This window comes from Pseudoalteromonas sp. CuT4-3 (assembly GCF_035666335.1).
GTDB lineage: Bacteria > Pseudomonadota > Gammaproteobacteria > Enterobacterales > Alteromonadaceae > Pseudoalteromonas > Pseudoalteromonas atlantica.
In genome coordinates, this window is record NZ_CP142030.1 from 1325001 (window position 1) to 1382671 (window position 57671).

Genomic DNA, 57671 nt, shown 5'->3' on the forward strand with positions numbered 1-57671 from the left:
ATTCGTATGAATAACAGTGTTATTTGTACAGAGTTTTCAAAAGTAAAAAAGAATGATAGCAGTATCATTCAGTGCCAATTTAATCATTCATGATTAATTGGTATCTACTTTAGTATTCAATATTAACTTCTGGCGAAGTTAAACTGTCACATAACAAAGACCCGTTTGGGTTGTATGGTTAAGTGACTAAGCGTACACGGTGGATGCCTTGGCAGTTGGAGGCGATGAAGGACGTATTAACTTGCGATAAGCCTAGTCAAGCTAGTAAAAAGCGCTTGAGACTAGGATTTCCGAATGGGGAAACCCACCTGCTTGCAGGTATCGTTAACTGAATACATAGGTTAACGAGGCGAACGCGGAGAACTGAAACATCTAAGTACCCGTAGGAAAAGAAATCAACCGAGATTCCGATAGTAGCGGCGAGCGAAATCGGAACAGCCCTTAAGCTTATTATGTGTTAATGGAAGGCTCTGGAAAGTGCCACGATACAGGGTGATAGTCCCGTACATGAAAAGACATTTTAAGTGAAATCGAGTAGGTCGGAGCACGTGAAACTTTGACTGAATATAGGTGGACCATCATCTAAGGCTAAATACTCCCAACTGACCGATAGTGAACCAGTACCGTGAGGGAAAGGCGAAAAGAACCCCTGTGAGGGGAGTGAAATAGAACCTGAAACCGTGTACGTACAAGCAGTAGGAGCCTACTTGTTAGGTGACTGCGTACCTTTTGTATAATGGGTCAGCGACTTATATTTTGTAGCGAGGTTAACCGATTAGGGTAGCCGTAGGGAAACCGAGTCTTAACTGGGCGAATAGTTGCAAGGTATAGACCCGAAACCCGGTGATCTAGCCATGGGCAGGTTGAAGGTTGAGTAACATCAACTGGAGGACCGAACCCACTAACGTTGAAAAGTTAGGGGATGACCTGTGGCTAGGAGTGAAAGGCTAATCAAACCGGGAGATAGCTGGTTCTCCCCGAAATCTATTTAGGTAGAGCCTCGGACGAATACTTACGGGGGTAGAGCACTGTTAAGGCTAGGGGGTCATCCCGACTTACCAACCCTTTGCAAACTCCGAATACCGTAAAGTACTATCCGGGAGACACACGGCGGGTGCTAACGTCCGTCGTGAAGAGGGAAACAACCCAGACCGCCAGCTAAGGTCCCAAAGTCATAGTTAAGTGGGAAACGATGTGGAAAGGCCCAGACAGCCAGGAGGTTGGCTTAGAAGCAGCCATCCTTTAAAGAAAGCGTAATAGCTCACTGGTCGAGTCGGTCTGCGCGGAAGATGTAACGGGGCTAAACTATGCACCGAAGCTGCGGATTCATCTTAGGATGAGTGGTAGGGGAGCGTTCTGTAAGCGGTTGAAGGTGTACCGGGAGGTATGCTGGACGTATCAGAAGTGCGAATGCTGACATGAGTAACGATAATGCGGGTGAAAAACCCGCACGCCGGAAGACCAAGGGTTCCTATCCCATGTTAATCAGGGTAGGGTAAGTCGACCCCTAAGGCGAGGCCGAAAGGCGTAGTCGATGGGAAACGGATTAATATTTCCGTACTTGGTATAATTGCGATGGGGGGACGGAGAAGGCTAAGCAAGCATGGCGATGGTTGTCCATGTGAAAGTGAGTAGGCTAGTGACTTAGGTAAATCCGGGTTGCTGTTAGGCTGAGACACGAGACGAGCACCCAAGGGTGTGAAGTTGCTGATGCCATACTTCCAGGAAAAGCCTCTAAGCTTCAGATTATACCGAATCGTACCCCAAACCGACACAGGTGGTCAGGTAGAGAATACTAAGGCGCTTGAGAGAACTCGGGTGAAGGAACTAGGCAAAATCGTACCGTAACTTCGGGAGAAGGTACGCTCCTATCTGTGATGAGATTTACTCTCTAAGCGGACGGGAGCCGCAGTGACCAGGTGGCTGGGACTGTTTATTAAAAACACAGCACTGTGCAAAATCGCAAGATGACGTATACGGTGTGACACCTGCCCGGTGCCGGAAGGTTAATTGATGGGGTTAGTTTTCGGACGAAGCTCTTGATCGAAGCCCCGGTAAACGGCGGCCGTAACTATAACGGTCCTAAGGTAGCGAAATTCCTTGTCGGGTAAGTTCCGACCTGCACGAATGGTGTAACCATGGCCACGCTGTCTCCACCCGAGACTCAGTGAAATTGAAATCGCAGTGAAGATGCTGTGTACCCGCGGCTAGACGGAAAGACCCCGTGAACCTTTACTACAGCTTGGCACTGAACATTGAACCTACATGTGTAGGATAGGTGGGAGACTTTGAAGCAGCGACGCTAGTTGTTGTGGAGTCGTCCTTGAAATACCACCCTTGTAGTTTTGATGTTCTAACGTTGGCCCCTGAATCGGGGTTACGGACAGTGCCTGGTGGGTAGTTTGACTGGGGCGGTCTCCTCCCAAAGAGTAACGGAGGAGCACGAAGGTTGGCTAAGTACGGTCGGACATCGTACGGTTAGTGTAATGGTAGAAGCCAGCTTAACTGCGAGACAGACACGTCGAGCAGGTACGAAAGTAGGTCATAGTGATCCGGTGGTTCTGAATGGAAGGGCCATCGCTCAACGGATAAAAGGTACTCCGGGGATAACAGGCTGATACCGCCCAAGAGTTCATATCGACGGCGGTGTTTGGCACCTCGATGTCGGCTCATCACATCCTGGGGCTGAAGTCGGTCCCAAGGGTATGGCTGTTCGCCATTTAAAGTGGTACGCGAGCTGGGTTTAGAACGTCGTGAGACAGTTCGGTCCCTATCTGCCGTGGGCGTTTGAGAATTGAGAGGGGTTGCTCCTAGTACGAGAGGACCGGAGTGAACGAACCGCTGGTGTTCGGGTTGTCATGCCAATGGCATTGCCCGGTAGCTACGTTCGGAACTGATAAGCGCTGAAAGCATCTAAGCGCGAAGCAGGCCTCGAGATGATTTCTCACTAGACTTTTAAAGTCTCTGAAGGGCCGTTGAAGACTACAACGTTGATAGGCAAGATGTGGAAGTGGTGTGAGCCATTAAGCTAACTTGTACTAATTACCCGTGAGGCTTAACCATACAACGCCAAACGCGTTTTGTGACAGAAACAAGCGACAGAAGTTAATAGCTAAAGTAGATAAATACTTAGACTTAAAAAATATTATCAGAATTTTCCAAATTTATGAGGTGACTCTTAGCGCGTAGCGTTAACATTGAGGCACCTTGCGCAAAGGAAAAAGTAGCACTACGTGCTTGTCCTTAATCCTTTGCACCTAATTTGCTTGGTAACCATAGCGTTTTGGACCCACCTGACCCCATGCCGAACTCAGTAGTGAAACGAAACAGCGCCGATGATAGTGTAGCATTTGCTATGTGAAAGTAGGACATTGCCAGGCTCCAAATAAGAGAAACCCGTTGCAGAAATGTAACGGGTTTTTTGCTATCTGGGTTTTAATAAATAGCCGAACTCAGTAGTGAAACGAAACAGCTCGAAGGCGAGCCCTACGAAAGGCCGCCCCGAGACAATGATAATGTGCATTTGCTATGTGACTCTCTACCGCTGTGGGCACTACGACATCGCTAGGCTCCAAATACAAGAAAGCCCGACTCGAAAGAGCTGGGCTTTTTTACGTCTGCAGAAAAGTAAAAATACATTCCAGATATTATTCTCACAATCTCCACCACCTCCGTAGCGTGGGTTGAGTATCACGAAACCCGCGGATAAGGCTCACCCCACCAATCACAACCCATTTTACATATAGCTAAGTAGCAGTTTGTTTCTGTATTTAAGCTTTAAGATAAACAATATTTATTCAACATAGCTAGATTACAAATATAATTTTGCTTTGTTACTGGCTTTGATTTAGGATCAAAATAGTTTAAAACCAAGAACTAATAGCCAGTGTATAGATTATTAATTAGTGCCATATCATTTATATTTTGTTTCTCTGTGTCGGCAGTTGAAGTAACTGATCTGTATCAAGATATATTAAAAGTCGATGATAAAAGTCGAGACACGCGTTTAGCCGCTAGCCGCAAAGCATTACTCAATGTTTTAGTAAAGGTAAGCGGGGATGAATCTGCTGATCAAAATAAGCTTGCTCAACAACGCACCAAAAACATTTCAGATTACATGCTCAAGTTTGAATACGACGAAAAAGCAAATGGACAGCTTAATCTAGTTGTTAAATTTGAAGCGCGTAAAATAAATGAATTAATTAAAGAATTAAATTTACCTCTTTGGGGCGTCCAGCGCCCATTAGTTGCTATTTGGTTAGGTATTGAAGATAACTGGCGTAGAGAGCTTGTTACACAAGAAAGCTATCCTCAGTTAGAGCAGCTTATATATGACAAAGCGGGTCGACGTGGTTTACCCGTTGTAGTGCCACTATTAGATTTACAAGACAGACGTTTGGTTGGTATTCCTGAAGTATGGGGTAATTTTTCAGAGCCTGTTGAAGAGGCGTCGCGCCGTTATAGTGCAGAGCGAAGCATTACAGCAAGAATGTATCAAGAACCCGACAGCGAAACCTGGATTTTAGACTGGCGTTTTACTAATGACGATTTATTTGATTCGAACCGCCTTGAAGGTGATAAACAACAAATAGTAGGCCAGATGATAGACAGCTTAGCGTTGGGATTAGCCAATGAATACGCTATCGACCCTAACGCGTATTATGAACAGGCTGCGGCTAGGCTCACCTTAAAAGGCACTCAAAGCTTTGTCGATATTGAACTTGCAAAGCGTCGTCTACAAAGTTTGAGTGTAGTGACGCAAGCAACAATAATGCGCAAAACCGCAGAATTTGTTGAGTTTAAGCTTAACCACACCGGCAGTGTGGGCGATCTTAAAAAAGGCCTTGGCCTTGATAGTGCCTTTAGAGATTATGTTGACCCTCGCGCATTTTACCATGTTGTAGACAAAAACAGTCTTGAGTATCAGTGGGTCGGTGAGTAATGCTAAGTGCTGAGCCTATGCAAATGGCACTTCCAGTCACCTTACCTGATGATGAAACATTTGCTTCTTATTTTGGTGGGGAAGACTCTTTAGAGGTAAACCACCTTAAAGCGAGCTTTTCAAAGCTTGCCAACAAATTTCAGTACACTTATTTGTGCGGCTTAGGCGATTCTGGCAAATCTCACTTATTGTACGCAACCTGCATACAAGCCCAAGAGCGTGGCTTGTCAAACATGCTGTTGTCTATGCGTGAAGTTATCGACTTTGGCCCTATGGTTTTAGATGGTTTAGAAGCACTTGATGTATTATGTATTGATGATGTGCACTTAGTCGCTGGCAATGACGCATGGGAAAAAGCTCTTTTTAACTTTTTCAATCGCTTTAACGAGCCCGGAAAAATGCTAGTGGTTACGGCCGATTTGCTCCCTGACATGCTTAATATCACCTTGCCCGACTTAGAGTCTAGGCTAAAGTGGGGAACCACCTTTCAAATTCGATCAATGAGTGATGATGATAAAGCACAAGCACTGGTTAAGCGAGCCCATATGCGTGGGCTTGAACTAAGCGATGAATGCGCGCGCTTTTTATTGACTCGCTTGAGTCGTGATATGCGTGCTTTATTAGACGTATTAGACAAATTAGATCACGCATCAATGGCCGCTCAACGAAAATTAACAATTCCCTTCATAAAATCAACGTTAAAGCTGTAGTAGGTCTAGAATCTAGACCCTGCTTTCAGTTATCATTAGTCAACAAAATTGTAATCACCTTCTGTGAAAGATCAGGTATCGAATGAACTTAGAAAATATTTTAGCGCAAGCACTTGAGGCAGTTGCCAGTGCCAGTGAAATCGCGCAACTAGAAGAGATCAGGGTTAATTACCTTGGTAAAAAAGGCGAAATCACAAGCTTACTTAAAACACTGGGTAAAATTGCTCCTGAAGAACGCAAAGAAGCAGGCCAAGTAATTAACCAAGCTAAGCAAGATGTACAAGCAGCAATTAACGAAAAGCGTGAGCTTTTAGCAAGTAAAGCGCTTGAAGAAAAGCTAGCAGCTGAAACAATTGATGTAACTTTACCAGGGCGCGTAATGCCTACGGGTGGCCTTCATCCGGTAACACGCACAATCGAGCGTATAGAAAGCTTTTTTGGCGAGCTAGGTTTTGAAGTTAAATCAGGCCCAGAAGTAGAAGATGATTTTCATAACTTTGATGCGCTAAATATTCCTGAGCATCACCCAGCGCGTGCTGATCACGATACCTTTTATTTTAATCCTAAGTTAGTACTGCGTACCCAAACAAGTGGTGTGCAAATTCGTACTATGGAAACAGAACAACCGCCACTGCGAATTATTTCGCCAGGTCGAGTATATCGTAATGACTACGACCAAACGCATACTCCGATGTTTCATCAGGTAGAAGGTTTAATGGTTGATACTGATGTAAGCTTCACAGAGCTTAAAGGTATTTTACACGACTTCTTACGTAACTTTTTTGAAGAAGACATGGAAATTCGTTTCCGTCCTTCATTCTTCCCATTTACAGAGCCTTCAGCTGAAGTAGATGTTATGGGTAAAGACGGTAAATGGCTTGAAGTATTAGGTTGTGGCATGGTTCACCCTAACGTACTTAAGTCAGTAGGTATTGACCCAGAAAAATACACTGGTTTTGCTTTTGGTATGGGCGTAGAGCGCTTAACCATGCTGCGCTATGGCGTAAACGACTTACGTGCATTTTTTGAAAATGACTTAAAATTCCTAAACCAGTTCCGTTAAGAGTGAAAATATAAAATGAAATTTAGTGAAAAGTGGTTAAGAGAGTGGGTAAATCCTGCTATTGATACGCAAGCTCTTTCGGAACAGCTTTCTATGGCTGGCCTTGAGGTTGACGCAGTTGAGAGCGCGGCAGCGGATTTTAACGGCGTAGTAGTTGGTGAAGTGGTTGAGTGCGCACAGCACCCAGATGCAGATAAACTTCGCGTTACTAAAATCAATGTAGGTGGCGATGAGCTACTTGATATTGTGTGTGGTGCGCCAAACTGTCGCCAAGGCATTAAAGTCGCTGTTGCAACAGTGGGCGCTGTTTTACCGGGCGACTTTAAAATTAAAAAAGCCAAATTACGCGGTCAGCCATCACACGGTATGCTGTGTGCCTTTGTTGAGCTAGGTATTAGCGAAGAAGGCGACGGCATCATGGAATTGCCAAGCGATGCGCCAATTGGTACAGACCTGCGCGAATACTTAGGCCTTGATGACAACATAATTGATGTTGATTTAACGCCAAACCGTGGTGATTGCTTGGGTATAAAAGGCCTTGCACGCGAAGTAGGTGTATTAAACAGCGTTGATGTAAACGAGCTACAAATTCCAGCAGTTAGCGGCACTATTGACGATGAAGTATCTATCGAGCTTGTTAATTCTGATGCGTGTCCGCGTTACTTAGGGCGTGTAATCAAAGGCATTAGCCTTGATGCAGAAACACCGCTTTGGATGGTTGAAAAGCTTCGCCGAAGTGGGATTCGCTCAATTGACCCTGTTGTTGATGTTACTAACTATGTATTACTAGAACTTGGCCACCCAATGCATGCATTTGATTTAAATGCAATAGAAGGCGGCATTAAGGTTCGCAGCGCCAATGCAGGCGAAGAGTTAGTATTGCTTGATGGCAATACTGCAAAACTGAACGAATCAACACTTGTGATAGCCGATCATAATAAAGCACTTGCAATTGCCGGTATTTTTGGCGGTGAGCAATCAGGTGTTACAGAAAAAACGTCTGATATTTTATTAGAAAGCGCGTTTTTTAACCCAGTCGCAATTGCAGGTCAAGCCCGTAGTTACGGCTTACATACCGATGCATCACACCGCTATGAGCGTGGCGTAGATTTTACCCTGCAACACGATGCAATGGAACGCGCAACTGCTTTATTACTTGATATTGTTGGTGGCGAAGCAGGCCCTGTTGTAGAAGCTGTGGCTGCTGATAAACTGCCAAAGGTGACAGAAGTACGCCTACGTCGTGCGCGTTTAGACCGAGTAATTGGTCATCATATTGACGATGAGAAAGTGACTGATATTCTGACTCGTTTAGGGTTAGACGTTAAGTTTGAAAACGACAGCTGGAGCGCTGATATTCCAAGCTACCGCTTTGATATTCGTATTGAAGAAGACTTAATTGAAGAAGTTGCTCGTGTTTATGGTTACAACAGTATTCCAAATGTTGCGCCAACCGCAAAATTAAAAATGACTACACATGACGAGTCAACAATTGCGCTAAGTAAGTTTCGCAATACGTTAGTGACACGTGGCTACCAAGAAGCAATTACGTACAGCTTTGTAGACCCTAAAGCACAAGCTATTATACACCCACAAAGTAATCCGCTTATACTGCCGCACCCAATTTCAATTGAAATGTCGGCTATGCGTGTAAGCTTAATGCCAGGGCTTTTAGCATCGGTTGCGTATAATCAAAACCGTCAACAACCACGTATTCGTTTATTTGAGCATGGTCTTAAATTTATCAGCGACGACAGCGCAGAAAATGGCCTGCAGCAAGTCCCTGTCATTGGCGGTGTGATCACTGGCCTTGCACACGGCGAGCATTGGGTTGAGCAAAAACGCAACGTTGATTTTTACGACCTAAAAGGTGATGTTGAAGCCTTATTAGCAATCACCAACGATACAAGCCGTTTTGAAATTAAAGCAGAGCAGTCAGACGGTTTACACCCAGGCCAATCAGCAGTTATTTATGTTGAAGGTAAAAAGGTAGGATTTTTTGGTGCTCTTCATCCTCAAGTGCAAAAATCGTTAGATATCAATAACGCAACTTTTGTATTTGAAATAGAAATGTCTGCAATAGAAAAAAGAAATTTACCGCAAGCTGTAGGGGTTTCAAAATTCCCTTCAAATCGCCGCGACATCGCGATTTTAGTGGCTGACAGCGTTAATTCAGGTGATATTTTAAGCACAATAGAAAAAGTTGGCGGAAATCAATTGGTTGACCTAAACTTATTCGATGTGTATAAGGGCAAAGGTATTGAGCCAAATTATAAGAGTTTGGCGATTGCTCTAACACTGCAGGCGGTTGATAGAACACTCGAAGAGAAAGATATCAATCTGGTAGTTGATAACGTGGTGGCCACATTGGCCGAAAAGTTTAATGCATCGTTGAGGGACTAGATATGGCGCTTACTAAAGCCGACATAGCTGAACACCTATTTGAAAAGCTCGGGATCAATAAAAAAGATGCCAAAGATTTAGTTGAAGCGTTTTTTGAAGAAATCCGCTCAGCGCTTGAAAAAGGCGAGCAGGTTAAGCTCTCTGGATTTGGTAACTTTGATCTTCGTGATAAAAAAGAAAGACCAGGCCGTAACCCGAAAACAGGAGAAGACATTCCTATTTCGGCGCGCCGCGTGGTGACCTTTAGACCAGGTCAAAAGCTTAAAACCCGTGTAGAAGTGGGCACAAGCAAAGCAAAATAAAAAAGGGCAGCGTAAGCTGCCTTTTTTATTTAAAAAACCATCTGGCATCATGTTTTAAAACACATTTATTGCCAGGGGGTTTTGCTTACCTAAAATTCTCGCGGCGATACAAACTCACCGTTTTGTATTTGTTCATACGTTTGTTGAGCAAGGGCATCGAGCGCATCTAAATTTTTACCATCGCTCATCAGTTGGTGCTCAATGGGTAGTAAATCTATATTCTCAATGCCAGCGCTTTGCGCCACTTTCGAAAAAATGTAAGCGTGCTTATATTTATCATGTTTATAAAATAAGCTGATTAACGAGGTATACACTTCAGGATTTGGCTGTTGGCCTTGTTTATTTAGCTCAAGGGTTTTATATAGCAAATCAATTGTTTTTTCATCGTCAAACTTAATGTAATAAGAGGCTAGATAAAACTGCATTTCTGCACTGTTGGTTACGCTTTCATCATTTTCCATTGCAAGTAAACGAGTCAGCGCACTTTGCTCATTGTTACGTGACCAATGATAGTAAAGCAAACCTGGGTGGTTAGTGTTTTTTGTGTCTTGATAAAGTCGGGTCATCTCTTTAATGCTAGTAAGCTGACCTTCAATACGCGATGTTGTTTTAGACTTTAGTTTAATATGTTCTATTTTTGCGGCTAAAGTAATACATTGATTATACGACTCAAACCCCTTAAGCAATTGGTATTTGTTTTCATCTGTGGGTTTTTTATATTCTATATAGCGTTTTAAAATAACCTCAGAGCGCTCATTTTTACAATGGCTATCTTTATTTAAATCACTACAAAAGCCAGGTGTTTCTTTACAAACCTGAGCGAGAGTCAGTGGTTCTTCGCATCCTGTTAACGCTAGCATTGTTAGTATTGCGCTTGCTCTTAAAACCATCCCTTAACCTCAAATGAATATATACATTACTATTCTAGCGCAATCATTTGTGCGCTAACAGTAGAGAATAACTTTAGATTAACTTAGAATAGCCCTGCCTGAAGTGCATTACTCTCAAAATCTAATGCATTTTTAAAGGCTATCCGTTCAAAATGATTAAATTAGGTAAATAAAATGACCTCATCTCACGAATTAGAATATACAAATAGTTGGCAAGAACGCCAAGATTACGCTGAAAGCATGCAACCTATCATTGGTAAGCTTTATCGTAACCGTGGCATAGAAATCGCTGTATATGGCCGTCCTCTCGTTAATGCCAGTACTATCGATATTATCAAATCACACAAAACTGTAGCGCAATTTGAAGGCACTAAATTACGTTTACGCGAAAGCTTTCCGTTTTTAGAAGCCATTAGTAAAATGGAGCTAAACTCAGCACGTATTGATATTGGTAAACTTGCTTATAGCTATTTGTACAGCGATGCTGCTAATGGCCGCACAGTTGATGAATTTGTTAAAGACGAATTAGCCGAAATTGCAGACTCACCAGCCAAAGAGCCGCGTGATGTTGTATTGTATGGCTTTGGTCGTATAGGGCGTTTGTTAGCACGTTTACTAATCGAAAAATCAGGCCCTTATGCCGACTTACGTTTACGCGCAATTGTTGTACGTGGCGGTAAAGAAGGCGACCTTGAGAAACGTGCAAGCTTACTGCGTCGCGATTCAATTCATGGTCCATTTAATGGCTCAATCACAATTGACACGCAGCGTAATGCAATTAAAGCGAATGGCAGCTACATCCAAGTGATTTATGCTAACTCGCCAAGTGAAGTTGATTACACCGCTTACGGTATCGAAAATGCACTCGTAGTTGATAACACTGGTATTTGGAAAGACGAAGCAGGCCTTGGTCAGCACTTAGAGTCTAAAGGGGCTGCAAAAGTACTATTAACAGCACCGGCTAAAGGCAACATTAAAAACATTGTTTATGGTGTAAATAACCAAGACATTAAGCCTGAAGATAAAATCGTGTGTGCAGCAAGCTGTACCACCAATGCGATTACGCCAACCCTTAAAGCATTAAACGATAAGTTTGGTATTAATAACGGCCACGTAGAAACCGTACACTCTTACACAAACGATCAAAACCTTATTGATAACTACCACAAAGCAGAGCGTCGTGGACGTGCTGCTGCACTTAATATGGTAATTACCGAAACAGGCGCAGCTAAAGCGGTATCTAAAGCGCTTCCTGAGCTTGAAGGTAAGCTAACAGGTAATGCGATTCGTGTGCCTACACCTAATGTGTCGCTTGCTATATTAAACTTAAACCTTAATAGCAGCACGTCTGTTGAAGAGCTAAATGCGTTTTTACGCGAAACAGCACTGCATTCAGAGCTGCGCGACCAAATTGACTACACCGCATCAACCGAAATCGTATCTACCGATTTAGTCGGTAGCCGCTATGCAGGTGTTGTAGACTCGCAAGCAACAATTGTTGAAGGTAACCGCGTTGTTTTATACGTATGGTACGACAATGAATTTGGCTACAGCTGCCAAGTAGTTCGTTGTATGCGTGATATGGCTGAAGTTGCTTTCCCAAGCTTACCTCGCTAATTTAAACGCAATTATACTAAGCCAGCTTTTTTGCTGGCTTTTTTAGTCGCGTTATATTTTTAAAGTGTACCCTGTGTGGTAGGCTTTAATTATTGAAATGCTTATTTGATTTCATTCAATAATGCATTTTACTATTTAACCTGCATTCTGCTTGAGATAACTTAATTATCCACAGTACAGGTTTTTAAATAGTGTCAGTTCTGCACTTTTAGGCCGCTCTTTTTTGTAATTTAGTGACCAAAAATAGAGTCAATTTAATCCAAAATATCAACGTGCCTAACAAAGCAGATAAACTTATTCTACCTTAAGGTTTTTTCATGAAAATCAGCAGCAATTTTGATAGTGGTAACATAAAGGTTATCGAAGCCAACGATCCGTTAAATATTCAATTAGAGATAAACAACGATCACCAGTCTGAATTTTACCAGTGGTTTCACTTTCGTCTAGAAACAACGCCTTATCAACTGCATAAGTTAAACATTAATAATTTAGAAAACTCTGCCTACCCAGATGGATGGGAGGGCTACCAAGCTGTTGCCTCATACGACCGTCAAACATGGTTCCGTGTGCCTTCAAATTACGAAAATGGCACGCTTACCTTTGAACTAGAGCCTGAATGCCCCAGTGTATATTTTGCTTACTTTGCGCCATATAGCTACGACCGTCATTTAGATTTATTAGCCTGGGCGCAAAGCGAAGAGCTTTGCCAATTACAAACATTAGGTGAAACACTCGATGGCCGTGATATGAGCGTGCTTAAAATTGGTCAGCCTAGTGAAGATAAAAAAACAATCTGGATCACAGCGCGCCAACACCCAGGCGAAACTATGGCAGAATGGTTTGTAGAAGGGCTATTACACAAACTACTAGATGATGAAGACCCGCATGCCGCTGCTCTTTTATCAAAAGCTGTATTTTATGTAGTACCAAACATGAACCCAGATGGCAGCGTACGTGGTCACCTTCGTACTAACGCAAAAGGCGTTAACTTAAATCGTGAATGGCAAACGCCTAGCATGGAAAATAGCCCAGAAGTGTATTTAGTCCTGAATAAAATGCGCGAAACTGGCCTCGATATGCATTTAGATATACACGGTGATGAAGCTATTCCTTATAACTTTGTGGCAGGCAGTGAAGGTATTCCAAGCTACGATGACCGCTTAAAAGACTTAGAAGATAGCTTTAAAGCAGCGCTACTTACTATAACGCCAGAGTTTCAAGATGAGCACGGTTACGATAAAGACGAGCCGGGCAAAGCTAATTTAACAGTTGGCTCATCTGCAACGGCAGAAGAATTTAAAGCACTTACTTACACAATTGAGATGCCTTTTAAAGACAATAACGACTTACCAGACCCAGATTACGGCTGGTCAGACCGCCGCTCGTATCAATTTGGTCAAGATACTTTAGCGGCAATCGTAAATGTCGTTGATAAATTAAGATAAATTAGTATAAGGTAAGGGCAACATTAAAATGTTGCCCTTTTTTGTTTGCCCAGCGAAGCTGGCAAACCCGATAGGCTGAAAGATGCCTTATCACCCCGACTAAGGGGAAGATAATCTGAATGGCAAGGGCGTCACTGGCCAACGGTGGGGTCTGAAGGAAGCCATAAGAAGTTAGAGGTACACAACTAACCGTAACCTGTTTCGGCAGTATTGGTGGGTCAGCGTGCAAAATAGCGCAACGCCCTATACTTAGTCAGACCAATGCTGTGCTTGAGGGTGGAATTTCTAACAGGGAGCCAGTGCAGTAACTGGGGAAGCCTGGCATCTAAACTTAGTGTAAATAAGTGGCCTAAACTCAAGGGGAAACCCAAGGTTTAACGTCGGTGTGAGGTGGCAGATGAACCCGTAGTAGTGAATAAGGCTAGGCCGATGAAAGCCAGTAATGGTGTGGAGGACAAAACCAAGCCGACTATCAGCAGAATGTTTGATAGGGTCAATTTCAACCAAAAGTTTTAATTGATTGCGAAGGGGGGAAGTATTCTTTAAGTGTATGAAAATCAGGAATATCGGCGTATAGGCTCACATGTATTTCGACGGAAATAGGCAAAAGATGACGGCTAAGCAGGAATGTGGACGCTGAGAATTGAAGGCCGAGCACGGGAGTAATGACTGACCACTTAGGCAGATTGCCATTCGGCTAGCACACCTAATGTCATCATGAAGAACCCGACTATACATCAATGTGAAACGACAGACATACCGCAAGCAAAGGCAATTGATGACAGTTTACTACAGCTTGTATGGGCAATTATTAGATATTAATAACCTGTACAAGGGATTCAAAAAAGTGAAAGCAGCGAAAGGAGCAGCCGGAATAGATGGGCAGTCCATAGCCACGTTCGCCTTGAATTTAGAAGAAAACTTGAAACAACTGCAACGTGAACTGCACACCAAGCAGTATCGGGCGCAGCCAGTCAAACGGATAGAAATACCGAAAGGCGATGGCGGCGTGAGATTGCTGGGTATACCAACAGTTCGCGACCGCATAGTACAACAGACACTATTGAACATTCTCCAGCCGATCTTCGACATCGACTTTCATCCATCAAGTTATGGGTACAGGCCGACACGAAGCTGCCATGATGCCATCAGTAAAGCGACGGTATTTATTCGTAAATATCACCGTGAGTGGGTGGTTGATATGGATCTGTCGAAGTGCTTTGACCTACTTGATCACGATTTGATTATTAGCAGCGTCAAACGCAAAGTGACAGACGGTAGCCTTTTAAAGCTGCTCGATCAGTTCTTAAAAAGTGGGGTAATGATAGGTAATCACTGGGAAGCGAGTGAGCAAGGAAGTCCACAAGGTGGGGTTATCAGTCCATTGTTGGCGAATATCTACCTAGATGCGTTTGATCAAGAAATGAAAAAGCGACATCACAGAATAGTGAGGTACGCCGACGACATTTTGATCTTATGCTGCACAGAAACAGCAGCCAAGAATGCACTCACTGTAGCAACCCATCTACTTGAAAAAGACTTGAAGTTAACAGTCAACCAAAAGAAAACCCATATAGCGCATAGCAGTGAAGGGGTAAAGTTTTTGGGAGTGGAGATAGGCAGTAATTGGACACGGATCCAAGCCTCAAAACTCAAAGGCTTCAAACAAAAAGTTAAACGATTAACAAAACGAAATAGCGGCATGAACTTAGTTGAAGTAATAAAAAGACTAAACCCAGTGGTGCGTGGTTTTGTAAATTATTTCAGTATAGCCAATTGTAAACGGGTGCTAGAGGTGTTGGCGAGGTGGGTGAGACGACGATTAAGGGCAATTCAGTTAAGGTTGTGGAAAAATCCAGCGAGGTTGCATAAACGACTAAAACAGTTAGGGAAAAAGCCGCCATTTAAGTTCATCAAAATGAACTCATGGCGAAACTCTCTAAGTCCATTATCGAGTGTAGCGATGCCAAACCAATGGTTTGAAGAGCAAGGTTTATATTCAATGGAAAAAGTAAGTACAGGGTGGCTTGCTCAATCGGCGTTTAGAAAATAAGCCGAAGGAATAAAAGAATACAGGAGCCGTATACGAGGCCCGTACGTACGGTTCTGTGAGAGGGATGAGGCAAAAGCCTCACCCTACTCGATATTACAAAATTAACAAATAATAAAAGTGCGCAATAGCTTAGTTATCGTATTACCTAGCTCTGAGTAAGTAATAAACAATCAACAGTCTCAAATAAAATAATAAGAGGTATTTAGCGTGGATGCATTCGGACAACTTTTAGATAGCCTAGATGGCATGTTAGGGGGCGCAGTTTGGTTTCCCTATGTGCTGCTAGGAGTCGGTCTATTTTTTACTATTTATTTAAAGTTCCCACAAATTCGTTATTTCAAACATGCGTGTAAAGTAGTTACAGGCAAATTTGATAAAAAAGGCACCGAGGGTGACACAACCCATTTTCAAGCACTGGCTACTGCGCTCTCTGGTACGGTAGGTACAGGTAACATTGGTGGGGTAGCCTTGGCTATTTCTATTGGTGGCCCCGCGGCATTATTTTGGATGTGGATGACGGCATTTTTTGGTATGACCACCAAATTTGTAGAAGTTACGCTTTCACATAAATACCGCGAAAAAACCCAAGATGGCACCATGGCGGGTGGCCCTATGTATTACATGGATAAACGCCTAAACATGAAGTGGCTTGCTATTTTGTTTGCTGTTGCCACTGTAATTAGCTCTTTTGGTACGGGCAGTTTGCCACAAATTAACAACATAGCGCAGGGTATGGAAGCCACATTTGGTTTTGCACCTATGGCAACCGGTGCTGTGTTATCTATTTTACTTGCGTTGGTTATTTTAGGTGGTATTCGTCGTATTGCTGCTATTACATCACGTGTTGTGCCCATTATGGCCGTGATTTATATCATAGGTGCGTTAGGTGTTATTTTTTATAACATTGAAAACATCGGCCCTTCATTTGCGTCAATATTTGTTGATGCATTTACAGGCTCTGCTGCAGCCGGTGGCTTTTTAGGTGCCTCTTTTGCGTATGCATTTAACAGAGGTGTAAACCGTGGCTTGTTCTCAAATGAGGCCGGTCAAGGTTCTGCACCCATTGCCCACGCATCGGCAAAAGCTGATGAACCTGTGTCTGAAGGAATGGTTTCAATTTTAGAGCCGTTTATCGATACCATTATTATTTGTACATTAACAGGCTTAGTTATTTTATCGTCGGGTGTGTGGAATGAAAAATTCGAAACACATTTTGAACGATCGTCAATGAGCATTATTAAAGGTGACTACTCAGAAACCAACGAAGCGCAGCGCCAAGAGCTATACAATTACCTAAACGGTAACGATAGCAAGGTAGAGCTATTCAACGGCAACATTGATGTAGTTAATGGCGAGCCAACAAGTAATGGCTTTACCGTATTACATTCACGCTCAATTGGTGAAGATATACGTTTTGGTATTACCGACAAACATAAGTACACAGGTATTGTTGAAGTTAAAAACGGCATGCCAACCGACGACAGCATTAGTTTAATAGGTAAATCGTTAGTGCACTCAGCAGAGCTGACAACCAAAGCGTTTACCCGAGGCTTTTTTGGCGATAGCGGCCAATATATAGTATCGATAGGCTTATTGTTATTCGCATTTTCTACTGCCATTGCGTGGTCGTACTACGGTGACCGTGCCATGATTTACTTACTTGGTAATCGCTCAGTTATGCCGTATCGCGTATTTTATGTTGCTGCGTTCTTTTGGGCTTCGTTTGCCGATACCACTTTAGTATGGAAATTAGCAGCCGTTGCAATTGTCGTTATGACCTTGCCTAACTTATTTGGCATTATGTTATTGCGCAAAGAAATGAAACAATCCGTAGATGACTACTGGGTTAAATTCAAAAAAGACAACGAGCAATAAAACAAGTACAATAAAAGGCGCCGCAAGGCGCTTTTTTTATGCGTAGTATGGAGAGTAGTATGGCGATTATTCATTGCCCCAAATGTGCAAAATCAATTTCAGATAAACATCAGCAGTGTCCGCATTGCAATAGTAACATTGGCGCGCTTAACTCTGAGCAGGTACAACAGCTTCAGCGCGAACAGCGAATTAAAAAACAGCAAATGTTTATGAACCATTCTTTCTTGGCGCTCATACTATTTTTAGGTGGCTTTTTTTGCTTATACTTTTTACAACCCGCAAAAGAAACCCTGCAATGGTACGCGTATACAGTAGCGATTGGTGTTGGCTGTATTTGGTACTTAGTAAACCGCGTTATTTTAGTGACTCTAAAAAAGAAAAGATGACATGAATATTGACAACCTTGTACAAAATATAACCCCAGAATTATTTGAGCGTTTACAGTACGGTGCTTCAACCGGCAAATGGCCCGATGGCACGCCGCTCTCTGATGAGCAAAAGCAACAAACGGTGCAACTTGTTATGCTTTACCAAGCTAAAATAGCGCAATCAAACGAGCAATTTACCATTGGCGCTAATGGCGAAATGATCCAAAAGACAAAAGCACAACTACAAAAAGAATTTAAATCAGAAAACGAAATAGCTAGGTTTAGTGAACATGATCTTTAAACACCTTTTTACACCTAAGTGGAAACACCCAAAGCAGCAAGTTCGTCTAGACGCAATTGAAAAACTTGATGTAGAGCGCGACGCATCAATTTTAAGCACATTAGCGCTGGAAGATAACTCAGCCGAAATACGCCGCAAAGCATTACAAAAAGTAAATAACTTACCACTGTGGTGGAAAGCCTATAAACAAGATCACGCGCTAAAAGATGTAGCCGAAATACAAATTTCAAACGCAGTGTTAAACAACGAAAGCGCACTGAGCACGCAAATTAAAAGTGAGTATATAGACCGTTTTGCACCGGTTAAAACATTAGAAAAACTCGCCTTTGCAGAGAAAGAACTGCAAGTACGCGTTAAACTTTTAAAGCGCTTAGCTAATCCTAAATTAATTGAAAAAGCGTTTAAAGAGGGCAGCGAAGAGCTTCAAAGCCAACTTGTAGAGCTCGTTATAACGCATCAACTTATTAAGCCATTAGTAAAGCATGCTAAAGGCGATGCTAAGCAGCAGCTTGAGCAACACATTGAAAACGAACGCTTAGCGATTGAAATGCCCGCTCAGGTAGAAAGCGCAACACGCGTTATTTTAGCTAAGCTAAACGCTCTGAGAGATAAAAACGATTACGCTATAGTAAACCCACAAGCCGGCGAGCTAATGGCGCAGTGGCAAGCACTTGAGCTTAAATGGTTAAGCGAAGAGCACGTTAAAGAGCTAGATAAAAAATACATCAGCATTACCGATAAACTCGATGCGCATATTGCTACGTTAAAAGCTCAGCACGAGCAACAACAGCAGCGTTTAGCCGAGCAACAACGCCAATTATTAGCCCTGGCAACACTTGAGGCATTGAGCGAAGAAATAGAAAACGCGTTGCAATTAGGCTTAGAAACCCCAGAGCAAATTCAGCAAGATTGGTTAGAGGCTAAAGTAGCGCAAGCTAAGCAAACGTTAACCGATGCCCAACACGGCGATAACGCACAAACTAAGCAAGTTATTACAAAGCTTGAAAAACTATTCAATCAGGTGGCTAAACTACCAGAGCTTAGTAGCGCAATTGCACAGTATAAAATTGCTTTTGAACAGCTTAAAGCAATTGAACCTGCGCAGCAGCTAGCTGATTACGATGATGTTTTAACTCGTTTTAATAACGCATTTAAACAAACTCGTAGCCATTTAAATGTGGTTGATGGGGCATTGCAGCAAAACTTTAAATCGCAATTAAATGCGCATAAAAAGCAGTTTTTAGCGCAAATGAGTGAGCTGACAAAACCGCTTGAAAAAAACCAAAGCACAGCCAAACGTAAAGCACGCGATGTGAAACGCCTTATTGAGCAAGGCCGCTTTAATGTTGCTTTTGGTGTATTTAAAGGCTTTGAAGAGTTGTTTGATAAGTTAACACCGCAATTTCAGCAGCCACTAGTAAACTTAAAGGCCGATTTAGAAGCACAACTTGCAGAAGCAAAAGATTGGCAAAAATACGCAGCCGCGCCAAAACGCGAAGCCTTACTTGAAGAAGTGGCAGGGTTAGTCGACCAACCGTGTGACGACCCACAACAGCGTGCTGAGCAAGTTAAAGCGTTTCGTAAGCGTTGGAACGAGCTTGGCCGTTTAGATACAGAGCAAGAAAAGCAACAAGGTGAGCAGTTTGATAGCAACATAGAGCTGTTGTTTGCACCGTGTCGTAGTTACTTTGCCGAGCAAGAAGTGGCGCGCGAAGCTGCAAAAGCCCAGCGTGAAGTACTGATAAACGATATGCAAGCACTAAGCGAGCAAGACACCGCTATTGAAAGCTTTGATTGGAAGCAGTTTGAAAGTCAATACAACCGTTTAAATAAAGCCTGGCGTAGCGTGGGTAAAGTTGACCCTAAAACATACCGCGTATTAAACGAAAGCTTTAAAACACAGCAGCAGAGCGTTCTTGCTATATTAAATGCATACCATAAAGGTAACGCAGCACAAAAAAATGCCTTAGTGGAGCGCGCCTCAGCGCTTTCGCAAAGTGAAGATTTAGCTGCAGCATGCCAAGAGTTAAAGCAATTACAACAGCAATGGCAAAGTATAGGTTTTGCAGGTTTAAAAGCCGAAAATGCGCTGTGGCAAAAGTTTCGCCAGTATAACGATGAAACCTTTAGCAAACGTAGCAGTGAGTTTGAGCAGCAAAAGCTGGCTCAAAACGAAACAGATAAACAAGCTGCAATAGAACTGGCTGAGCTAGAAAGTGCCCTTGAGCAAGTAAATCAAAAAGCCCAATTGCATGACCTAGAAACCAAAGTAAAAGGCTACGCACAATATAAATCGCTTGCGTCAAAAGTGGCAGCATTATTAAGTGCTATTGACGAAAAGCTAGCTTTACTAACAAGCCAAGCGCAGCATGCGCAATTTGAAGCGCTGATCACTGCACTTGAAAACAACGATGTAGTGCCAAGTCAATTTCAAGCACCGTTAGCAACGTCGCTTAGTAGTGAACAACTTATTACAAGAATGGAAATTCTTGCCAATGTAAGCTCGCAAAACGCAGCGCTTAGAATGGCAGAGCAAGTGGCCATGCTTGATGATAAACACCGTGGTGAGCATGCTGATTTAAACTATTATTTAAAGCAGCTATTAGCGCTCAGTAAGGGTTCAGTTGAGCCTGACACACTAGCTAAAATTAAAGCTATTTTTACAGCATAATATGTAATTAACTTGTATGAACTACAGGTATTGCATAATAAAAGCCGCTGTTTAAGCGGCTTTTTTATAATTACAACGAGGATAAAGGTTAGCATGAGAATTTTATTACTGTTTTTAACCACACTATTTTTAAGCGCATGTAATTCTACACAAGGCGTGTCTGTTTACTCATTTACCAGCTCAGAAGTAGAAAGTGTGCTAGGTAAACAGTTGCCTAAGTTAAGCGAAAAGGTGAGCTTAATGGGGCTGCCAGTGCAGTTTGATGTAAACGATTTAAGTGTAAATATTGGTCCAGATAGCCGTGATGTAGTAGTACTTGGTGCAGACTCAAGTGCAGAAATAAATGCATTTGCACTAAAATACCCAGTACGCTTAAAGCTGCAAATTGAAGGCAGCCCGTTTTACGACAGTGAAAAAAAAGCCGTGTTTTTACGCAATGTTAAACTACTAGATTCAAGTGTGGATGCTGGTGGCTTTAAAGGTAATTTAGCGGCGCTTGATAATGAAGCGATGGAAGTAATTAATGCTTTTTTAGCCCTCAACCCTGTTTATACGTTAAATATGGACGACCCTAAAATGATGCTGCTAAGCAAATTACCCCTTGATATGAAAGTGGTTGAAGGGGCAATTAAATTAGTACCGCGCCTTTAATGTACAGCACACTGCTTGCGATAGTTTTATTACCCAAACGTTTGGTTAATTAGATCGAGCCCAGTAAAATATACGTATTAATTAGCCTGTTTCTCAGGCTAATTAGGTTTTTACAATGGCAGCTTCGCGCAGCATACCTACCTCAAGACTCTCTCGATTTGCAAAGCTTGGCTCCTTAGCCGGTGGTGTTGCATCCAACATGCTTATAGATGGCACTAAAAGTGCGCTCTCGGGTAATGGTTGGAATAATAAAGCTTTACTCTTACAACCTAAAAACATAGAAAAACTAGCTGTTCAGCTTGCACACCTTCGTGGTGCTGCCATGAACTAGGGCAATTATTGTCTATGGATGTTGGCGAGCTATTAAGTCCTGAACTTACTCAATTACTCGCATTGCTTCGCGCTGATGCAAACCCAATGCCGCACAATCAATTAGTTAAGGTACTTAAAAGTGAATGGGGTGAAGACTGGCTTAATCGTTTTTCGCATATTGAACTTAGGCCATTTGCAGCGGCGTCTATTGGCCAAGTGCACTTAGCTTATCAAGAAAATGGTGAAAAGCTGGCGGTAAAAATTCAATACCCAGGTATAGCGCAAAGTGTACATAGCGATGTAGACAATGTTATTGCACTATTAAACATTGCGCGGTTAATCCCTAAAGAGCTTGATATACAGCCACTCATAAATGAGGCTAAAGCGCAGCTACTTGCCGAGGCTGATTATGAACGCGAAGCACACTACCTTAAAAGATACGGTGAGTTGCTAAGCCAGCACGTTAATTTTAAAGTGCCTAAAGTATATGGTGTTCACAACACTAAACGCATTTTGGCAATGGAGTATGTACAAGCAACGCCTATAGAAGCGCTTAGCAATTTACCCCAAGGTGAGCAAAATAACATTGCAGCTAGGCTCATAGATTTATTTTTTAAAGAAATGTTTGAGTTTAAGCTAATTCAAACCGATCCTAACTTTGCTAATTTTCATTATCAGACCCAGAGTAAGCAAATTGTGTTATTTGACTTTGGGGCAACCCGAGAGATCTCGAGTAAATTGAGCAAGGCTTACCTGTCACTATTTATTGCAGGCACTGAAAACAATAGGGCGGGCGTGTTAAGCGCAGCTCGCGAAATAGGTTATTTTAAAGATACCCTACTAGATTCTTACAAAAGCCATGTTATTGATTTGTTTTTAATGGCGTGTGAGCCGCTAAGAACCACTGGCGAGTTTGATTTTAAAAACAGTCCCTTAGCAACGAATATTAAAAATGCAGGGCTAGAGCTGAGCGCACAGTCGCAGCAATGGCATACACCGCCCGTTGATGCGTTGTTTATTCATCGTAAGCTAGCTGGGCTTTATGTAATTGCGGCAAAGTTAAATGCAAAAATAGATATTAACGCTTTATTTAAGCCTTATATTTAAGCCTTATATTAAAGGCCACTTTATTTAACTGTTTAGCGCGTCACTTTATGGCATAATAATCGTGGTATTTCGCGAGGATGATGCAATGATAAAACAATTTTTAAATGACCCCAAACTTTTACTTAATGCGGTAGGAGAGGGCATTTACGGCTTTGATTTATCGGGCAATGCGGTGTTTGTTAACCCAGCCGCTGAACGTATGACTGGCTGGCAAGCCCAAGAATTGTTGGGCAAAAAAATACACCAGTATCATCATCACAGCCACGCCGACGGCTCTCCTTATCCAGCCGATGAATGCCAAATATATTGCACCATGTTTGATGGCAAACGCCGCGAGGTTAAAAACGAAGTATTTTGGCGCAAAGACGGCACCTCGTTTGCAGTAGAATACACATCAACCCCCGTTTACAGGCAAGGTGAGTTAATTGGTGCGGTCGCGGTATTTCGCGATATATCGGCGCAGCAGCAAACCCAAAACGAACTTAAGCAAGCGCTTGAGCAAGTTAAGCATTTAAGTGAGCAGCTGCAAGATGAAAATAACTACCTAATTGCAGAGCTTAACGAAGACTGGCAAGACTCAGGTTTAGTTGGCCAAAGCCATGTTTTTCAAGCTATGTTGGCGCAAATTCAACTCGTTAGCGAAACCGACAGCACAGTATTAATTTTAGGTGAAAATGGAACAGGCAAAGAGCTGGTGGCGCGTAACTTACACCGGTTAAGTAAACGCAGTAATCAAGCTTTTATAAAAGTGAACTGCTCAGCGTTTACGCCAAGCTTGTTAGAGTCTGAATTATTTGGCCACGAGCGCGGTGCGTTTACCGGTGCAAACGAGCGACGTAAAGGCCGCTTTGAACTGGCCGACAAAGGCACACTGTTTTTAGACGAAGTTGCTGAGCTGCCATTAGAAGCGCAAAGTAAATTGCTACGGGTATTACAAGAGCAAGAGTTTGAACGGGTTGGCGGTAGTACTACGCTTAAGGTAAATATTAGAGTATTGGCAGCAACCAATCGCGATTTATGGCAAATGGTGCAAAAAGGCACCTTTCGAATTGATTTATATTACCGCCTTAATGTGTTTCCTATTAAAGTGCCTGCGCTTAAAGAGCGCAAAGAAGACATTCCTTATTTATGCACCAATTTAATTACTCAACTAAATAAACGCTTAGCAAAGCAAATAAAAGGGGTGAGTAAAAAAGCGATTAGCCAACTACAAGCTTATGATTGGCCTGGTAATATTCGCGAGTTACAAAACGTACTAGAGCGCGAAGCTATTTTAACTAAACATACTGTCCTTAAACTGAGTCAGCCATTGCATGGCGATGCAAGCACAGCTGTAAATACATCACTTACGCTTGCAGAGGCGCAAAAACAGCACATTATTGCGGTGCTTGAATTATCACAGTGGCAAATATCTGGCGATAAAGGCGCTGCTTGCAAATTAGGCTTGCCCGAGAGCACTTTGCGCTCAAAAATGCGTAAACTAGGAATAAGCAAAAAAACGTGATATATCGCGTTATTCGTTAAATATCGCGAATAAATTTTATTGATAATTTATAAATGTGTTTAATATCAATTATTTAAGTGAGGTTTCAGCTTGGTCTGAAAGTTGCAAAAGTAGCATTAATACCGTCACTATTAAGTAGCTACTATGAAGTTTGATATTAAAGAAGAAGATATGATAATCAAGCCCTATAACACACCAGGGCCTATTTATATTCGTGAGCAAAAAGGCTTTTTCCAACAAATACGCCGTAATCTTGGTTGGTTACTTATGCTTATGTTTATTGCCATTCCTTGGATTCAATACAAAGGTGAGCAAGCCGTGCTACTTGATGTAGCCACGCAAAAGTTTACTATTTTTGGTTTAACCTTACTGCCGCAAGACTTTATGATTTTAGCGCTGCTATTTATGGTAGGCGCGTTTGCTTTGTTTTTTGTCACGAATTGGCTTGGCCGCGTGTGGTGTGGTTATACCTGCCCCCAAACAATCTGGATGTTAATGTTTAGTTGGGTTGAGCAACGTATAGAAGGTACTCGTAATCAGCGTATAAAGTTAGATAAATCGCCATGGAGTGCATTAAAGTGGCGTAAAAAAATAACAAAACATGCTGCGTGGCTTGTTATATCGCTGCTTACTGCAACGTCGTTTATGGCGTATTTTATACCCGCTAAAAGTTTATACCTTGAAATGTTTACCTTACAGTGGTCGGGCATTACCAGCTTTTGGGTGTTTTTATTTGCATTTTGTACTTATGGAAATGCCGGCTTTTTACGCGAAAAAATGTGTAACGTGGCGTGTCCGTATTCTCGCTTTCAATCGGTGATGTTTGATAAAGATACATTGGTAGTGAGCTACGATGCAAAGCGCGGCGAAAACCGAGGCCCTCGTAAACGTAAAGCTGATCCTAAAGCCCTTAATTTAGGCGACTGCGTTGATTGTAATTTATGTGTAGAGGTATGCCCCGCGGGCATAGATATTCGTAACGGCTTGCAATACGAGTGTATAAATTGTGGCTTATGTATTGATGCCTGTGACGACACTATGGATAAATTTGGCTATCAAAAAGGGTTAATTAAATACGCCAGCGAAAAACAGCTAGAAGGTAAAAAAACCAATCCATTTAGGCTTAAATTAGTGGGGTATGGTGTATTAACAGGGGTATTAATTATTTCTATGGTTGCGTGGGTATTACAACGTACGCCAATAGAGGCATCGGTACTGCGCGACAGAAACGCTTTATACCGTGTAAATTATGAAGGCTTGGTAGAAAACCCATACACACTCACTATTATTAATAAAACCCAGCAGTCATTGCACTACGGCGTAGCCATTGAAGGCCTACCTGTGGCCACACTTAGTGCGCCAAGCTCTATTTTGGTATTGCCAGGAGTGATGAAAAAAATTCCGGTGACAGTCACCGCCGATGGCTACGACATAGCAACAAAAGTGACCCCAGTTAGCTTTGTGATTACCGCCGTAGAAAACCCTGACATAGCGATTACTAAAACAAGTCAGTTTTATAAAAACTAGCAATGGCTTGGGCTAAAGTTAGCTCACGCCATTATTTAATTGCGATGAAATAAAACGTTTTGCAGCATCTAGGTTATCAAATAAACATTGGTTAAAATCTACATCGCGTTTAGCGTTTTGCATTATTCGCTGCATTTGGCTTATAGCAATAGGGGAGGTGAGGACAAATGCACTTATCAAGCAGTTAGTGTGCTGCATATGTGTGCTTATGGCGACCATTTCTTGCTCTGCATCGGGCGTAGCGGCAAGTACACACGATGAGTCGCTTATGTAACCCCATTGTTTACCTTCAAATTCAGCCACTTTATCAAAAAGGGCGGCTTTGAAGTTGGCCAATAGCTCTAGGTCTAAATTTCCGCTAAATTGGGCAATAATTATATTGCCCTCAACGGATAAAGTTACCTCGGCATGTTTATTTTTATACTTCATCGTAGGTTCCTAATTTAAATTAGTTTATAACTTATACCAATTTGCTTAATTAAGTTAGCTATCTTGAGGCTAGAAAAACGTGTTGATAGCTTGTCAAAAAATCCGCTATTCAGTTGTTCTTGGCAATTGCTCCTGCATTGCTCTCCCTTCTGCATCCATGCAGTCTTAAATGAAAGTTTTTTAACGAAGGTAGCGACACGTTTAGCCCCAAATAATGATTAAGTATTATTGCACATGGGTATTTAAAGCCCCTAAAGTGACTTTAAATAATCTAACGCGCCGGTAATAACAGCAACTTGCGCTTGAGTACACTGCTCATCTGAGGCAGTTGGGCTATCTGGGTATACTTCGGTTGTAGTTACATAAGGGGCATTGGTAAAGCCCATGCATAAGCCCAATTCGCGTGCTGCGTAATTGATAACGCCAAATTGTTCCTGCGGTACACCAATTAATTGATTGTTTTCGTCACTGGGGGCAATGTGCGTCACCTTCTCAACACTATTTAAAATGGCTTTTTGAAACTCAGGTGCTGGTTTTTTGCTATCAGCCACTAAATAAAAACCATCTGGTATGTTCCAGTTGGTGTTAATTTTACCATCGCGAGCCGCCAAAGCAGGTCTAAATTCACTGTTGTCTGTGTCTGTGGTTTCGTGCAGATCAATATGCGCAACTAACTCAGTGTTTAGCGAGGCTACATATTTCATAATAGCTGCAGATTCTTGAGCAGGGCTGTTATCGTAAAAAGAGCGATTTGGATCAATAGCTTCTGGGTTCCAGCGATTTATGGTTTCAAAACCCCACGGGCTAATACAAGGTGCAATAATAAAGTTAAAACGCGTTGTATAAGGTGCAACAGCGGTTTGAGCAAATGCCAGCGCACCCATAACGCCACTTGTTTCGTAGCCGTGCACACCCCCAGTAATTAACACGGTAGGGCGATCACTTTGCCAATTTTTACTTTTAAATAAATAAAGTGCAAAGCTAAGCGGCGAATAATTTAGCTCGCCGTACTGCTCTACACCTAAAAACTCGTTAGGCTGGGTAATTTTACTGACTACGAGCTGGTTATAATCGCGCTTTTTTTGTTGAAGTTGTAACCATGCTGCTTTATCACTGTCGTTCCATGGTTTATTAGGGGTACCAATTGGGTATAAAGTGTCGCTCATTGTGTGCCTTTAACTTGTCGCTTTATAAAGGCGTTAGCTTATCGCTGCAATTACAAGCCTGCAACTAGAAATGCTCGGTTACACCTGCCGTGTTTTCGTACAAGGTGGCGTTTTCACGTTTATGTTTTTCAAATAAATACTCACGTAATGCCTCTTTACCACTTTTGATACTGACAATTTTTGCGGCATAGCCTAAATTAGTTTTACGGACTAAATCTATAAGCAGAGTGACTTTTTTCTTATTGGGTAGTTTAAACGTAATATGTTGCGCGTGAGTAAGGCTATAGCGATGATCGCGCGGCTTTAATAGCACGCCACTGCTTGAGAGCGAAAGCACATAAAAGCGCTCGCTTTGTAAATGCAGGTCTGAATAACGCCAGCTTCTGTCTACACCTTCGGTATCTATTACCTCAGGCGCACTCAGTACGGGGTTTAAGTAGCCCTCATCGTTGAGCTTAAACTCAAGCGGAAACCACAACTGATAATGGCCCACCTCAGCTAACATGGTTAATTTAGCGTGAGACAACAAACCTTTTAGTGTATCTGGCAAAGCCGTTTTTAAGCTAAGCTGCGAGTTATCGTTTGTATTGTCCTTGTTACTGCCTACAACAGACGAAATAAAACTTAACTCTTCCTTAGTTAAATCCATATTATTTCTCGTTTAATAAAAGCTTCACATTAAACTAATACAGTGATTTGTTCAATATTCAAGCTGAAAAATTAAACTAATATAAACACCTGTTTAGAGTAAATACTTAAAGCCTGTTGATTGTTTTAGATGGAGTTTACCGCAGTATAAACACCCAATGTACACAGCCTATGGGCTCTTTATAAGGCCTGCTTGTACTTGCTTTGGTTAACCACGCAGCCACTTTTAAGGCGGGGCGCGCCTTGGCGTTTAAACTGTGATAAAATTTATTTTTAATTTTAGTCTATTCAAGGTTTTATGGCGCAGTTTATTGCCACTCCAAGCTGGTTAGGACGTTTTTTTACGCGTATTAACACCGTTACTATTAAGCAAAGTTCACTCGTTATACATTTTAAAAATACTACTTCACGCGCCTATTTAATTAGCGACTTTACTAATTTTACACAATTTAAAAAAGGCCTGTTTAGCGGGAAAATAACCCTCAATCATAGTACAAAAACGGTAATTAGCTTTTTAAATAAACAGCAGGCTCAAACGCTTAGTGAGCAGCTAAACAGTGTTTTTGCCAATCACCTAGAAGAAAAAGTGAATACAGCAAAAACGCTTGTAAAACGTTATGCAACAAACGAGTATCTTCGCGACTCAAACGTGCCGTTATTAAAATCGGCGGTGTTTTCACTGGCACAGCAGTACGGCGCAATACCTGCACTATGGCAGCAGCATTTATCGGCCATTAATATTAAGTTTTTAACTATTTTAAGTAGTTCACCAACAGTAGCGCATGCCACAGAGCAGCTACGTAAAAGTTATGAGCAAAAAACACTAATGGCAAGAGCCGACTTTTATAATGTGGTTGAATCAAACCCGCTCACACATGAGCAACGCCTTGCTGTTATACGCAATAATGACAAAAATTTAGTGCTAGCGGCCGCAGGCACTGGCAAAACTTCAGTAATGGTTGCAAAGGCACTGGATTTAATTGCTTACGGTGGTGTAAAACCTGAGCAAATATTGATACTTGCTTATAATAAAAATGCGGCAAACGAATTAAATCAACGCTTTAATTTAAGGGCGCAGCAAGCAAATTTAAACGTTACGCCGCCTACTATTTTAACCTTTCATGCGCTGGGGCTTAAGTTACTGCAAAGCGCTAATAAAACATGTAGCTTATCGCCTTTTGCAAACGATGCTATGGCGCTTAATAAATGGTTTACACAGTGGCTTAGTAATACCCTAAAAACAGACTCACGTTTTTGTAAAACTTTTGTTGAGACCCTGTATGAACCTACTGATAGCTTCAATACCGAAACTAGAACCGCAACTAAAACCGCCTTAAAAGCACAAACCTATCACACCCTATCGGGGCTAAAAGTAAGCAGTTATCAGCACTTATTAATTGCCAACTGGCTTTATATGTATGGTATTGAACACACTTACCAAAATGATGACACCGCCGATTTTTTCTTGCCACAGCACCAGGTTTACTTGGCGCATTTTGTGACAGATAGGCAAGGTAATTCAGTGCAGCATGCACCTAACTTACACAATAGCGAGCATATTAAATATGTACGCGCGCACCATAAAAAACATGGCCATGCATTGGTGCAAACATTTCATTATAACTGGCAAGAAGGTCAGCTTGAGCAGCGTTTAAAAGCACAACTACAAAAACATAAAGTGAACATTAACCCCGTAGATAACCACGCAGTGTACGAGCGTTTATCTGCAACAGGGCTGTTAAAGCAAAATATAAATAAGTACTTAAACTGCCTAAGCGCAATACGGGGTGAGCAACTATCTAACACTCAAATAGCAGCGCGAATAGCTAAAAGTGGCATTATAAATCATAAAAGTTATGCAACATTATTGGTGGCAATGCAGCGTGCATACTACGAAAAATTAAAAGAGCAAGATGCTATTGATTTTGACGACATGATTGCAAGCGCAGCTCAGGCGGTTAAGTCGGGGGAGGTAAGTGTACCTTGGCGCCACATTTTAGTTGATGAATTTCAAGATATTTCATGCGCACGCATGGCGTTTTTAAATACGTTAATAAAGAGTGGTCCGCAACCTTGTTTCACTGCGGTTGGCGATGATTGGCAGGCTATTTATCGGTTTTCAGGCGGTAATTTGGCGCTCATCACACAGTTTAACGATTTAATAGGCAGTCACTCACTCACGTTATTGCAAAAAACGTTTAGATATAACAACAGTATTAGTGAGGTAGCGGGGCGCTTTGTAATGCAAAACCCTGAACAATATAAAAAGCACATCACCACACATACGCAAGTAAGCACCCCTCAAGTTGTGTTACTTGACGATTTACACCAAGGAAAAAAGTCAGTAGCACTAAAAGTGCAGCAAACTATAGCCACAATTAATAAAAATAATAGCACGGCCAGTATTTCTGTATTGAGCCGTTATCGGTTTATGCTTAATGAGGTAGAGCAGCACTTAGCAGGTAACAACTTTGCTAACCCACTGCATTTTTGGACACTGCATGGCTCAAAAGGACTCGAAGCCGATTACTGTATTATTATAGGTTTTGAGCAGGGCAAGTTAGGTTTTCCAAGCAATAATCCGGGCAATTTACTTGTTGAGGCATTATTGCCCGCACAAGATACCTTTAATCATTCAGAGGAGCGACGTTTATTGTACGTAGGGATCACGCGCGCTAAGCATAAAAGCTATTTAATTGCTCCGCCATCTGCGTGTTCTGAGTTTATTAGCGAGCTAATAAATGATAATTACCCTATTGATATAGCCTCTAATTTGTTTGTAAAACAGAGTAAGCATAATAAGTAAGATTAATGGTTAAATGTAAGAGTATTGGCTGCGTAAAACGCACATCGCGCTTTTTTAACTAGCAGTCAAACTTGCTTTATACACTAATGCCATGTGTCGCCATCATTGAGACCCACATTTACTATTTAGCCTGCCATTACATGCTGTTAAACTTAACGCCTATTTAGATCATTTTTGAGAGCGTTATGCGTACCCGTGCTTTTTTTACTAAGCGAGTGAGCTTTATATTCGTTTTATTTACTTTATTTTCATTTAAAGGGGCTGCCCAGCAGCAAGAGCAAACCCTTATTTTAGCCGGTAGTACAATTAATAGCTGCAGTGCTAATACGGCGCAAAGTTGCAATACGCAAAATAACTCAAAGTCACAAAGTGTGTTTAAGGTAACCAATACTAATATTGAGCAAATAAAATTAAATTGGCCCACTAACAATACAAATAACCAAGCAAATGTTTTAAATACCTTACGTGCCCTTAGTAGCAAAAATGCAAACGCGGTCTCTAAAAGTGAGCTGCTTTGGCAATGGCGAGATATAAACAACGAGCAACTCAATAGCCTAACAAAGAAAGAGTTTAGTTTTGTATTTGATATGCTCGAACAACCTCATGCAAACACCACCTCAAAAACTGAGCCACCAAGCAACGGCATATTGCAATTTATAGCGGGGAGCTTAAAGGTTGCTGACCCAACACCCACTTTATTAATTATTAACGCAGCCCAGCGTGACCCATACGCACAGGTAGAGGCGCTTAAAACGCTTTTACCAAAAGGTGTAACCAGCCAATGGTTGCCGCTTACACCTGCACTTGCTAAAGCAATTACTAACAATACCTGTAGTGATTTACCGGCGCTGCGTCACTCACAAATGAACCTGTATAATCGCAGCAATGTATACCCCGAGCTCACAAAGGCTGAGCAAACACTTTGTAATAATGGGGTTGAGGCGTTAGTTAATTTAATAAACACCAGTACCGGTGTTTTATTTAGCGACGGCACGGCTAAAAATGCTTTAAAAGCACTGTATGATGAAAATAATACTGCCTACCCCTGGACGAACGCGCTTAAAACTCGCCCAGTTATTGTAGGGCTAGGTGCAGGAAGCAAAATACAAAGTGAAAACGTCTATCTCTCACAGCACCAAAGCGAAGCGGTATTAAAAGAAAAGCTTGCTCCACAGCCTAATGCACTTAACGGGTTAAACACGTTTACCTATGGCCCACTGAGCACCCGCTTTAGTGAGCAAAATCAAACGTTAAACCTAGCGGGTACATTAAATACCGCAAAGCAAAAAAACGGTGATATTAAGCACGGTTTTGGTATTGATGAAAACACAGCCCTTGTTGTTATTAAATCCAACAAAGGAAATTTAATGACCGTAATAGGGCAAAGTGGCGTTGCGTATTTAAGTACGCAGCAAAAAGCAAGTAGCTATAACTACTCGTACTGGCCTGCTCGCAGTGTAATAGATATTACTAATGCCGGGTTTGAACTTAGCGAGCGCACCATTAGCCAAGCATTAGCGCCTGTTAAAATACCGCCTTTACCGGTGCAGCGTTTTGCCAATATTTTAACCGATTCAAAACTACGCTCGCTTACGCAAGCTATGTGCCTAAGCCAAGAGCAAAGTGCGGTAGGGCAACAAGATGACCTTTTAATAAATTTAACTGCCACAAAAAATACGGATTATTACCGCATTAATACCCAGCCGTATGGTTGCGCATTAAGTAATTTGTCACTGAATGTAGAGCGCTTTTAACCTTAAGCGCTAGTACTAAATATACTTAATAACCCGATACAAAGGTTTATGTTTATTTTAATGGGCTATAAAATAGCGCCCAAGTAATTTATACCTATTCGCTTAATTTAGTGGTTACGTTTTGCGAATAGGCATTAACCAAGCAGATTTTACAAAGAGCAATTTATGAATAACGAGCACGACATAATCGACAACCTAGCAGAGCTAGAGAACTTTTTAGTAATGGTAGAAAACGGCGGCTTAGGCTTAAAAGGTGTATCGGGTGTAGGTATGGCTACAAGCAATAAAGACGGCAGCCATTTTGTTGCAGTATTTGACGACAAACAACAGTTATTACTGGCGCGTGGCATAACAGCCGAGGTATTTGAAAACGGTAAAGACATGGTGCGTAATGGTGTAGGGCGTACACACTAATAAAAACTAAAAAGCGCCGTATGGCGCTTTTAACTGCTTAAAACTAACTCTAAAATATTTAAAGCCTGTCGACTTGTTTTGAACTAATACTGGTCACAATATTATTTTCAAAACGGATCAATACAATGTACATCCCACCAATTGAGCCTTTTAGTTTATAAGTAAACTCTTCTGTTTTAACTAATTTGTCGCCATTACCAATATCAACAGCTTCATTAAGCACATCTTTATAAAGTGGTGCGCCTACTACAGCTACAATGTCAGATTTAGTTTTACCCACACTTAAAAGATTTCCGTTTTTAAGTCAAAACTACCTTGGGCAAACGCAAAGCTTGAAATAAAAAGAGATAAAAGCAGAGGAAACAAAATACGTTTTTTCATAAGTCATCCTTAAACACATAGTATTTAATGCTAGGTATACAAGGTAATACAGAAAAATGACAGTGAAAAAGAAATAAAGAGGAGGTTAAATGGTCGGTATGGCAGGATTTGAACCTGCGACCCCTGACACCCCATGACAGTGCGCTACCAAGCTGCGCTACATACCGACGTTGTTTGCAATAGTACGTATATTTTATTAAAAATCAATAAGTGATTGTTTGTTTGCGTGTTTATTGTGCAAATGAGCTAAAAAACTTTAAGCTAAGGGCGTATCGCCCTTAGTAAGCACATGCCGTGCAGCGCATGTTAAGCCACCAAAGAACAAGGCGGGCTAATCTTTATTTAGCCATTGGTTGATCGAGTCATACATTTCATCGCGTATCAGCAGTTGTGCTTCTTTATTTGGATGTAATTGATCTCTTTGCATTAAGTTTGGCTTATCTGCCACATTAAGCATAAAAAAGTTAAGTAAATGAGCATTTGTTTTTTCACTTACTTGTGTAAAACTGTCAGTGAACATTTTACTGTAACGCGGCCCGTAATTAGGGGGAATGTAAATTTCCATTAACGCGACCATGGCATTTTCAGCTTGGCTTTTTTCGATTAAATCCGTTAAGTTGGCCTGCATTTTTGTTACCGGAAAACCACGTAAACCATCATTAGCACCAAGCTCAATAAGTACATGGCTTGGTTGGTATTGCGCTAGTAAGGCATCTAGCCTGCGTAAAGCGCCACCGGTAGTTTCGCCACTAATACTGGCATTAATTAGCTCTATATTACGCTGCTCTGCATCGTATTTATCTTGTAACAATTTAACCCAGCCTTGCTCTTGTTTAAGCCCATAGGCTGCACTTAAACTGTCTCCAAGTATTAAAATCGTGTTGTCGGCCGCCGCACTAAGTGGTTTGATAACTAAAAATAAAACGAATACAAAACGTAGGATTGAATGAGTCATATGTCAGCGCTTTCTCAATTAAATATTATTCAAGTAAATGGTTTGTCTAAAGTAGTTTCTACCTTCGAAGGTGAGTTGCCCATCCTCAGCGACATCAGCTTTAATGTCAAGCATGGCGAGTCAGTAGCTATTGTTGGCACCTCTGGCTCAGGAAAATCCACGTTATTAAGTTTATTAGCGGGGCTAGATACCGCAAGCAGTGGTGAAATTACCCTTGATGGCGAGCCGCTACATAAATTAGATGAAGAGCAACGCGCGGCATTGCGTGCAGAAAAAGTAGGTTTTGTATTTCAATCTTTTATGTTGGTACAAAGCTTAACGGCACTTGAAAACGTGATGCTGCCGGCAGAGCTTGCTGGCGAAAGCGATGCCAAAGAGCAAGCTCTTGCCCTATTAGAAAAAGTGGGGCTGAGCCATCGTATTGACCATTACCCATCGCAACTCTCTGGTGGTGAGCAGCAACGTGTAGCCATTGCCCGTGCCTTTATAGGCACACCTAAAATTTTATTTGCCGATGAGCCTTCTGCAAATTTAGACAGTAAAAACGGCAAAATGGTGGAGTCACTATTATTTGATTTAAACCAGCAGCACGGCACAACGCTAATTTTAGTAACTCACGATGAAGCACTCGCGCAAAAGTGCCAGCATATTGTACAAATTGAAGCGGGCTGCTTAGTTAAAAACTCAAAAGAGGACGTAGCGAATGTGGGCTAAGTTAGCACTTAAATTATTTGCGCGTGAATTTCGCCGCGGCGAACTAACGGTAATTAGTGCCGCCATTGCGCTGGCGGTATTAACGGTGCTTACACTGTCTATGGTCACTGAGCGAATAGCACAAAGCATAGCGCAAAAAAGTAGCGCGTTTATTGCCGCAGATAGAGTATTGGCAAGCGCCCATGAGCTAGATACGGCGTTTATTAGCAAGGCCAAACAAGAAAACTTACAAACTGCGCAAATGATCTACTTTGACACTATGTTATTTGCCAACGACGAGATGCAATTTACCTCGGTAAAAGCGGCGTCTAACGAATACCCGTTAAAAGGCGAGTTAAAAGTAAAATCATCATTGCTTGGCGAAACACAAGTAGCGCAGGCCGGCCCAAAGCCTGGCAATGTGTGGCTAAGCGAATCGGTTTTTTACAGCTTAAATATTGATATTGGCAGCCAAGTAGAGCTAGGCGCAGCAGTATTTAATGTAGAAAAAGTGGTGGTTGAAGAGCCAGATGCGCCGTTTAATGTATTTTCGAGCAGCCGCAGAGTGCTTATAAATATTGCTGATGTAGCAAAAACTGAGGTTATTCAACCTGGCAGCCGAGTAAATTATCGCCAGCTCTACGCAGGCGATGAATCAGATATAACGCGGTTTTATGAATGGTTAAAGCCGCAAATGGCTGAAAATCAACGTTGGTATGGCGTAAAAGATAGGCAGTCACCTATATCAAATAGCTTAAACCGTGCAGAAAGCTTTTTATTACTGGCCGGTTTGCTGGGCATTATTTTGGCTACGGTTGCTATTGCTGTGTCGGCAAAGCGTTATTGTGAGCGCCAATACGACCCCGTAGCAATGATGAAAACACTTGGCGGAAGCCGTGCATTAATTCGTAAAATATATTTTATGCACTTACTCATGGTGTGTGCTTTAGCGGTTATTGTGGGTTTAGCCATAGGCTACGGTTTACAAGAAATAGCCACTGGTTATTTAGCAAAAAGCATGGATATGAGCTTACCTGCCGCCGGGTTTAAACCTTGGCTGGTGGCCATTAGCACAGGTGTTATATGTGCAGTTATGTTCTCTATTAAGCCACTGCTTGATTTATTTGATATTCCACCGCTTAGAGTATTGCGCCGTAATTTAGGCGACAGACTAGCGGTAAGCCGTGTGCACTTAGGTTTAAGCGCGCTTACGGTGTTTTTATTAATGTGGTTATTTAGTAACAACATTAAAATAACGCTTATTTTATTTGTCTCCACGCTTGCTTTGATTGCGGTTTTGTTTGTTATTTCAAAATTAATATTTGGCGGTGGCCGTAAATTAGGTTTAAAACCAGGCAATAGTTGGTCGTTAGCCATTGCCTCTATACAAAAGCGTGCCAACGTAAATGCGGTGCAGCTTATTAGCTTTTCATTGGCGATAAAATTGCTATTGTTTTTGATTGTGCTTAAAAATGACATGATCTCAGATTGGCAGTCTCAATTACCCGCCGATGCGCCTAATGCATTTTTAGTTAATATTACGCAAAACGAACTTGAGCCTGTAAATAATTACCTAGCAGAGAACGATATTTTAGTTTCGGATTTTTATCCAACCATTCGTGGGCGAGTAAATGCGGTAAATGGCGAGCTTGTGGCGCGTAAAGTGTCGTTGCAAGATAACGAGAAAAAAAATGAAGAAGCGCGTTCAGGCATTGGCCGTGAGCTTAATCTAACCTGGCTTGATAATGTGCCTGCTCAAAACGAAATTGTGCAAGGGCAGTGGTTTGGCGAAGGCGCAGTGGGTGAGGCATCGGTTGAGGAGTCTATGTTGGAGCGCCTAGACGTAGAAATAGGCGACACCTTAACATTTTTAATTGGTGCGCAATCATTTGACGCCAAAATTACCAGTGTGCGTAAAGTAAATTGGGCGACGCTAAAACCTAACTTTTTTATTATTTTAAGCCCCGACGTGCTAAAAGATTTTCCGGCAACGTATATTTCATCTGTGCGTATAGAGCCAGAGCAAAAGAAAGCGTTTAGCCAGTTACTGCGCACTTATCCAACCATTACCGCCATCGATGTAGATAACTTTGTTAAGCAAATACAATCAACCATTGAGCAGGTGTCGTTAGCTATTGGCTTTGTGCTTGCTATTGTGGTTTTGTGTGGCGCATTAGTGCTTATATCTCAGGTGCAAGCGAGCCTTGGCGAGCGAATGCAAGAAATAGTAATACTGCGAACGTTAGGCGCCAAAGGGCGGCTAATAAAAAATGCGACGCTTTATGAGTTTTTGCTATTAGGTGGCTTAGCCGGGTTTGTAGCTGCATTATTTAGTGATGTAGCCTTGCTGATTGTTCAGCAGCAAATGTTTGACTTAGCCGGTAAGTTGCACCCAACAATTTGGCTAATAGGGCCAGTGTCGGGCGGGGTGTTTGTAGCCGCGCTTGGCTACTTTATGATTGCCCGTAAACTTAAACAAAATACCCAAGGCTTAGTACGTGCTTTAGCCTAAGCTATACTTTTAACGCTAAACGCCCGCACTAAGTTGCGGGCGTTTTTGTTTTACTCGCCACTGGTAATTTATACAGTGCTCTGGCATTATTACCGTTATTGAAAAATAACAATAATGAGTGTGCTGTTTGGCCATTATTTTAGGGATAGACCCAGGTTCGCGTTTAACCGGTTATGGTGTGGTTGCGCATCAAGGCGCTAAATTTACCTATTTAGGAAGCGGGTGTATTAAATTAGCCGAGCATGAGTTCCCCATACGATTAAAAATGATCTACCAAGGGATCACGCAAATAATAGAGCAGTTCTCCCCCGAAACCTTTGCCATAGAAAAAGTATTTATGGCGCATAACCCGGATGCCGCGCTAAAACTTGGCCAAGCCCGAGGAGCCGCCATAGTGGGAGCCTCTATGGCCGACTTACCCGTATTTGAATACTCAGCACGGCAAATTAAACAAGCCGTGGTAGGCAATGGCGGCGCCGATAAATCGCAAGTGCAACACATGGTAAAAAATATTTTAAAATTACCTGGCACACCGCAAGCCGATGCGGCCGATGCGCTTGCCATTGCAATTTGCCATGCGCACTCAGAACAAAATTTAATAAAACTAGCGGGTAGCGCAAGCAAAACCGTTAGAGGACGTTTAAGGAAATAAATATGATTGGCCGTTTAAATGGCATTTTAGTTGAAAAGCAGCCGCCCGAAATTTTATTAGAAGTAAGCGGCGTAGGCTACGAAGTACAAATGCCCATGATCTGTTTTTACGACTTACCCAATATTGGCGAAAACGCCATAGTGTACACACACTTTGTAGTACGCGAAGACGCACAACTATTATTTGGCTTTAATAATAAAACCGAGCGCGCGCTTTTTAGAGAACTATTAAAAGCAAATGGTGTGGGTCCTAAACTAGGCCTAGCAATATTGTCGGGCATGTCGGCGCAACAATTTGTTAGTTGCGTAAACAACGAAGATGCCACAACATTGGTTAAATTACCGGGTGTGGGTAAAAAAACCGCTGAGCGTTTAGTGCTTGAAATGAAAGACCGCTTAAAAGATTGGGGTAACGATTTATTTACGCCATTTAGCGATAATGCCGTTATAGAGCCTCCTAGCGATGCAACGATAGCCAATAATGCTGCAGACGATGCCGTATCGGCACTTGTTGCGCTTGGTTATAAATTGCCACAGGCGCAAAAAGCAGTAAAATCGGTAAGTAAACCCGATATGTCTACTGAGGTTCTTATTAAAGAATCTTTAAAATCAATGTTGTGAGTAACCCATGATTGAAGCTGATCGTTTAATTGACGCGAGCGAAAAAACCAACGAAGACACCATAGACCGCGCAATAAGGCCCAAGCTTTTAGCCGACTACAAAGGTCAGCCGCATGTTAAGCAGCAAATGGAAATATTTATAGAGGCAGCGCGCAGCCGCGGTGAAGCGCTCGATCATTTATTAATATTTGGCCCGCCGGGCTTAGGTAAAACCACGCTTGCTAATATTGTTGCCAATGAGCTTAATGTAAGTATTAAAACCACTTCAGGCCCAGTACTTGAAAAAGCCGGCGACCTTGCTGCATTACTCACCAACCTTGAAGAAGGCGATGTGCTGTTTATTGATGAAATACACAGACTCAGCCCACAAGTTGAAGAAATACTTTACCCCGCAATGGAAGATTACCAACTCGATATTATGATTGGTGAAGGCCCCGCTGCACGCTCTATTAAATTAGACTTACCACCGTTTACGCTTATTGGCGCGACAACACGCGCAGGCTCACTTACCTCACCACTTAGAGACCGTTTTGGCATAGTGCAGCGCTTAGAGTTTTACTCGGTAGCTGACCTATCGCATATAGTGGGGCGATCTGCACATTACCTAGATTTACAAATGTGCGACGATGGCGCTACCGAAATTGCAAAACGCTCACGAGGCACACCGCGTATAGCTAACCGCTTATTGCGCCGTGTGCGCGATTACACGCAAGTAAAATCAGATGGTACAGTAAATGCCTCCGTTGCCGAGCTTGCCCTTGATATGATTGACGTAGATAAAAGCGGGTTTGATTACATGGACCGTAAATACCTACTTGCCATTATCGAAAAATTTATGGGGGGGCCTGTAGGGCTAGATAATTTAGCCGCCGCCATAGGCGAAGAAAAAGAAACCATTGAAGATGTGATTGAGCCGTTTTTAATTCAACAAGGTTTTATACAGCGCACACCACGCGGGCGAATTGTGTCAGACAATGCGTATCATCACTTTGGTTTACTCCCCAAACAAGATTAACCCCTCTTTAGCCTGTTACAGAAAATGTAGCGGGCTACTTCCTCTGTTAAATGTAATACCAATTTGCAATAACACTTAATCATGTTGCGAGGCAAACGTATCGCTACCTGCGTTTAATAACTCTAATTTACGACTGCATGCAGAAGGTATAGCAGTGCAGGAGCAATTGCCAAGAACAACGAAATAGCGAATTTTTTGCCTAACCATCAACACGTTTTTCTAACCTCAACATAGCTCACTTAATTAAGAAAATTAGTATAGTTTTTTAAAACTTACTCAGCTTTCATCCACTTTGTTGCAAATGTAACCAATAAATTAAAATCGTTTTGTAATTCACTTAACGTTAAGACTGGCGTGGCTATGCTGCGTACCATTAAAACCAGTTAGCTTTAAAACAGTAGCAACATAAGAGACTAGATGCGGCGCTAATTGTGTTAATAAGTTTTACCTTGTAATAAACATGCTTTTTACTGAAAGTAGATAATTCAAAGATACGAGCGGGTAAAAAAAGATAGTAAATACACCGTTGGCAATTAAACAGATTGTGTAATTTATACTTATTGTATGCCAAGTTGGCGGTAAAATTTAGGCAAAAAAAAGCCCGCATATAATGCGGGCAAACAACAAGTTGAAGGAAGTAATCCAGGGAACTACGTTTTACTTAATCAGGTTTTATCCAAAAAGAGTAAAACAATGTAATACGACTAAAAATCCTATTACTAAGAACTTGGCTTAATGAAAAATGTTTCATTCAGTGCGTAAGCTCGGTATGGGAGAATAATACGGAATAAGCATTTTTTGTTCAAACTAGAAAATTTAAAATTTCAGATGAGAAAAACTAATCTGATGAATTTTTTTGTTGTTAGAATCTTGTACGTTAATTATTCGTTAACTTTATAAGTGGCTGAAAATTAATAAATAACTGGTCTTAGCTGTATTGTTACAGTATTAGTTATATTAGTACATGCAAAGTGGCGTGAATTACTTTTGCGTGCTTATGCACTTTTTATGAATAAACGGTGCGTTTTATTAAGTTTACTGCGTATATTTACGCACTTTTGTAGTATTAAGTTGTGTTTTACTAAACGCGGTAGTCGCGTTTTAGAAACAAACAAGCGATTAAGCGTATGTTTAACGTTTTTTGTTGCCAATTCATAGCAATATCGTTGTCAGTAAACCCTTGACTCGATACACTAGATGCAACTTATGGCCGTTACAATGGTCTTATTTACACAAAATAACCAAATTGACGTTTTTTGAAATTATTTAGGAGTTTAACGTGGGATCAGGGCTTAATTTTTTAGATCTAATTCTAGAAGCCAGTTTGCTTGTGCAGTTAGTAATGCTAGCGCTAGTAGCAATGTCTGTTATGTCATGGGCAATTATTTTTCAGCGCAAAAAAGCAATTAGCGACGCCTTGTCTGATGCAAAAAAATTCGAACAAAAATTTTGGTCAGGTATCGACTTAAGCAAACTATACAACGAAATCTCATCACGTAGCGGTCAATCTCATGGTATTGAAGCGTTATTTACATCAGGCTTTAAAGAGTTTGCACGCCATAAAAAGAACACCTTTCAAAGTGCAGGCATTGTAATGGAAGGTACGCATCGCTCAATGCGTGTGGCACTGTCGCGTGAAATCGAAAAACTAGAATCGAGCTTATCGTTTTTAGCGACAGTGGGTTCGATTAGTCCGTATATCGGCTTATTCGGTACGGTGTGGGGTATTATGAATGCCTTTATTGCACTTGGTGAAGTGAAGCAAGCAACATTACAAATGGTAGCGCCAGGTATTGCTGAGGCACTTATTGCAACGGCAATGGGCTTATTTGCGGCTATTCCGGCTGTTATTGCGTATAACCGCTTTGCTAATAAAGTTGAAAAACTAGAATCACACTACATCAACTTTATGGAAGAATTTGCCAATATTTTACACCGTCAAGCAGCTACCCAAATAGAGGCTAAAGCGAATGTATCAGCGTAAGAAGCGCCGTCCGGTCGCAGAAATTAATGTAGTACCTTACATTGATGTAATGTTGGTATTGCTAATTATATTTATGGCAACAGCACCGCTTATTACTCACGGTGTGAAAGTTGATTTACCAAAAATGGAAGAGTCGGATTTAGTTGATACTAAAGACACGCCACCCATTATTGCCTCAATTGACTCGGCAGGTAAGTACTATGTAAGCATAGGCACTGATCCAGAGGAGCCAATGGAAGCACTTGATGTGGCCGCGGTTATTAAGCTTCAGCTAATGAAAAACCCTGATGTACCAGTAATGATTAAAGGCTCTGGTAAGGTTTCTTACCAAGAAGTGTTGTTATTAATGGACTTTTTAAAGAATGCTGGCGTACCATCTGTGGGTTTAATGACAGAATCCTTTGAGGGGACACAGTAGTAACATGAATAGTTCTATAATCAAGTCAGTACTTTTACATTTAGGTTTAGGGGGTTTTTTGTGGGCAACTGCAAATATACACCCACCGGCACCTAAAGTAATGGAAGTGACTCTTAATTCGGCTATTCCTGAGCCTGATAATGCGGTTTCGGCGGTCACTGTTGATCAAAAACAAGTTGAGCAAAAAATTGCTGAGCTACAAAAAAAAGAAGATGCTAAAAAACGCGCTGAAGATAAACGCATTCGCGACTTAGAACGCAGAGCCGCCAATGCGCGTAAACAGCGTGAAGCTGAAGCGCGTAATATTAAAAAGCTAGAGCAACAGCGCAAAGCAAAAGAGAAAGAAAAAGCACAAGCTGAGGCTGAAGCTAAAAAAGCGCGCGAAATTGAACAAAAAGAGCGTGCTAAAGCAAAACAAGCTGAAAAGCAAAAGCAAGAGGCTGAAAACGCCGCTAAAGCTGCTGCAGATAAACGCAAAGCAGAAGAAGAGGCACTGAAAAAAGCCGAAGCAGAGCGTAAAAAGCGTGAAGCAGAAGCTAAAGAACGTGCAAAAGAAGCCGAGCGTAAACGTCAGCAAGCGCTGCAAGAGCAAATGTTACAAGAACAACTTGCTAAAGAGCAGGCTGCACGTAGTAAAATACGCCAACAGCAAGTAGTGAGCGAAGTTGATAAGTATCGTGCTTTAATTATGGCGCGCATTCAGCAAAACTTACTGATTGATGAAAAAATGAAAAATCAACAGTGTCGAGTAAATATTCGTCTTGGGTTTAATGGTCTAGTAACGCAAGTTAAATCGTTAGGGGGTGATAAGCTAGTGTGTGAAGCTGCACTTAGAGCTGTGCGCATGGCCGATACATTACCTGTATCTAAAGACAAAGACGTATTCGAGCAACTTAAGAATATTAATTTAACAATCAAGCCAGAATTTTAAAGGAATGATATGTTCAGCAAAATTAAAATAGCCTTTGTAGTTATATTATTAGGGTTTCAGGGTGTAGCAAATGCGGCACTTGAAATTGTAATAACTGAAGGTGTAGACGGCGCACGTCCTATTGCCATCGTGCCTTTTAAATACAACGGTGTTGGCCCAATTCCACAAAAATTGAGCGATGTTATCGCTGCCGATTTAATGCGCAGTGGTAAATTTAAACCAGTAGATGTAGCACAAATGCCACAGCTTCCTAATAAAGACGGCGACATTGACTACGCAGCATGGGTAAACCAAGGTGTAGAAGCGGTTGTAGTAGGCGAGGTAGAGCAACAAACTGATGGGCGTTACTTAGTACGCTACGAATTAGTTGATGTTATTCGTGGGCAAATTACCGGTGGCCAAACTCAAATGATGAGCAGCGGTAAACTAGTAAAAAGCCAAGATCATATTTTAGAAGCACGCGAAAGCGTAATTGGTGAAAGTGGCTTTCGCCGTTATTCACACCGCATAAGCGATGTAGTATATGAAAAGCTAACCGGTGAAAAAGGCGCGTTTTTGACTAAAATTGCTTATGTAATCGTACGTGAAGACCAACCTAAGCCATACCAATTAGTGGTTGCCGATTACGATGGCTTTAACGAGCAAGTATTATTGCGCTCAAAAGAGCCGTTAATGTCGCCAGCTTGGTCACCAGATGGTACTAAGCTTGCGTATGTTACGTTTGAAAACCGCCAAAGCCAAATTTACATTCAAGACCTATACTCAGGTAAGCGTGAGCTGATCACTAGTTACCGTGGTATTAACGGTGCACCGCAGTTTTCACCAGATGGCAAAAAAATGTTATTGGTGCTTTCTAAAGATAAAACAGGTGCAACCGAAGTTTACGTTTTAGATTTAGCAACCCGTAAAGAAACACGCCTTACACGCCACCGTAGTATAGATACTGAACCATCTTGGTATCCAAATGGCCAGGATATTGTGTTTACATCTGAAAGGGGTGGTAATGCCCAGATTTATAAGTTAAATTTAAGAACTGGTAGGTCACAACGATTGACCTTCGACGGCGATATGAACCTAGCGGGTTCTATAACGCCAGACAGTAAAGAATTAGTGATGGTTAACCGTACCAACGGGCAGTACCATCTTGCTAAGAAAGAGCTGGCTACAGGCGCGTTTCAAGTATTAACGCGAACTCGCCTTGATGAATCACCGAGCATAGCGCCAAACGGTTCGATGATCATTTATAGCACGCTTCATAATAATAAACAGGTACTCGCGCTGGTATCGATGGACGGTCGCTTTAAAGCACGTTTACCCGTGCTAGACGGACAAGTAAAGGCACCAGCTTGGTCGCCATATTTACAGTAATATTTGCTGGTTTACTCAAAAATAGGAATCTACTCAATGCAACTTAACAAAGTACTTAAAGGCCTGCTAATCGCTGTGCCAGTAATGACATTAGCCGCTTGTAGCTCATCTTCAGATATTGATGAAGGCGCAGCTAACCAATCAAATCAAAGTGCAGTTGAGCAATCAACAAACACGGATACAGTTGAAGTAGCAACAATTTCACCTGAACAACAAGCAGAAGAGCAACTTCGTCAAAAGTATGAAGCGCTTCGTCAAGAACAAATTATTTACTTTGACTTCGACAAAGCAACTGTTGAGAACAAGTACGCAGAATTACTTCGTGCACATGCTGAGTTTTTAGTTCAGAACCCTTCAGTAAAAGTATTAATTGAAGGTCACGCTGATGAGCGCGGTACGCCTGAGTACAACATTGCACTAGGTGAGCACCGTGGCCAAGCTGTAGAAAAATACCTACAAAGCTTAGGTGTTTCTGCTAGCCAAATGTCAGTAGTTAGCTACGGTGAAGAGAAACCAATGGTTAAATCTCGCACTGAGTCAGCTTTCGCTAAAAACCGCCGTGCGGTACTAGTTTACTAAGATAAGAGATATTATGAAGCCGAAAATTATTTTGGCAGCCATGATATTGAGCGGGAGCATCCAAGTTTTGGCTGCTCCCGCTCCTGTTTCAGAAGCTGCAAGTTCACAGTCGAGCATAGAGAAGCGTTTAGCGTCACTAGAAAACATGATGCAGTCGCGAAACTTATTACAAGTTGAATTACAGCAACAACTTAATCTACTTCAAGATGAAGTAAGCCAAATTCGCGGTGTTACTGAAGAGCAAAGTTATAAACTTGAAAAAGTACTTCAGCGCCAGCGTGAGCTTTATCAAGAAATAGAAAACCGCGTTAGCCAAGCGTATACACAACCCGCTGCTGCGCCTGCAACCGATTACACGCAATCGAGTGACGCACAAACCTATAGCAGTGACTTATCTGAAAACGAAGCGTATGAGCGTGCAGTAGCGCTAATAATGAAAGATAAACGCTACGACCAAGCTATTCCTGAGTTTCAAACATTTTTAACAACCTATCCTAATTCTGTGTATGCCTCTAATGCACATTATTGGCTTGGGCAGTTGCTGACTATTAAAAATGATGGTGTAAAAGCAAGTGAGCACTTTAAAGTTGTGGTTAATGAGTTTCCTAACTCAAATAAACGACCAGATGCCATGTTAAAGTTAGGCACGCTTTTACAAGAGCAAGGTCTGAATCAAGAGGCACAAAAAATATTGGGTGATCTAATTAACCAATATCCAAGTACAACTGCTGCAAAACTTGCAACCGAGCGTCTAGCTAATTAGGACGCATTTAAGCGGTGTATTTAAAGCTCAAACTACATAGAAATACTCGGCGAATCTTGTATTTGCATGTAGTTTGAGCACAAACGCTTTAATTTTGCTCACCTAGGCATAAAAACTGAAAAAAAGAGACATTTTCGGTTGCACTCATTTTATAAATAAGTATTATAAGCGCCCGCAGCAAACGAATGGTTACCCCACTCAAAATGCGGCAAAAAGAGCGGGTCATTAGCTCAGTTGGTAGAGCAGTGGACTTTTAATCCATTGGTCGATGGTTCAAGTCCATCATGACCCACCATTCTTTATTTAGGTAAAGATTGGTTCAATCGGCGGATTTACGCAGCTCACTTAAATAGTAAGCACACAGAGCGGGTCATTAGCTCAGTTGGTAGAGCAGTGGACTTTTAATCCATTGGTCGATGGTTCAAGTCCATCATGACCCACCATTCTTTATTAAAATAAAGTTTGGTTCAATCGGCGGATTTACGCAGCTCACTTAGATAGTAAGCACACAGAGCGGGTCATTAGCTCAGTTGGTAGAGCAGTGGACTTTTAATCCATTGGTCGATGGTTCAAGTCCATCATGACCCACCATTCTTTATTAAGGTAAAGATTGGTTCAATCGGCGGATTTACGCAGCTCACTTAAATAGTAAGCACAGAGCGGGTCATTAGCTCAGTTGGTAGAGCAGTGGACTTTTAATCCATTGGTCGATGGTTCAAGTCCATCATGACCCACCATTCTTTATTAAGGTAAAGTTTGGTTCAATCGGCGGATTTACGCAGCTCACTTAATAGTAAGCACACAGAGCGGGTCATTAGCTCAGTTGGTAGAGCAGTGGACTTTTAATCCATTGGTCGATGGTTCAAGTCCATCATGACCCACCATTCTTTATTTAGATAAAGTTTGGTCAATCGGCGGATTTACGCAGCTATCTTAAACAGTAGCACACAGAGCGGGTCATTAGCTCAGTTGGTAGAGCAGTGGACTTTTAATCCATTGGTCGATGGTTCAAGTCCATCATGACCCACCATTCTTTATTTAGATAAAGTTTGGTTTAATCGGCGGATTTACGCAGCGTGTTAATTCTACAAAGAATTTAGAGCGGGTCATTAGCTCAGTTGGTAGAGCAGTGGACTTTTAATCCATTGGTCGATGGTTCAAGTCCATCATGACCCACCATTCTTTATTAAAATAAAGTTTGGTTTAATCGGCGGATTTACGCGGCGTGTTAATTCTACACAGAATTTAGAGCGGGTCATTAGCTCAGTTGGTAGAGCAGTGGACTTTTAATCCATTGGTCGATGGTTCAAGTCCATCATGACCCACCACTTCTAAAAAATCTCAACTCTTCCCTTATTTTATTTAAATCAGTTTCTTATTTTTATTTATAAACAGCATGCCCAGATAGCTGTTATTTGCCCGTGTATTCTCGTATAATTTGCCGTAATTAATGCACTGTAGATGAAGTGGTCGAGAACATGAGTCTAGCTCAAACTATTATGCCTGAAGGTTATATCTTTCCTCCTAAGCCTGCGCCGTTAACTAAAGACGAGCAAGGCGAGTATAAAGCACGTATTAAACAACTACTGCAAGATAAAAATGCAGTGCTGGTAGCCCATTACTACACAGATCCTGAAATTCAGGCGCTTGCCGAAGAAACAGGGGGCTGTGTTGCCGACTCATTAGAAATGGCACGTTTTGGTGCTCGCCACGATGCAGACATGATCATCGTTGCAGGCGTACGTTTTATGGGTGAAACCGCTAAAATTCTAACGCCAAACAAAACAGTTGTTATGCCAACGCTAGAAGCAACGTGTTCGTTAGATATTGGTTGCCCTATTGATGAGTTTTCAGCGTTTTGCGATCAGCACCCTGATCGTAAAGTTGTAGTGTATGCAAATACCTCTACAGCGGTTAAAGCCCGTGCAGATTGGATTGTAACCTCATCGTGCGCGCTTGAAATTGTAGAGCACCTAGATGAGCAAGGTGAAAAAATTATTTGGGGCCCAGATAAACACCTTGGTAGCTACATTCAAAAAAATACTGGCGCCGATATGATCATGTGGAACGGCGCATGTATCGTACACGATGAATTTAAAACAAAAGCGCTTAAAGATATGAAAGCCCTGCACCCAGACGCGGGTGTATTGGTGCACCCAGAGTCACCTGCAGAAATAGTGGCACTGGCAGATGCGGTTGGCTCAACCAGTCAACTAATAAAAGCTGCGCAAACAATGGATAACGATAAGTTTATTGTAGCGACAGACCGCGGTATTTTTTACAAAATGCAGCAGCTATGCCCAGAAAAAGAGTTTTTTGCAGCCCCAACAGCGGGTGAAGGCGCGTCATGTAAAAGTTGTGCACATTGCCCGTGGATGGCAATGAACGGCTTAAAAGCGATAGAAGAAGCCTTGATAGACCCTCGCGGTAAAGAAGTGTTTGTAGATATGGACTTACGCGAAGGCGCGCTCAAGTCACTTAATCGCATGTTAGACTTTACAGCTAGCATGGCTAAGTAATTAGCCTAATGCATAAAAACGGTTAAACCTTAAGGTTTAGCCGTTTTTTTATGCCTAAAGTAAATTGCTGATTGATTATTAGACACTTAACAGCACAAATTTAAAAAGACCTTGCACCTGTGTAACCTATTTCATACTATAACGCGCTGTTGCTAAGCAACACCGTGGAGGAATGGCTGAGTGGCTGAAGGCGCACGCCTGGAAAGTGTGTTTAGGTTAATCCCTAACGAGGGTTCGAATCCCTCTTCCTCCACCATTATTCAATATCAGGACGTCTCAGGACGTCCTTTTTTGTGTCTGTAAATAATTAAAATCAATGACTTAGGGTGTCACTCTGTCCCAGGCTGTTTCATCCAAGCTCAAAGCTTTAGTATCTAAAATGGTATTCCTTGAATAAGCTGTCATAATAAAAGAATACTAAATTTGAGTGAGGTTCATTTTTTATGGCAAGATCAGCCAAGCAGCTTACTGATACAGCGTTAAAAAAAGTAAAAGCAGAAGATAAAGATATAATTTTATCCGATGGTAACGGCCTACAAGTAAAAGTCAGAAAGAGTGGCTCTAAGCTCTGGAACTTTAACTACTACCATCCAATTACAAAAAAGCGTGTCAACATGGGATTAGGCAAGTACCCCGATGTATCTATTGTAAATGCCAGAAAGTTAGCGCAACAAGCCAGAGAACTAGTTGCTTTAGGGACTGATCCAAAAGAGCATAGAGATGAAACCTTAGCTTTTAAACGGGCTCAAGAAGAGTTAACACTAAATAAAGTAGCTTTAGAGTGGTTTGAGGTTAAAAAGCCAGATTTTACGCAAGCTCATGGCGAAGATATTTGGCGATCGTTAATTAACCATATACTGCCGGTTATTGGTAAATATCCTATTGGCAAAATTAACGCACCACAAGTAATAAAAATATTAAGGCCTATAGAGGCTAAAGGTACTCTAGAAACAGTTAAGCGTTTAAGCCAACGATTAAACCAAGTTATGACCTACGCAGTTAATAGTGGTTATATTCAAGCTAATCCGCTTGCTGGAATAAAAGAAACATTTAAAAAGCCGCAAAAACAAAATATGCCTTCGTTAAAACCAGAAGAGCTGCCTGAATTGATGCAAACGCTTGCTACGGCGTCAATTAAACGAGTAACCCGCTTTTTGATTGAATGGCAGTTACATACTCTCACCCGCCCAGGTGAAGCGGCCGGTACGCGTTGGGATGAAATTGATTTTGAGAATAAACTATGGATTATCCCAGCTGAACGAATGAAAAAGCGCAGAGAGCATGCCATTCCTCTATCAAATCAAGCTATAGAGTTATTAGAATCAATAAAACCAATTTCAGGGCATAGAGACTTTGTTTTTCCGTCAGACAGAAACCCGAGAACTCATATCAACAATGAGACAGCTAATATGGCTCTAAAACGCATGGGGTTTGAGGGCCGTTTAGTAAGCCATGGCTTACGTTCGCTTGGAAGTACAACATTAATCGAGCATGAGTTTAATCCCGATATAATAGAAGCCGCACTGGCACATGTAGATAAAAACCAAGTTCGTTCTGCTTATAATAGAGCTGAATATATAGAAAAACGTAGAGAGTTGATGAACTGGTGGAGTGAGCATATAGCAAAGGCATCTCAAGGTTCATTGTCGGTATCAGGACATAAGCACCTTTGAAAAGTTGGTTAGAAGATAAAATAAGGATATAAAATGGCTTTAACGCAAATGCAAATCATTCAGTCGCTGGGTGAGGCAATGAGCTGGTTAGAAAGGGAGTTAAGTTGGGATGTACCTGCAACAGAGCTTAGACATTTAACAGGTAGAATTGGGGAGCTGTACGCCGCACTTATAACAAATGGACGCATGGCAACAGAGGTTAACCAGGCGGGGTACGATGTTGTATCAAGTAGTGGCGAGCGTATATCAGTCAAAACAACAGGTAGAATGCATACAGGTGGCCATATAAGCTTTAATACTAATACGCTAAACTTGGTCGATCGTATAATTATTTTAAGAATCAATACAGATGAGATGCAAGTTGAAACTTTACTAGATGCGCCCGTTGAAGAAGCTAAAAAACTAATGAGTGATGCAGTAACGGGAAAAAGCTGTATTACAATGAGTAAGTTAATAAACGCACCAGTTAAGCCACGTATATTATTAAATGTAAAAGAAGTTATATGGAATAACTACAAATTGGTGGAGCTTGAAAACGGCACTATTGAAGTGTTTTTAAATAACGAGCTTGTAGCACCCAGTAAGCCTTACCTGCGTAATATTGCTAAAGAATTAGGGATTTCAATTTTAAATGGCAACGGGAATCCGTTTAATACACGCCAGCTGGGTTCTGTGTTGATTAAAGAGTTATTAAATTAAAGCTACTGTTGTTTATACACCGTAGCTTAAAGGCAAGAAATAAGGCCTCTAATCCACTGAGCTTAAACAAGTTTCATTAACTATGTAATTTATGTATTATTCAGATTCCTCATACAAAAGGATCGTTGATGAAGAATGTACTACTAATAGTTACCGGTGCAAGCCCACAAGTATTAACCGAAACACTTTTTGCGCTTTATCAGCAGGGTAAGCCTATGCCTGAAGAGATTTTTGTTATTACAACAAAAAGCACCAAGGCTATGCTCACCGATGGATTATTTAAGCAAGGTCATTTAGCTAAACTAATAGCAGATTATCATTTTGCTGTTATTAAATTCCTACACATACTGCTACTCAACTCTCCAAACCGAGAAGCCTTTTCTGGCGAACTATAACGCTATTTCAAAAAATAATAACAAGGATGTTAAATGACCCAAGGTAAATTAAATAAAAACATAGCTGACACTCAGTTTTTAAAGCAGGCCGCTTATTTAGCACGTAAAGGATATATAAAATGCAGGCACAAGTAAAACGCATGAACGAAGTGGGTGATACGGTATTTTTAACACCTACGCCATTACTCAGCTACGAAAAATTGGTGTTAAAAAGCTTAGGCTCAAATACCTATCGTGGCTTTCATCGTAAAAGTAATAATTGCTTAGGCGCATCACATACCTTTAGAGATGTATTAACTAAAAAGAAGGATTATTTAATACACGCACTCAATAATCTTACTTCTGAAATAGAGTTAAACGCGCTTGCAAACGAGTTATGTAGCGAGCTTAAAATTGAACTGAGTAAAAACATTAAACCTTTGCAGTTGCAGTCGTTTAATAAAGTACGAAAGCCCGTTGATATTGTATTTGAGCACTTTATAGCAATGGGGGAAGATTTCGCACCAGCAAGAAAAACCGCCACACCATGGCTATTTTTACCCCTTGATAGCCAAATTTTTCAGTCAGAATTTATATTTACCACTGAAGAAGCGAAGGCTTTAGGCATCAAACGCCGCTTTACATATAAAGACATTGAAACAGCCCAGCACTACGCAGAAATACAAAACTTTTTAAAAAATAAAGCGGCAAATGTAGGTTTAAACCACCGTATATATTTCGATTTGGTTTGGAACAAACGCTTTGAAAGCAACGGCACCAACTTATTTTTAACCAACCCAAGCAGAAAATGATAAATATTTAGCAGCTTTATTATAGCGGTTATAGAAGATTAAAATTTTAATTATTAACGGCCGTACACCGAGTTATTTATTAATGTTGGATAAGCCGAAGGTGTCATCCAACGTTATTGGTTGTGCATTATAAATGTAATACGGCTTGAGGTGATGTTGCTTTGTTGGGTGGCGTGACTCCGTCACTTAACCAACCTACGTATTTAAACCAATCATGTAGGTTGGATAAGCCGAAGGTGTCATCCAACGTTATTGGTTGTACAATATAAATGTAATTCGGCTTGGGGTGTTGTTGGTTTGTTGGGTGGCGTGACTTCGTCACTTAACCAACCTACGTGTATTGATCTTACGTAGGTTGGATAAGCCGAAGGCGTCATCCGACATTATTGGTTGTGCATTATAAATGTAATACGGCTTGAGGTGATGTTGCTTTGTTGGCTGGCGTGACTCCGTCACTTAACCAACCTACGTATTTAAACCAATCATGTAGGTTGGATAAGCCGAAGGCGTCATCCGACATTATTGGTTGTGCATTGTAAATGTAATACGGCTTGGGATGTTGTTGCTTTGTTGGGTGGCGTGACTCCGTCACTTAACCAACCTACATTTTTTACATGGAGGTTTTATGAGGTATCGTCGAAATTATCAAGCTGGAGGGACGTATTTTTTCACAGTTAATTTGCTTGAGCGAAATAAATCATTATTGGTTGATCACATTGATTTACTACGTGAGTCGGTACGATGGGTTAAACGACATAAACCTTTCCATATTGATGCGTGGGTTGTGTTACCCGATCATCTTCATGCGGTGCTAACATTACCCGAAGAGGATTTTGACTACTCTGGCCGATGGCGTGAAATAAAAAAGCGCTTTTCTAAAGGGTTACCTAAAAGAGAATACCTATCTGAGGCACGCATGAATAAAAATGAACGAGGCATATGGCAACGTCGCTTTTGGGAGCATACCATTCGTGATGAGCAAGATTATTGGCATCATGTAAATTATGTGCACTTCAATCCACTTAAACATGGTTTAGTAAAAAGAGTGAGTGACTGGCCTTATTCAAGTTTTCACAAAGCGGTTGCAGCAGGGATCTATAGCCGCAATTGGTGTGGGGAATAATAAAATGTTGCTTTGTCTAAGCGCTTCAAACGCACTCAATAAATACCTAAAAGCTGATTTACCTCGCTTGCCACATGAACCTGGTAAACAAGCTGGGGTAAATACCCTGATCAGTGACAGCGATAATTTTAACTGGCAATTACAGATAATTGATAACAGCTATAAATCTCGTGAAAAAACAATCATTGTTTGTGAAGCGAATAGCCGTTTTACATTTTTTATACCGGTTAGTTTAAAGCTATCGCAAGAAGAATTAACTCAGCGCTTAGAGTATGAATGGCAGCTAATGATGGCTGAAACGCTTGAGGTGTATCAGTTAATACCACGCAGCGACATAGCGGTGCTGTTGAGTGAACTATCTAAAACAGAGTTTACTCCACACTGGATTAAAAATACCGATTTGAGTATAAGTGGGCATATTAGCGACGCTGCACTTTGGGTTACTCAAACACTACAAGAAGAGGGACTTTATGATTTACCTAAAGAGCTTGCCATTGAGTTAGCTATTCACTTAAACACCCAACCTAAACGTATTACTAATAAAGCAACTCGCCGCAAAGAGAAGTTTATACCCATAGAACGTTTATTATATTATTGCCAAACGTTGATCACCTCAGAGCAGCGAGGGAATAAAGCATCAACGGACATAGCTGGTAATAACAATATAATTAATTTTAGAGATTACCTGCACAGGTAAATATTAATAACAAGGAAGGTTAAATAAGTAGTACTATCTCTCCTGAAATTCAATCTATTGCAACATTATTTGCGAGTGATTTAGTTATTCCAGATTATCAGCGGCCATACCGTTGGAATGAACATAATGTGGCTCAATTAATAGTAGATATAAAAAGTAATTATTTAATTAGCGGTGCAGAGTATCGATTGGGTACAGTTGTTCTACATACTGCAACTAGTGGCAATAAACTTGAAATAGTTGATGGTCAGCAACGCACAATTACTTTGTGTATTCTGCTTACAGCTATAGCTACTAAATTAAATATAACGGATAAACCTGCACTTTTAACCACCATTGCCATTAATCATCCCGAGTCGCAACAACAAGTTCGGCACAACAGTGCATTGATTAACATGCAGCTTGAGCAAATGGATGAGCAAGAGTTAATTAATTTATATACTTTTATTTTATCGAACTGCTCGCTTGTTGTTATTAAACTAAGCGATATAAGTGAGGCGTTTCAATTTTTTGATAGCCAGAATGCACGAGGTAAAGCCCTTGAACCCCATGATCTTTTAAAAGCATATCACTTACGCGAAATGGGTCACGAAACTCAGCAAACAAAATTAAACACTATTAAGCACTGGGAACAAGAAGCCACAAGCTCGGGTAATTTAAAACCAATATTTGCTAATTACTTATACAGAATTAGACGATGGCTTAAAGGTGAACATGGGAGATATTTTACCAATAAACATATTGATGTTTTTAAAGGGGTAAACCTGAATAATAAAGAGGTACCGCATTACATTGAGACTGCTTTAAGAGCTCATATTTACACCACTCAATACAATCACTCTTTGGATCGAATAGCTGATAAAAACGAATTAAAGTACCCACATCAGATAGGTCAAATTATACTTAACGGCTCACGTTTTTTTGAATTTGTAGCTCATTATATTGAACAGCAAAAATACTTAGAAAAGCATACTGAGTTAGCACCTTATTTAAAAAGTTACAATGGCTCGCATAGGGCAGGTGATAATTATGCGCGTAATTTATTTTTAGCTGTTGTAATGCTTTACCATGATAAATTCAAAGAGCAGCATTTTAAGCAAGCTATCCGTTTATGCTTTTGTTGGGCTTATAAGCTAAGAGTGGAAAACTCGCGAGTATTAATGGCTAGTATTGATAATTATGCAAAAAATAGCAGTAGTTTATTAAATGTCATTGCGCATGCGTTAGGTGCCAATGAAGTATTGCGCTATGTGGTAATTAAAAATGAAGAGGCTGTTAGCAGTAATAAAACCAAAGGGTTAGAAGCATTACACGGACTATATTTAGGTAAGGGTACAAATAATGAGCAATAATGACGTCCAAGCGCTGACTATCGAAGAGTTATTTTTTGGTAATGCTATTTATACCATTCCTAGCTATCAACGAAATTATGCCTGGGGGCAAGCACAAGTTGAACAACTGGTTACAAGGTCTATACCTTGACCATTTTGGTGAAGCGTTGGCAAATTGCTTCTCCTAATACTTCGTCGTCTTCAACTGCTAAAATTCTCATTAAGCACACCCGCAAAGTCGCAATTAAAAAATATAATTTTAAGTTGTGCAAGACACTAAACAATTACTACAACGTTTACAATACGCAAATACCTTCGTTTATAGCAAGATAAGCTATAGTTTTAATTTAATAGCCAAAAAATACAATTGCCTAAAGTGTAATTATCTTGTGACAGGTTTGTGATAGGTTTGTGACAGATTTGCCGTGTAAATTGCAACATGAATAAACTGATACACACTACACACAACTATAAATTTAATTAAACAAGGTAGCGGAGACAACTATGGCTCAACGGTTCTCTAAAATATTTGCAGTAACAGGCGCAGTATTAACTTGTGTTTCTATTCCTTCGTACGCTTCTTTTAATGGGCTTACAGAGCAAGACGAATTTAATATTAAGCTAAGGTCAATTTACTTTGACCGCGATTACGATAACGACGCCAGCGACGACTCAACGTTTGCACAAGGCATAGAGCTCAATTATCAATCGGGCTATTTTAATGACTTAATTAGCATGGGTGTCTCTACTTATACCGTACTTAATTACAACTCAACCGGCAGCGCACAAAATAATATTTTACCCGCTGGGGATGAAAAGGGCGGCGTTGACGATAGTTTTTCTAAATTTGGTCAATATTTTATCGACGTTAAACTTGGCGACAATGGCCATGTAAAAATAGGCGGGCAAAAAACCAAAAGCATGCTGTTAAAAAGCTCAGGCAGCCGCGCAATTCCCAATACTTTTCGAGGCGTATTTGGTGACTACAAGTTTGGTAATACCAAAGTATATGGTTACGCCTACGATAAATGGAGCCGCCGCCACGACGACAAGTGGGAAGATTTTTCTACCGACCAGTCAGATAACGGCGCAATTAGTGTTATTTGGGGTGTGGGCGCAAGCTACAAAAAAGATGCGCTAAAAATAGACGCAGAATATTTAAATTCTCATGACTACTTATCAAAGCTTGGACTTAAAGGCAGCTACGCTATAAAGCTCGATCAAAGTAAGTTAACCCTTTCAAGTGGCGTATTTACCTCACAAGACGATGGCGATTTATTTGTAACCGGCGCAGAGGGTGGCGATTTAGATGATGAAGATGCACTCGATGCGGTTTCAGGCGTTACTAAAAGTGAAAACGATGGTTTTGCCTATTACCTAGATGCCAATTGGAAAAAAGATATTTGGACACTAGGCGCCGCATTTACCAAAGTGAACGATGCTTGGATTGAAGATAACTTTAGTGGCGATCACGGGACTATGATCTGACTCCATAAAAGTAGACACCTATTTAGGAGTCAGTTCTCATGAAAGTAAAAGCGTTTCGTAAACATACAGAGGAATTTAAAAGAAAAGTGGTGCAGGAGTCATTAGACTCACACGGTACCGTTAAAATGACCGCTAATAAATACGGTATTCATCCCGATATGCTGTCAAGTTGGAGAAGTAAAATGACCTCAAGAAAAGAGCCTAAGCCACTTAAAAACCATGGTCCAGAAAAGTCATATAAAGACCTTGAACGTCAAGTTCGTAACCTTGAAAAGCAGCTTGAGGACGTACAGTTGGAGAACGACGTACTAAAAAAGGCGAGGGCCTACTTCGACAGTCTAAAAGAATAAGGTTTCAATATATTCATAAGACCACGACGGTGAAGAAAACAGTAAGCAAGTTATGTAAGTTATTATCTGTTTCTAAGGCTGGGTATTACAAATGGTTGAAACAGTCGTCGAATCCAGTTGAAAGAAAAAATGATTTTTTACTTCAGTTTTTAATAAAAAGAAGTAATGAAGAGCACTGCATACCTGGTTACAGAAAATTGTGGCAAGCCGCCATAGCCGACGGATATGATTGCAGTAAAGGCCGAGTGCAGCGTTTATTACAAAGCGTAGGTTATCGCTCTAAATCAGGTAAGCGTCGCTACACCAGTGGTAATAAAAAGCAGGGTTTTATAACGACAGAGAATCTACTTGCTCGTCAATTTGATGTTGAAGAGCCTAATAGTGTATGGGTATCGGATATAACTCAGGTGCGCTGTAAAGAAGGCTGGCAGTACTTATGTGTCATTTTAGATTTATACTCACGCAAAGTTGTGGGCTGGGCAACAAGTCGAATTAATAATGCGGTTTTAGTGATTAAAACACTAAAGAAGGCTTGGAATGTGCGCAAGCCGAACGGACAACGTTTACTGTTTCATTCAGATCAAGGGAGCCAGTATCGAGCTAAAGAGACTATATCGTGGTTGAACAAGCGAGGTGTAACGATTAGCATGTCGAGAAAGGGGAACTGCTGGGATAATGCCTGTTCAGAAAGTTTTTTTGCTCAGTACAAAAAAGAATGGATGAGTAATCTAAATGAACTGAGTCGTAGCGAAATGACAATACAAAGTCGTTTTTAT

At 41.3% G+C, this 57671-nt stretch carries 46 protein-coding genes, 10 tRNA genes, 2 rRNA genes and 1 pseudogene (1 of these 59 only partly in view); 51 read left to right on the forward strand and 8 right to left on the reverse strand.

The features are described 5' to 3' along the window. The first annotated feature begins 176 nt into the window (after positions 1-176). From VOI46_RS06045 to ihfA, 7 genes are all read left to right on the forward strand, one after another. Positions 177-3063, forward strand: a 23S ribosomal RNA gene (locus VOI46_RS06045). Between the two features lie 202 nt (positions 3064-3265). Continuing rightward, positions 3266-3380: ribosomal RNA gene (gene rrf / locus VOI46_RS06050) — 5S ribosomal RNA — on the forward strand. A 506-nt stretch (positions 3381-3886) separates the two neighbouring features. Continuing rightward, positions 3887-4942: a DUF2066 domain-containing protein gene (locus VOI46_RS06055; protein ID WP_004587230.1), complete on the forward strand. Its 1056-nt coding sequence runs from the start codon at positions 3887-3889 to the stop codon at positions 4940-4942. Further along, positions 4942-5652, forward strand: coding sequence for a DnaA regulatory inactivator Hda (gene hda, locus VOI46_RS06060; protein ID WP_004587231.1), 711 nt, complete (start codon positions 4942-4944; stop codon positions 5650-5652). Before VOI46_RS06055 ends, hda begins: the two co-directional genes overlap by 1 nt. 82 nt (positions 5653-5734) lie before the next feature. Then, positions 5735-6715 carry a phenylalanine--tRNA ligase subunit alpha gene (gene pheS / locus VOI46_RS06065; protein ID WP_004587232.1) on the forward strand — a complete coding sequence of 327 codons (981 nt, stop codon included), beginning with the start codon at positions 5735-5737 and terminating at the stop codon, positions 6713-6715. A gap of 15 nt (positions 6716-6730) precedes the next feature. Continuing rightward, the gene (pheT, locus tag VOI46_RS06070; protein WP_004587233.1) at positions 6731-9118 is read left to right on the forward strand and encodes a phenylalanine--tRNA ligase subunit beta; all 2388 of its coding nucleotides are present in this window, start codon (positions 6731-6733) and stop codon (positions 9116-9118) included. A 2-nt stretch (positions 9119-9120) separates the two neighbouring features. After that, entirely contained in the window at positions 9121-9420 is a 300-nt protein-coding gene (gene ihfA / locus VOI46_RS06075; RefSeq protein ID WP_002960690.1) for an integration host factor subunit alpha, read from the forward strand. 89 nt (positions 9421-9509) lie between these two features. Here ihfA and VOI46_RS06080 read toward each other — a convergent pair whose 3' ends face one another. Then, positions 9510-10310, reverse strand: a complete 801-nt coding sequence (locus tag VOI46_RS06080; RefSeq protein ID WP_004587234.1) for a DUF2989 domain-containing protein — start codon at positions 10308-10310, stop codon at positions 9510-9512. Between the two features lie 174 nt (positions 10311-10484). Between VOI46_RS06080 and VOI46_RS06085 the strand changes: the two genes are divergently transcribed. The 11 genes and pseudogenes from VOI46_RS06085 (at position 10485) to ccoG (ending at position 25741) form a co-directional block, all read left to right on the forward strand. Then, positions 10485-11927 carry a glyceraldehyde-3-phosphate dehydrogenase gene (locus VOI46_RS06085; RefSeq protein WP_004587235.1) on the forward strand — a complete coding sequence of 481 codons (1443 nt, stop codon included), beginning with the start codon at positions 10485-10487 and terminating at the stop codon, positions 11925-11927. Between the two features lie 317 nt (positions 11928-12244). Further along, positions 12245-13372: a M14-type cytosolic carboxypeptidase gene (locus VOI46_RS06090; RefSeq protein WP_004587236.1), complete on the forward strand. Its 1128-nt coding sequence runs from the start codon at positions 12245-12247 to the stop codon at positions 13370-13372. A 778-nt stretch (positions 13373-14150) separates the two neighbouring features. After that, the gene (ltrA, locus tag VOI46_RS06095; RefSeq protein ID WP_324737986.1) at positions 14151-15425 is read left to right on the forward strand and encodes a group II intron reverse transcriptase/maturase; all 1275 of its coding nucleotides are present in this window, start codon (positions 14151-14153) and stop codon (positions 15423-15425) included. Positions 15426-15632: 207 nt separating this feature from the next. Beyond that, a complete protein-coding gene (locus VOI46_RS06100) occupies positions 15633-17300 on the forward strand; it encodes an AGCS family amino acid carrier protein (protein ID WP_004587237.1) in 1668 nt (555 codons plus the stop codon). 59 nt (positions 17301-17359) lie between these two features. Next, positions 17360-17686 carry a hypothetical protein gene (locus VOI46_RS06105; RefSeq protein ID WP_004587238.1) on the forward strand — a complete coding sequence of 109 codons (327 nt, stop codon included), beginning with the start codon at positions 17360-17362 and terminating at the stop codon, positions 17684-17686. Position 17687: 1 nt separating this feature from the next. Then, complete coding sequence (locus VOI46_RS06110) at positions 17688-17969, forward strand: DUF1315 family protein (protein WP_004587239.1); 282 nt, start codon at positions 17688-17690, stop codon at positions 17967-17969. Next, positions 17959-20640 (forward strand): DUF349 domain-containing protein, encoded by a 2682-nt coding sequence (locus VOI46_RS06115; protein WP_282338022.1) that lies wholly within the window; start codon positions 17959-17961, stop codon positions 20638-20640. The genes VOI46_RS06110 and VOI46_RS06115 overlap by 11 nt, the downstream gene beginning before the upstream one ends. Before the next feature lie 93 nt (positions 20641-20733). Continuing rightward, positions 20734-21291, forward strand: coding sequence for a DUF1439 domain-containing protein (locus tag VOI46_RS06120; protein WP_248451114.1), 558 nt, complete (start codon positions 20734-20736; stop codon positions 21289-21291). Positions 21292-21406: 115 nt separating this feature from the next. Continuing rightward, positions 21407-22710: pseudogene (locus VOI46_RS06125) on the forward strand (AarF/ABC1/UbiB kinase family protein). A gap of 85 nt (positions 22711-22795) precedes the next feature. After that, positions 22796-24214 (forward strand): sigma 54-interacting transcriptional regulator, encoded by a 1419-nt coding sequence (locus VOI46_RS06130; protein ID WP_282338023.1) that lies wholly within the window; start codon positions 22796-22798, stop codon positions 24212-24214. Between the two features lie 144 nt (positions 24215-24358). Further along, positions 24359-25741, forward strand: coding sequence for a cytochrome c oxidase accessory protein CcoG (gene ccoG / locus VOI46_RS06135; protein WP_282338024.1), 1383 nt, complete (start codon positions 24359-24361; stop codon positions 25739-25741). An 18-nt stretch (positions 25742-25759) separates the two neighbouring features. Here ccoG and VOI46_RS06140 read toward each other — a convergent pair whose 3' ends face one another. The 3 genes from VOI46_RS06140 to VOI46_RS06150 all read right to left on the reverse strand — a co-directional run bounded on the left by VOI46_RS06140 (position 25760) and on the right by VOI46_RS06150 (position 27985). Then, positions 25760-26170 carry a hypothetical protein gene (locus VOI46_RS06140; RefSeq protein WP_004587245.1) on the reverse strand — a complete coding sequence of 137 codons (411 nt, stop codon included), beginning with the start codon at positions 26168-26170 and terminating at the stop codon, positions 25760-25762. Positions 26171-26421: 251 nt separating this feature from the next. Then, entirely contained in the window at positions 26422-27336 is a 915-nt protein-coding gene (locus tag VOI46_RS06145) for a M14 family metallocarboxypeptidase (RefSeq protein WP_004587246.1), read from the reverse strand. Positions 27337-27400: 64 nt separating this feature from the next. Next, positions 27401-27985, reverse strand: coding sequence for a hypothetical protein (locus tag VOI46_RS06150; RefSeq protein WP_004587247.1), 585 nt, complete (start codon positions 27983-27985; stop codon positions 27401-27403). Positions 27986-28282: 297 nt separating this feature from the next. Between VOI46_RS06150 and VOI46_RS06155 the strand changes: the two genes are divergently transcribed. The 3 genes from VOI46_RS06155 (at position 28283) to VOI46_RS06165 (ending at position 32958) form a co-directional block, all read left to right on the forward strand. Beyond that, positions 28283-30790, forward strand: coding sequence for a UvrD-helicase domain-containing protein (locus VOI46_RS06155; RefSeq protein ID WP_004587248.1), 2508 nt, complete (start codon positions 28283-28285; stop codon positions 30788-30790). A gap of 185 nt (positions 30791-30975) precedes the next feature. Further along, positions 30976-32544, forward strand: coding sequence for a hypothetical protein (locus tag VOI46_RS06160; RefSeq protein ID WP_004587249.1), 1569 nt, complete (start codon positions 30976-30978; stop codon positions 32542-32544). A gap of 165 nt (positions 32545-32709) precedes the next feature. Continuing rightward, a complete protein-coding gene (locus VOI46_RS06165; RefSeq protein WP_004587250.1) occupies positions 32710-32958 on the forward strand; it encodes a hypothetical protein in 249 nt (82 codons plus the stop codon). Between the two features lie 58 nt (positions 32959-33016). Here the strand turns inward: VOI46_RS06165 and VOI46_RS06170 are convergent, their stop codons facing one another. From VOI46_RS06170 to VOI46_RS06180, 3 genes are all read right to left on the reverse strand, one after another. Further along, positions 33017-33238 (reverse strand): hypothetical protein, encoded by a 222-nt coding sequence (locus VOI46_RS06170; RefSeq protein WP_004587251.1) that lies wholly within the window; start codon positions 33236-33238, stop codon positions 33017-33019. 191 nt (positions 33239-33429) lie between these two features. Next, positions 33430-33506: transfer RNA gene (locus tag VOI46_RS06175), tRNA-Pro, on the reverse strand. Positions 33507-33670: 164 nt separating this feature from the next. Then, a complete protein-coding gene (locus VOI46_RS06180; RefSeq protein ID WP_004587267.1) occupies positions 33671-34294 on the reverse strand; it encodes an arylesterase in 624 nt (207 codons plus the stop codon). On the opposite strand from VOI46_RS06180, the gene VOI46_RS06185 reads away from it, so the two are divergent. The 25 genes from VOI46_RS06185 (at position 34295) to VOI46_RS06305 (ending at position 51906) form a co-directional block, all read left to right on the forward strand. After that, on the forward strand, positions 34295-35008 hold the full coding sequence (locus tag VOI46_RS06185; protein ID WP_004587268.1) for an ABC transporter ATP-binding protein: 714 nt from the start codon (positions 34295-34297) through the stop codon (positions 35006-35008). Continuing rightward, positions 34998-37499, forward strand: coding sequence for an FtsX-like permease family protein (locus VOI46_RS06190; protein WP_282338025.1), 2502 nt, complete (start codon positions 34998-35000; stop codon positions 37497-37499). The genes VOI46_RS06185 and VOI46_RS06190 overlap by 11 nt, the downstream gene beginning before the upstream one ends. 127 nt (positions 37500-37626) lie before the next feature. Further along, positions 37627-38151 (forward strand): crossover junction endodeoxyribonuclease RuvC, encoded by a 525-nt coding sequence (gene ruvC, locus VOI46_RS06195; protein ID WP_004587270.1) that lies wholly within the window; start codon positions 37627-37629, stop codon positions 38149-38151. Positions 38152-38153: 2 nt separating this feature from the next. Beyond that, positions 38154-38771, forward strand: a complete 618-nt coding sequence (gene ruvA / locus VOI46_RS06200) for a Holliday junction branch migration protein RuvA (protein WP_282338026.1) — start codon at positions 38154-38156, stop codon at positions 38769-38771. Between the two features lie 7 nt (positions 38772-38778). Further along, a complete protein-coding gene (gene ruvB / locus VOI46_RS06205) occupies positions 38779-39786 on the forward strand; it encodes a Holliday junction branch migration DNA helicase RuvB (RefSeq protein ID WP_004587272.1) in 1008 nt (335 codons plus the stop codon). Between the two features lie 1279 nt (positions 39787-41065). After that, positions 41066-41770, forward strand: coding sequence for a protein TolQ (gene tolQ, locus VOI46_RS06210; protein ID WP_004587273.1), 705 nt, complete (start codon positions 41066-41068; stop codon positions 41768-41770). Further along, positions 41757-42188, forward strand: coding sequence for a protein TolR (gene tolR / locus VOI46_RS06215; protein WP_004587274.1), 432 nt, complete (start codon positions 41757-41759; stop codon positions 42186-42188). Before tolQ ends, tolR begins: the two co-directional genes overlap by 14 nt. 4 nt (positions 42189-42192) lie before the next feature. Further along, a complete protein-coding gene (gene tolA / locus VOI46_RS06220; protein WP_024032176.1) occupies positions 42193-43119 on the forward strand; it encodes a cell envelope integrity protein TolA in 927 nt (308 codons plus the stop codon). 9 nt (positions 43120-43128) lie between these two features. After that, positions 43129-44487 carry a Tol-Pal system beta propeller repeat protein TolB gene (gene tolB / locus VOI46_RS06225; RefSeq protein WP_064386516.1) on the forward strand — a complete coding sequence of 453 codons (1359 nt, stop codon included), beginning with the start codon at positions 43129-43131 and terminating at the stop codon, positions 44485-44487. A gap of 36 nt (positions 44488-44523) precedes the next feature. Next, positions 44524-45066, forward strand: coding sequence for a peptidoglycan-associated lipoprotein Pal (gene pal / locus VOI46_RS06230; protein ID WP_004587277.1), 543 nt, complete (start codon positions 44524-44526; stop codon positions 45064-45066). Between the two features lie 13 nt (positions 45067-45079). Beyond that, positions 45080-45829 (forward strand): tol-pal system protein YbgF, encoded by a 750-nt coding sequence (ybgF, locus tag VOI46_RS06235; protein ID WP_282338027.1) that lies wholly within the window; start codon positions 45080-45082, stop codon positions 45827-45829. A gap of 219 nt (positions 45830-46048) precedes the next feature. After that, positions 46049-46124 (forward strand) — tRNA-Lys (locus VOI46_RS06240). Between the two features lie 72 nt (positions 46125-46196). Then, positions 46197-46272 (forward strand) — tRNA-Lys (locus VOI46_RS06245). A 72-nt stretch (positions 46273-46344) separates the two neighbouring features. Next, positions 46345-46420, forward strand: a tRNA-Lys gene (locus VOI46_RS06250). A 70-nt stretch (positions 46421-46490) separates the two neighbouring features. Next, positions 46491-46566 (forward strand) — tRNA-Lys (locus VOI46_RS06255). Between the two features lie 71 nt (positions 46567-46637). After that, positions 46638-46713 (forward strand) — tRNA-Lys (locus tag VOI46_RS06260). 70 nt (positions 46714-46783) lie between these two features. Beyond that, positions 46784-46859, forward strand: a tRNA-Lys gene (locus VOI46_RS06265). A gap of 73 nt (positions 46860-46932) precedes the next feature. Further along, positions 46933-47008: transfer RNA gene (locus VOI46_RS06270), tRNA-Lys, on the forward strand. Positions 47009-47081: 73 nt separating this feature from the next. Next, positions 47082-47157, forward strand: a tRNA-Lys gene (locus tag VOI46_RS06275). A 150-nt stretch (positions 47158-47307) separates the two neighbouring features. Beyond that, the gene (gene nadA, locus VOI46_RS06280) at positions 47308-48348 is read left to right on the forward strand and encodes a quinolinate synthase NadA (protein WP_004589501.1); all 1041 of its coding nucleotides are present in this window, start codon (positions 47308-47310) and stop codon (positions 48346-48348) included. 166 nt (positions 48349-48514) lie between these two features. Then, a tRNA-Ser gene (locus tag VOI46_RS06285) sits at positions 48515-48604 on the forward strand. Between the two features lie 187 nt (positions 48605-48791). Continuing rightward, positions 48792-50021 (forward strand): integrase domain-containing protein, encoded by a 1230-nt coding sequence (locus tag VOI46_RS06290; protein WP_004589500.1) that lies wholly within the window; start codon positions 48792-48794, stop codon positions 50019-50021. A 33-nt stretch (positions 50022-50054) separates the two neighbouring features. Then, on the forward strand, positions 50055-50720 hold the full coding sequence (locus tag VOI46_RS06295; RefSeq protein ID WP_004589499.1) for a hypothetical protein: 666 nt from the start codon (positions 50055-50057) through the stop codon (positions 50718-50720). A 128-nt stretch (positions 50721-50848) separates the two neighbouring features. Beyond that, positions 50849-51115, forward strand: coding sequence for a CRISPR-associated ring nuclease (locus tag VOI46_RS06300; protein ID WP_004589498.1), 267 nt, complete (start codon positions 50849-50851; stop codon positions 51113-51115). Between the two features lie 119 nt (positions 51116-51234). Beyond that, entirely contained in the window at positions 51235-51906 is a 672-nt protein-coding gene (locus VOI46_RS06305; RefSeq protein WP_004589497.1) for a hypothetical protein, read from the forward strand. A 397-nt stretch (positions 51907-52303) separates the two neighbouring features. On the opposite strand, the gene VOI46_RS06310 is transcribed toward VOI46_RS06305, so the two are convergent. Further along, a complete protein-coding gene (locus tag VOI46_RS06310) occupies positions 52304-52498 on the reverse strand; it encodes a hypothetical protein (RefSeq protein WP_138725040.1) in 195 nt (64 codons plus the stop codon). Positions 52499-52531: 33 nt separating this feature from the next. Here VOI46_RS06310 and VOI46_RS06315 point away from each other — a divergent pair, with 33 nt between their 5' ends. From VOI46_RS06315 to VOI46_RS06335, 5 genes are all read left to right on the forward strand, one after another. Next, positions 52532-53029 (forward strand): transposase, encoded by a 498-nt coding sequence (locus VOI46_RS06315; RefSeq protein WP_282338668.1) that lies wholly within the window; start codon positions 52532-52534, stop codon positions 53027-53029. Positions 53030-53033: 4 nt separating this feature from the next. Further along, a complete protein-coding gene (locus VOI46_RS06320; protein WP_138562778.1) occupies positions 53034-53726 on the forward strand; it encodes an amino acid adenylation in 693 nt (230 codons plus the stop codon). Between the two features lie 56 nt (positions 53727-53782). After that, positions 53783-55078 (forward strand): DUF262 domain-containing protein, encoded by a 1296-nt coding sequence (locus VOI46_RS06325; protein ID WP_282338673.1) that lies wholly within the window; start codon positions 53783-53785, stop codon positions 55076-55078. Positions 55079-55561: 483 nt separating this feature from the next. Continuing rightward, positions 55562-56545, forward strand: coding sequence for an OprD family outer membrane porin (locus tag VOI46_RS06330; protein WP_004589492.1), 984 nt, complete (start codon positions 55562-55564; stop codon positions 56543-56545). A 38-nt stretch (positions 56546-56583) separates the two neighbouring features. Next, positions 56584-57671 (forward strand): IS3 family transposase gene (locus tag VOI46_RS06335; protein WP_324738187.1). Its coding sequence is split into 2 segments (ribosomal slippage): positions 56584-56854 and positions 56854-57671, totalling 1170 coding nucleotides (it continues 81 nt past the right edge of the window); the frame shifts between segments, so codons are not numbered across the junction.

Bases quoted from the DNA above. Each gene is read 5' to 3' on its own strand.
- hda (WP_004587231.1), top strand. From the start codon at position 4,942: ATGCTAAGTGCTGAGCCTATGCAAATGGCACTTCCAGTCACCTTACCT.
- pheS (WP_004587232.1), top strand. From the start codon at position 5,735: ATGAACTTAGAAAATATTTTAGCGCAAGCACTTGAGGCAGTTGCCAGT.
- pheT (WP_004587233.1), top strand. From the start codon at position 6,731: ATGAAATTTAGTGAAAAGTGGTTAAGAGAGTGGGTAAATCCTGCTATT.
- ihfA (WP_002960690.1), top strand. From the start codon at position 9,121: ATGGCGCTTACTAAAGCCGACATAGCTGAACACCTATTTGAAAAGCTC.
- VOI46_RS06080 (WP_004587234.1), bottom strand. From the start codon at position 10,310: ATGGTTTTAAGAGCAAGCGCAATACTAACAATGCTAGCGTTAACAGGA.
- VOI46_RS06085 (WP_004587235.1), top strand. From the start codon at position 10,485: ATGACCTCATCTCACGAATTAGAATATACAAATAGTTGGCAAGAACGC.
- VOI46_RS06090 (WP_004587236.1), top strand. From the start codon at position 12,245: ATGAAAATCAGCAGCAATTTTGATAGTGGTAACATAAAGGTTATCGAA.
- ltrA (WP_324737986.1), top strand. From the start codon at position 14,151: ATGACAGTTTACTACAGCTTGTATGGGCAATTATTAGATATTAATAAC.
- VOI46_RS06105 (WP_004587238.1), top strand. From the start codon at position 17,360: ATGGCGATTATTCATTGCCCCAAATGTGCAAAATCAATTTCAGATAAA.
- VOI46_RS06110 (WP_004587239.1), top strand. From the start codon at position 17,688: ATGAATATTGACAACCTTGTACAAAATATAACCCCAGAATTATTTGAG.
- VOI46_RS06115 (WP_282338022.1), top strand. From the start codon at position 17,959: ATGATCTTTAAACACCTTTTTACACCTAAGTGGAAACACCCAAAGCAG.
- VOI46_RS06120 (WP_248451114.1), top strand. From the start codon at position 20,734: ATGAGAATTTTATTACTGTTTTTAACCACACTATTTTTAAGCGCATGT.
- VOI46_RS06130 (WP_282338023.1), top strand. From the start codon at position 22,796: ATGATAAAACAATTTTTAAATGACCCCAAACTTTTACTTAATGCGGTA.
- ccoG (WP_282338024.1), top strand. From the start codon at position 24,359: ATGAAGTTTGATATTAAAGAAGAAGATATGATAATCAAGCCCTATAAC.
- VOI46_RS06140 (WP_004587245.1), bottom strand. From the start codon at position 26,170: ATGAAGTATAAAAATAAACATGCCGAGGTAACTTTATCCGTTGAGGGC.
- VOI46_RS06145 (WP_004587246.1), bottom strand. From the start codon at position 27,336: ATGAGCGACACTTTATACCCAATTGGTACCCCTAATAAACCATGGAAC.
- VOI46_RS06150 (WP_004587247.1), bottom strand. From the start codon at position 27,985: ATGGATTTAACTAAGGAAGAGTTAAGTTTTATTTCGTCTGTTGTAGGC.
- VOI46_RS06155 (WP_004587248.1), top strand. From the start codon at position 28,283: ATGGCGCAGTTTATTGCCACTCCAAGCTGGTTAGGACGTTTTTTTACG.
- VOI46_RS06160 (WP_004587249.1), top strand. From the start codon at position 30,976: ATGCGTACCCGTGCTTTTTTTACTAAGCGAGTGAGCTTTATATTCGTT.
- VOI46_RS06165 (WP_004587250.1), top strand. From the start codon at position 32,710: ATGAATAACGAGCACGACATAATCGACAACCTAGCAGAGCTAGAGAAC.
- VOI46_RS06180 (WP_004587267.1), bottom strand. From the start codon at position 34,294: ATGACTCATTCAATCCTACGTTTTGTATTCGTTTTATTTTTAGTTATC.
- VOI46_RS06185 (WP_004587268.1), top strand. From the start codon at position 34,295: ATGTCAGCGCTTTCTCAATTAAATATTATTCAAGTAAATGGTTTGTCT.
- VOI46_RS06190 (WP_282338025.1), top strand. From the start codon at position 34,998: ATGTGGGCTAAGTTAGCACTTAAATTATTTGCGCGTGAATTTCGCCGC.
- ruvA (WP_282338026.1), top strand. From the start codon at position 38,154: ATGATTGGCCGTTTAAATGGCATTTTAGTTGAAAAGCAGCCGCCCGAA.
- ruvB (WP_004587272.1), top strand. From the start codon at position 38,779: ATGATTGAAGCTGATCGTTTAATTGACGCGAGCGAAAAAACCAACGAA.
- tolR (WP_004587274.1), top strand. From the start codon at position 41,757: ATGTATCAGCGTAAGAAGCGCCGTCCGGTCGCAGAAATTAATGTAGTA.
- tolA (WP_024032176.1), top strand. From the start codon at position 42,193: ATGAATAGTTCTATAATCAAGTCAGTACTTTTACATTTAGGTTTAGGG.
- tolB (WP_064386516.1), top strand. From the start codon at position 43,129: ATGTTCAGCAAAATTAAAATAGCCTTTGTAGTTATATTATTAGGGTTT.
- pal (WP_004587277.1), top strand. From the start codon at position 44,524: ATGCAACTTAACAAAGTACTTAAAGGCCTGCTAATCGCTGTGCCAGTA.
- ybgF (WP_282338027.1), top strand. From the start codon at position 45,080: ATGAAGCCGAAAATTATTTTGGCAGCCATGATATTGAGCGGGAGCATC.
- nadA (WP_004589501.1), top strand. From the start codon at position 47,308: ATGAGTCTAGCTCAAACTATTATGCCTGAAGGTTATATCTTTCCTCCT.
- VOI46_RS06290 (WP_004589500.1), top strand. From the start codon at position 48,792: ATGGCAAGATCAGCCAAGCAGCTTACTGATACAGCGTTAAAAAAAGTA.
- VOI46_RS06295 (WP_004589499.1), top strand. From the start codon at position 50,055: ATGGCTTTAACGCAAATGCAAATCATTCAGTCGCTGGGTGAGGCAATG.
- VOI46_RS06300 (WP_004589498.1), top strand. From the start codon at position 50,849: ATGAAGAATGTACTACTAATAGTTACCGGTGCAAGCCCACAAGTATTA.
- VOI46_RS06305 (WP_004589497.1), top strand. From the start codon at position 51,235: ATGCAGGCACAAGTAAAACGCATGAACGAAGTGGGTGATACGGTATTT.
- VOI46_RS06315 (WP_282338668.1), top strand. From the start codon at position 52,532: ATGAGGTATCGTCGAAATTATCAAGCTGGAGGGACGTATTTTTTCACA.
- VOI46_RS06320 (WP_138562778.1), top strand. From the start codon at position 53,034: ATGTTGCTTTGTCTAAGCGCTTCAAACGCACTCAATAAATACCTAAAA.
- VOI46_RS06330 (WP_004589492.1), top strand. From the start codon at position 55,562: ATGGCTCAACGGTTCTCTAAAATATTTGCAGTAACAGGCGCAGTATTA.